The organism is Klebsiella sp. BIGb0138 (genome assembly GCF_004342285.1).
GTDB lineage: Bacteria > Pseudomonadota > Gammaproteobacteria > Enterobacterales > Enterobacteriaceae > Klebsiella.
This window is the reverse complement of record NZ_SMCV01000004.1, coordinates 115,344-173,014: the sequence shown is the minus strand read 5'-3', so window position 1 is coordinate 173,014 and position 57,671 is coordinate 115,344. Positions and strand designations below refer to the sequence as shown.

Sequence of the window (57,671 nt, the reverse complement as noted above, 5' to 3'; positions counted from 1 at the left end):
CGTGTTTTATCCTTGCGTAGCACCTCGCAAAGTGAATTCCTGGCAGCCACGCGACGACGCCGGGATTGTGGTAAGATGCGCGGATTCTGGTGTATTGCGACAGGAAAAATCATGATGAGTCTGGCTGGTAAAAAGATCGTTCTGGGCGTGAGCGGCGGCATTGCTGCCTACAAAACGCCGGAACTGGTGCGCCGCCTGCGTGACCGCGGCGCGGATGTCCGCGTCGCCATGACGGAAGCCGCCAAAGCCTTCATTACGCCGCTGAGCCTGCAGGCGGTGTCCGGTTATCCGGTATCCGATAGTCTGCTCGACCCGGCGGCTGAGGCCGCGATGGGCCACATTGAGCTGGGTAAATGGGCGGACCTGGTTATCCTGGCCCCGGCAACCGCCGACCTGATCGCCCGCGTCGCGGTCGGCATGGCCAACGACCTGGTCTCCACTATCTGCCTTGCAACCCCCTCTCCGGTAGCCGTCGTACCCGCGATGAATCAGCAGATGTACCGCGCCGCCGCCACGCAGCATAACCTTGAGGTCCTGGCCTCGCGCGGCTTGCTGCTCTGGGGTCCGGACAGCGGTAGCCAGGCCTGTGGCGATATCGGACCGGGCCGTATGCTGGACCCGCTGACGATTGTCGATCTGGCGGCCGCGCATTTTTCGCCTGTCAAAGATTTGCAACATCTCAACATCATGATTACCGCGGGCCCGACCCGGGAGCCGCTGGATCCGGTGCGCTATATCACCAACCACAGTTCCGGTAAAATGGGCTTCGCGATTGCCGCCGCCGCCGCGAGCCGTGGGGCGAACGTGACGTTGGTGAGCGGCCCGGTCTCTTTACCGACGCCGCCGCTGGTACAGCGAGTCGATGTCACCACCGCGCTGGAAATGGAAGCCGCAGTCCAGAAAGGTGCGCAACAGCAGCATATTTTTATTGGCTGTGCCGCCGTCGCCGACTATCGCGCCGTCACCATTGCTGAGGAAAAGATCAAAAAGCAAGGTGATGAATTAACAATAAAAATGGTCAAAAACCCGGATGTTGTTGCCGGGGTGGCGGCCCTCGCGGTCAATCGACCTTTTGTCGTTGGGTTTGCCGCCGAAACGAATAATGTGGAAGAATACGCGAGGCAAAAACGCGCTCGCAAAAATCTCGACCTGATTTGCGCTAACGACGTTTCGCAGCCTGATCAAGGATTTAACAGCGACAGCAACGCATTACACCTTTTCTGGCAGGATGGAGATAAACGCTTACCACTCGAGCGCAAGGAACTCCTGGGCCAATTATTACTCGACGAGATCGTTACCCGTTATGATGAAAAAAATCGACGTTAAGATTCTGGACCCGCGTGTCGGTCAGCAATTCCCGCTACCGACCTATGCCACCTCCGGTTCCGCCGGACTTGACCTGCGAGCCTGTCTCGACGACGCCGTAGAGCTGGCGCCGGGGGCAACGACGCTGTTGCCAACCGGTCTGGCTATTCATATCGCCGATCCGTCTCTGGCGGCGGTGATTCTGCCGCGCTCCGGGCTAGGCCATAAGCACGGCGTGGTGCTGGGCAACCTGGTCGGGCTGATCGACTCCGACTATCAGGGACAGCTGATGGTTTCCGTGTGGAACCGCGGTCAGCAGAGCTTTACGATTGAACCCGGCGAGCGTATCGCTCAAATGGTATTTGTACCCGTCGTCCAGGCGGAATTTAACCTGGTGGAAGATTTTGACGCCACCGAACGTGGCGAAGGTGGCTTTGGTCACTCAGGGCGCGCATAAGCCCGACCACACAAAACCCGCATCTCAAAGTGCAATAATGCAATAACATCACCGCAAACGACCGTTTGCGGTCACTTTGTGGATGCCTGCCTGACAAGTGCTTATTTTCAGGGGTATTTTAAAACATGGCAGAAAAACAAACTGCGAAAAGGAATCGTCGCGAAGAAATACTTCAGTCTCTGGCCCTGATGCTTGAATCCAGCGATGGTAGTCAACGCATTACCACGGCGAAACTGGCGGCGTCCGTCGGCGTGTCTGAAGCGGCGCTGTACCGTCATTTTCCCAGCAAAACCCGCATGTTTGATAGCCTGATCGAGTTTATCGAAGACAGTCTGATTACGCGCATCAATTTGATTTTAAAAGATGAAAAAGACACTTCAGCGCGCCTGCGTCTGATTGTGCTGCTGATTCTGGGCTTTGGTGAGCGTAATCCTGGGCTGACGCGCATTCTGACCGGCCATGCGCTGATGTTCGAACAGGACCGTCTACAGGGGCGGATTAACCAGCTGTTTGAACGTATCGAGGTACAGCTGCGTCAGGTCATGCGTGAGAAAAAAATGCGTGAAGGGGAAGGCTACACCATCGATGAGTCGCTGCTGGCCAGCCAGCTGTTGGCCTTCTGCGAAGGCATGTTGTCGCGCTTTGTACGCAGTGAGTTTAAATATCGTCCGACGGATGATTTTGACGCTCGCTGGCCGCTGGTCGCCGCGCAGCTGCAATAACGCATTGAAAGCCCGGAAGGTACGATACCTCCGGGCTTTTTTGATTTATACGCCAAACTCTTCCCGGTAGGCGCGTACCGTCGCCAGATGGTCAGCCATCTCCGGCTTCTCTTCCAGATAGGTAATCAGATCTTTCAGGGTTACGATGGAGATCACCTTGCAACCATAATCGCGCTCAACTTCCTGAATCGCGGAGATCTCACCCCGGCCGCGTTCCTGACGGTCCAGCGAGATCAGCACCCCGGCCAGTTCGGCGCCGTGCGCCTGGATGATTTCCATCGATTCGCGAATCGCGGTGCCTGCGGTAATCACATCATCGACCAGCATCACACGGCCCTGCAGAGCGCTACCCACCAGGTTACCGCCTTCACCATGGGTTTTGGCTTCTTTGCGGTTAAAGCAGTACGGCAAATCCCGGTCGTGGTGTTCAGCCAGCGCGACCGCCGTGGTGGTGGCGATGGGAATCCCTTTATAGGCCGGGCCGAACAGCAGATCGAAATCAATCCCGGAGTCGACCAGCGCCTCGGCGTAGAAACGACCTAACAGTGCCAGATCGCGCCCGGTGTTAAACAGGCCGGCGTTGAAGAAATAGGGGCTCTTGCGCCCGGATTTCAGCGTAAATTCGCCAAACTTAAGCACCTGCTTGTTAAGCGCAAACTCAATAAACTGGCGCTGATACGGTTTCATGGATTCGCTCCTCATCTTACTTTTCATCATTTAGGTTTACGCCAACTCATTCACACCGCCTCGGCCAGGCGGCTTGCGACTCTGGCATATCAGACGGTATGAGGAATAAAACGTAAAAAAAAGGGCGACTCTTCAGTCGCCCTTAAAATTAATTCTCTAACGCCGCTTTCTGCGTCGCGACAATGGATTCGATACCCCCTCGGGCCAGCGCCAGCAGGGTGAGGAGTTCTTCATGGGTAAACGGCTCGCCTTCCGCCGTGCCCTGCACCTCAATGATGCGACCATCTTCGGTCATCACTACGTTCATATCGGTTTCCGCTGCCGAGTCTTCGACATATTCCAGATCGCAAAGCGCTTCGCCATTGACAATACCGACAGAAACCGCAGCCACCATCCCTTTCATCGGGTTGGTTTTCAGTTTACCCGCCGCCACCAGCTTATTTAGCGCATCGGCCAGCGCCACGCAGGCGCCGGTGATCGATGCGGTACGGGTGCCGCCGTCTGCCTGCAGAACGTCGCAATCAAGGGTAATCGTGAATTCGCCAAGCGCTTTCAGGTCTACCGCGGCGCGCAGCGCGCGTGCGATCAGACGCTGGATTTCCATGGTACGGCCGCCCTGCTTGCCTTTCGCGGCTTCACGCGCGTTACGGGTATGCGTCGCACGCGGCAGCATGCCATATTCTGCGGTGATCCACCCCTGCCCCTGGCCTTTCAGGAAGCGCGGCACGCCTTCGTCGATCGACGCGGTGCACAGCACTTTGGTGTCACCAAATTCGACCAGCACGGAACCTTCTGCGTGTATTGTATAGTTACGGGTCAGGGTGACGGGACGCACCTGATTAGCGCTACGACCTGCTGGACGCATAATGATCTCTCCGGCTTGAAACGAATGTGGCGCGCATTATACACAAAATCATTCTGGATGCATCGCGATGACAAGCCGCAAATCCAGGGATGTATCAATAGCCCGGCGACCGGAGTATGAGGGTGCCGCCAACAAAAAAGCGACCTGCAGGATAGTGAGTATAAACGGATAATGCGCGCTTATTCCTATCCTGATAGGGCCCTGAAAGCTATAATCCACCCCACTCTCCTTTAAAAACAGGAACGTCTATGATCCGCAGTATGACCGCCTATGCCCGGCGTGAAATCAAGGGTGAATGGGGCAGCGCCGCGTGGGAACTGCGCTCGGTAAACCAACGATATCTGGAAACGTATTTCCGTCTGCCGGAGCAGTTCCGTAGCCTGGAGCCCGTGGTGCGTGAGCGTATTCGTTCACGTCTGACCCGCGGTAAAGTCGAATGTACCTTACGTTTTGAACAGGATCCCAGCTCCCAGGGCGAACTGATTCTCAACGAAAACCTCGCCAGACAGCTGGTCAATGCCGCCAACTGGGTCAAAATGCAAAGCGACGAAGGCGAAATCAACCCGGTTGATATCCTGCGCTGGCCCGGCGTCATGGCGGCTCAGGAACAGGATCTCGATGCGATTGCCGCCGATATTCTCTCCGCCCTGAACGGCGCGCTGGATGACTTTATCGTGGCCCGTGAGACCGAAGGCCAGGCGCTGAAAGCGCTTATCGAACAGCGTCTGGACGGCGTTACCGCCGAAGTCGCTAAGGTCCGCGCCCACATGCCGGAAATCCTGCAGTGGCAGCGCGACCGCCTGGTTTCCAGGCTGGAAGATGCGGAAGTACAGCTGGAAAACAATCGTCTTGAGCAAGAACTGGTGCTGATGGCACAGCGCATCGACGTTGCCGAAGAGCTGGATCGCCTGGAAGCGCACGTAAAAGAGACCTGGAACATCCTCAAGAAGAAAGAGGCCGTCGGCCGTCGCCTCGACTTTATGATGCAGGAGTTTAATCGCGAGTCGAACACGCTGGCGTCAAAATCGATCAATGCGGAAGTAACCAATTCCGCCATCGAGCTGAAAGTGCTGATCGAGCAGATGCGTGAACAGATCCAGAATATCGAGTAAAATTCCTTCGCTGGCTCCTCCCTGGGAGCCAGCATTACTTTTTCTTATCCATTTTTGTTGCGCCTTACGCAGCCTTCCCCAGCACAACTAGCCAAATAGCACATCATGCATTAGTTTATCCTGGGAAAACGCATTCGCCTTAGAAAATCTCAATCGTGATCTTCCGCACAAATCGCTAATCTTCCTGCCATCGTTCTGGGGGATCTATGCTGCTACATATTCTTTATTTAATCGGTATTACCGCGGAAGCCATGACCGGCGCTCTGGCCGCCGGGCGCCGCCGTATGGACACCTTTGGCGTCATCATCATCGCCACCGCCACCGCGCTGGGCGGCGGCTCGGTGCGGGATATCCTGCTGGGGCACTACCCGCTGGGATGGGTAAAGAACCCGGAATACGTCATTATTGTCGCCGTCGCCGCGGTATTGACCACCATTGCCGCCCCGGTCATGCCCCACCTGCGCCGCCTGTTTCTGATGCTGGATGCCCTGGGCCTGGTGGTGTTCTCAATTATCGGCGCGCAAATCGCGCTGGATATGGGAGAAGGACCGGTGATCGCCTCCATTGCCGCGGTGGTAACCGGCGTATTCGGCGGCGTGCTGCGCGATATGTTCTGCAAGCGCATTCCGCTGGTCTTCCAGAAAGAGCTGTATGCCGGCATCTCTTTTGCCGCCGCCATCCTCTATATCGCCCTGCAGCATTATGTCAGCAGCCACGATGTGGTCGTCATCTCAACTCTGCTATTTGGCTTCACCGCCCGTATGCTGGCGCTGCGTTGGAAGCTGGGGCTGCCCGTTTTCCACTACAAGCATAACGCCCACTGAGCCTGTCAAAACCCGGGGATACGTTGCCCGCTGAGCCATTGCGCCAGCGCGGCAACATCCGGGTGCTGAAGAAAGGCCACCAGCTGGCGCGCCCTCTGCGTACCCACGCCCGGCAGACGCCGCCACTGTTCCTCACTGCGTGCCTGCAGCCGCTGCCAGCTTTCCCCCGTCAGCGCCGTCAGCGCCGGCTGAGGGAGCGGAACTCCGAGCGCCTGTATCCAGCGCAGAAAAGGCTGCTGGCGAGCGAGGTTAAACTGATGCCAGAGCCGTTGCCCGCGCCCGGCCGAAATCCCCGGAATCGCCTGCAGCTGCTGAGGCGTTAACGCCAGCCAGGCAAAAAGATGCGCCATCGGGCGGGCGTGGTGTATGGTGCGCCACAACGACTCGCCAACGCCATCAAGATTCAGGATCGGCTTTGCCGACAGCCAGACCAGCCGCGAGAGAAACTGCTCAGCGCATTCAGGCGTCGCAAAATAGCAGGTTAAAGGGGTAAAACGGGACGCTGGCGACCGGGGTTTATTACGTTGCGCCGTCCGCCACACGACGCCATCGACACGCGGAATCCCCTGGCCCGCCAGGCTAATTTGCAGCTGGTCGCCGAGGCCAATATCCAGACGCTGCCAGCGGGAAACCGACCCGATACTCACCCGCCTCACCCGTTTGTCGTCGATGTACTGGGGTTCCAGCTGCGCCACGACGGCAATGTTACCGCTGCGCCCGACGCGAAAGTGAATGCCGCGCACTTCCATAACCCGTGACGCCGGCGGATATTTCCATGCCGCCAGCCACTCTCCCTGCCCCGGCGACCAGAATCGCCCGGCAGGCTCCTGACCGCGACGCACCACCACGCCGTCGGTCACGAAAGGCAGGGCTGAGGTCAACCAACGCGCGCGCCACTGCGCAACCTGTTCTACGTTAGCCACCGGCTGCGAGAAATTCTCCCCAGGGAGAAATCCCCCTTTCTGCAGCAGGGCCAGGCGCCGGCGCATCTCCTGCGGGCCGTCTGGCCACGCCCAGATAAAAATACCCAGCTCAGCAAGCCGCGCGGGTGTATCCAGGCGCATCAGCGTGCCGGCGACTTTCGACCGCGCATTCATTCCCCCCATCCGCTTCTGCACATGCCCGGGGCGTTGCAGAAAAATTTCGCCCTGCAGTACGCTGTTCGCCAGCTCGCCTTCCGTCACCGCGGGAACCGCAGGGATCTGGCGCACCTTTGCCGTCCACTCTTCCCCGGTATGCCCGTCCCCTCTGCTGATGGCCTGCGCCAGCCGTCCGTCACGGTAAACCAGGGTCACGGCCACTCCGTCGACCTTCGGCTGCACCCAAAGATCCGTTTTATCGCGCATCCAGCGCGCGACGGCGGCCCTATCTTCCAGTTTACGTACGCCGGTGTGGGCAACCGGATGCCTGGCCTCTCCGGCCGGCGGCGGCAAATCGTCGTCAGGGGTCGGTTCGATCGCAAAGCAGCGCTGCCACTGCGTTAATCGTCCGGCTAGCTGGTCATACACTTCATCGCTGACGTCGCTACTTCCCTGTCGCCAGTAGGCATTTTTCCAGTCCGTCATCTGCTGGCTCAGCCGCCCCATTTCCCGGGCGGCCTGCGCCGGCGGCCATTCAGGGCAGGCCGCCTGCCCGTATCCTGCCGCTATCCCCACGCCAATTCCCCAGATCCATTTCTGCATGATGCCGCCTCCTGTTTTGCCGACAGCCATTCTGTGATCAAAGAGTTGGTGCGACGACAGGCAATTGATCACGCTGCGAGCGGCCTTCCAGGCTTTGTACGCAAGCGCGGCAAGACCCGGCGAAATCAGGGAAACGGCAGGTAAAATGAAAGAAACAGAAGCAAAAAGTGTGACAGGGACTGCGTCACGGCGCGGCGCCGTGTATAATAGGCTCGTATGTAGTATCTCTTTCGACAATCACATACAAAAGACTCTCATGGCTCAAGGCACGCTTTATATTGTTTCCGCCCCGAGTGGCGCGGGTAAATCCAGCCTGATTCAGGCTTTATTGAAAACCCAACCGCTGTACGACACCCAGGTCTCTGTTTCACATACCACGCGCGCGCCGCGTCCGGGTGAAGTGCACGGTGAACATTATTTCTTTGTGGATCACGACGATTTCAGAGCGATGATTAGCAAAGACGCCTTTCTTGAGCACGCAGAAGTTTTTGGCAACTATTACGGCACCGCGCGCGAAACCATCGAGCAGGTACTGGCAACCGGCGTCGATGTGTTCCTTGATATCGACTGGCAGGGCGCTCAGCAAATCCGTCAAAAAATGCCGGGCGCGCGCAGCATCTTTATTCTGCCACCGTCCAAAGATGAGCTTGACCGTCGCCTGCGTGGCCGCGGCCAGGACAGCGAAGAGGTGATCGCAAAACGTATGGCGCAGGCTGTTGCAGAAATGAGCCATTACGCGGAGTATGATTACCTGATTGTGAATGATGATTTTGATACCGCGCTGAGCGATCTGAAAAACATTATTCGCGCCGAACGTCTGCGCATGAGCCGCCAAAAGCAGCGACATGGCGCTTTAATCACCAAACTGTTGGCAGACTGAACCCACATTCAGTATCATGCCCAGTCATTTCTTCACCTGTGGAGCATTTTAAGTATGGCACGCGTAACTGTTCAGGACGCTGTAGAGAAAATTGGTAACCGTTTTGACCTGGTACTGGTCGCCGCGCGTCGCGCTCGTCAGATGCAGGTAGGCGGAAAAGATCCGCTGGTACCGGAAGAAAACGATAAAACAACCGTTATCGCACTGCGCGAAATCGAAGAAGGTCTGATCAACAACCAGATCCTCGACGTCCGCGATCGTCAGGAACAGCAAGAGCAGGAAGCCGCTGAATTACAGGCCGTTACCGCTATTGCTGAAGGTCGTCGTTAATAACGCAGCGGGTTGCCCTTGTATCTGTTTGAAAGCCTGAATCAGCTGATTCAAAATTACCTGCCGGAAGAGCAAATCAAGCGTCTTCGGCAGGCATATCTCGTTGCACGTGACGCTCACGAGGGCCAGGCACGTTCAAGCGGCGAACCCTATATCACGCATCCGGTGGCGGTTGCCTGCATTCTGGCCGAGATGAAGCTCGACTATGAAACGCTCATGGCTGCGCTGCTGCACGACGTGATTGAAGATACCCCCGCCACCTACCAGGACATGGAGCAGCTCTTTGGCAAAAGCGTTGCCGAGCTGGTAGAGGGGGTGTCAAAACTTGATAAGCTCAAGTTCCGCGATAAGAAAGAGGCGCAGGCCGAAAACTTCCGCAAAATGATTATGGCGATGGTGCAGGATATCCGCGTCATCCTCATTAAACTTGCCGACCGCACGCACAACATGCGCACGCTGGGCTCGCTACGCCCGGACAAGCGCCGCCGCATCGCCCGCGAAACGCTGGAGATTTACAGCCCGCTGGCCCACCGTTTAGGTATCCACCACATCAAAACCGAGCTGGAAGAGCTGGGTTTTGAGGCGCTGTATCCCAACCGTTATCGCGTCATCAAAGAAGTGGTGAAAGCGGCGCGCGGCAACCGTAAAGAGATGATTCAAAAGATCCTCTCCGAAATTGAAGGGCGTTTACAGGAAGCGGGAATCCCCTGTCGCGTCAGCGGTCGCGAGAAGCATTTGTACTCCATCTACTGCAAGATGGTGCTGAAAGAGCAGCGTTTTCACTCGATTATGGACATCTACGCGTTCCGCGTAATTGTCCATGATGCCGATACCTGCTATCGCGTGCTTGGCCAGATGCACAGCCTTTACAAGCCGCGCCCTGGCCGGATGAAAGATTACATCGCCATTCCGAAAGCGAACGGCTATCAATCTTTGCACACCTCGATGATCGGCCCGCACGGCGTCCCGGTTGAGGTACAGATTCGTACCGAAGACATGGACCAGATGGCGGAAATGGGGGTTGCGGCGCACTGGGCTTATAAAGAGCACGGCGGTGAGAGCAGCACCACGGCGCAAATCCGCGCCCAGCGCTGGATGCAGAGCCTGCTGGAACTGCAGCAAAGCGCAGGTAGCTCGTTTGAATTTATCGAGAGCGTGAAATCCGATCTGTTCCCGGATGAGATTTACGTTTTCACCCCGGAAGGGCGCATTGTCGAACTGCCTGCCGGCGCGACGCCGGTGGATTTCGCCTATGCGGTGCATACCGATATCGGCCATGCCTGCGTGGGCGCCCGCGTCGATCGCCAGCCGTATCCCCTGTCGCAGTCGCTGTCCAGCGGCCAGACGGTGGAGATTATTACCGCGCCGGGCGCCCGGCCGAATGCCGCATGGCTGAACTTTGTCGTCAGCTCGAAAGCGCGCGCCAAAATCCGCCAGCTGCTGAAAAACCTTAAGCGCGATGACTCCGTCAGCCTGGGTCGCCGTCTGCTCAACCATGCTCTGGGGGGCAGCCGCAAACTGGCGGAAATCCCGCCGGAAAGCATTCAGCGCGAACTCGAACGCATGAAGCTGGCCAGCCTTGACGATCTGCTGGCGGAAATCGGCCTCGGTAACGCGATGAGCGTGGTGGTAGCGAAAAACCTGCAGCAAGGTGAAACCGTCACCGCACCGGCGCAAGGCGCATCTTCAGGCCACGGTCATCTGCCGATTAAAGGCGCCGACGGCGTGCTGATTACCTTTGCCAAGTGCTGCCGCCCGATACCTGGCGATCCGATTATTGCCCACGTCAGCCCCGGAAAAGGCCTGGTTATTCACCATGAGTCCTGCCGTAACATCCGTGGCTATCAGAAAGAGCCAGAGAAGTTCATGGCCGTCGAGTGGGATAAAGAGACCGCCCAGGAGTTTATCACCGAAATTAAGGTGGATATGTTTAACCACCAGGGTGCGCTGGCGAATCTTACGGCAGCCATTAACACCGCCTCTTCTAATATTCAGAGCCTGAATACCGAAGAGAAAGATGGCCGCGTCTACAGTGCCTTTATCCGCCTCACGGCGCGCGACCGCGTGCATCTGGCGAATATTATGCGCAAAATTCGCGTCATGCCGGATGTGATAAAAGTCACCCGTAACCGAAACTAGTTTTATAGGCCAAAGCATTCGGGTTGCAGCGCAAAATGCATTTAGCGTGCTGAACAGCGTGTACGCTGGCCGCGAAGCGGCGAGGCGCGGCAAGCGAATGCCTCCCCTGGCGCACACAGAAGGACGTGACCGGGGTGAGTGACAAATCTGTCAGGTACAGATTTGAACACCGCGGAGCGGTGGCCCGTAAGGGTAAGGCTCATGGATCGGCCGAGTAACCAGAAGCCAACGCCGAGGCAATTTGAAGGATGAAGTGGTTATGAACCCACAGCGTTATGCGCGTATCTGTGAGATGCTCGCCAGGCGTCAGCCTGATCTGACGGTCTGCATGGAGCAGGTCCATAAACCTCATAACGTCTCTGCGGTTATTCGTACCGCAGACGCCGTTGGCGTGCATGAAGTGCACGCCATCTGGCCCAGCAGCCGCATGCGCACTATGGCCTCCGCCGCCGGCAGCAACAGCTGGGTACAGGTCAAAACACACCGCTCGATTGACGACGCCGTCGGCCATTTAAAGGGCCAGGGCATGCAAATCCTCGCGACCCACCTCTCAGATAACGCCGTCGATTTTCGGGAAATAGACTACACCCGGCCCACCTGTATCCTGATGGGCCAGGAGAAAACCGGTATCACCCCGCAAGCCTTAGCCCTGGCCGACCAGGACATCATCATTCCGATGATTGGCATGGTGCAGTCGCTCAACGTCTCCGTCGCCTCCGCCCTGATTCTGTACGAAGCCCAGCGCCAGCGGCAAAACGCCGGCATGTATGCGCGCGAGAACAGCATGCTGGCGAAAGAAGAACAGCAGCGCCTGCTGTTTGAAGGCGGTTATCCGGTGCTGGCGAGGGTGGCAAAACAAAAAGGTCTGCCCTATCCGTACGTGAACGCCGAGGGCGAAGTCGAAGCCGATGACGCATGGTGGGCAACCATGCAGGCATCCGGCTCAGCGCAGCACACCGCCCGCGGCGGCGCAGGAGCGAGTCGCCAAAGATGCAGCCTGCAGGATGAAGAGTAAATGGCAGGCCGCCTGTTAGATGCAGTCCCGCTCAACTCGCTAACCGGCGTAGGGGCGGCGCAAAGCAACAAACTGGCGAAAATCGGCCTGCATACCGTGCAGGATCTGCTGCTGCACCTGCCGTTACGCTACGAAGACCGTACCCATCTTTATCAGATCGGCGAACTGCTGCCGGGCGTCTACGCCACGGTAGAAGGCGAAGTCCTCAGCAGCAACATCACCTTCGGCGGCCGCCGGATGATGACCTGTCAGATCAGCGACGGTTCCGGCATTCTCACCATGCGTTTTTTCAACTTCAACGCCGCCATGAAGAACAGCCTGGCGACCGGCCGGCGCGTGCTGGCCTACGGAGAAGCCAAACGCGGCAAATACGGCGCGGAGATGATTCACCCGGAGTACCGCGTACAGGGCGATATGAGTACGCCTGAGCTGCAGGAGACGCTGACGCCGGTCTACCCGACCACCGAAGGTATTAAGCAGGCGACGCTGCGTAAGCTGACCGATCGGGCGCTGGAGCTACTGGACACCTGCGCCATCGCCGAGCTGCTGCCACCCGAACTGGCGCAGGGGATGATGAGCCTGCCGGAGGCGCTGCGCACCCTGCATCGCCCGCCGCCGTCGCTGCAGCTTAGCGATCTCGAAAGCGGCAAACATCCGGCGCAACAACGCTTAATTCTTGAAGAACTGCTGGCGCATAACCTAAGCATGCTGGCGCTCCGCGCGGGCGCCCAGCGCTACCACGCCCTGGCGCTCAGCGCTAACGAGACGTTAAAAAACCAGCTGCTGGCCTCCCTGCCCTTTCAACCGACCGGCGCTCAGCAGCGGGTCACCGCCGAGATTGAACGCGATATGGCGCTCGATGTGCCGATGATGCGCCTGGTGCAGGGCGACGTCGGCTCCGGCAAGACGCTGGTTGCCGCCCTCGCCGCGCTACGGGCGATAGCGCACGGCAAACAGGTGGCGCTGATGGCGCCGACTGAACTGCTGGCGGAACAGCATGCCAATAACTTCCGCCACTGGTTCGCGCCGTTGGGGATTGAAGTCGGCTGGCTGGCGGGCAAACAAAAAGGCAAAGCGCGGCAGGCCCAACAGGAGGCGATCGCCAGCGGTCAGGTACAGATGATCGTCGGCACCCACGCCATTTTCCAGGAACAGGTGCAGTTCAACGGCCTGGCGCTGGTCATTATCGATGAGCAGCACCGCTTCGGCGTTCATCAGCGGCTGGCGCTATGGGAAAAGGGTCAGCAGCAGGGCTTCCATCCCCATCAGTTGATTATGACCGCCACGCCGATTCCGCGAACCCTGGCGATGACCGCCTACGCCGACCTCGATACGTCGGTTATCGACGAGCTCCCGCCGGGCCGTACCCCGGTCACTACGGTCGCCATCCCCGATACCCGGCGCCACGATATTATCGATCGGGTGCGTCATGCCTGCACTCAGGAAGGGCGCCAGGCCTACTGGGTCTGCACGCTGATTGAAGAGTCCGACCTGCTGGAAGCACAGGCGGCGGAAGCAACGTGGGAAGAACTCAAGCTGGCACTGCCGGAGCTAAACATCGGCCTGGTGCATGGCCGGATGAAACCGGCAGATAAGCAGGCGGTGATGCAGGCCTTTAAGCAGGGCGAACTGCATCTGCTGATTGCGACGACGGTGATCGAGGTCGGGGTGGATGTTCCCAACGCCAGCCTGATGATTATCGAAAATCCGGAACGTCTGGGACTGGCGCAGCTGCACCAGCTCAGAGGGCGCGTCGGGCGCGGCGCGGTGGCCTCCCACTGCGTGCTACTCTATAAATCACCGCTGTCGAAGACGGCGCAGAAACGCCTGCAGGTCCTGCGCGATAGCAATGATGGTTTCGTCATTGCCCAGAAAGACCTGGAAATCCGCGGCCCCGGCGAGCTGCTCGGTACCCGGCAGACCGGTAGCGCCGAGTTTAAAGTCGCTGACCTGCTGCGCGATCAGGCGCTGATCCCGGACGTTCAGCGCATCGCCCGCCATATTCATGAACGCTACCCTCAGCAGGCTCAGGCGCTCATTGAGCGCTGGATGCCGGAAACCGAACGCTATTCCAACGCGTAGGGAGAGCGGCAACGCCCCCGCTGCGCGCAATTTTTCATCACAACGAGTGGATTATGAAACGAGAACTGGCCATCGAATTTTCGCGTGTGACCGAAGCGGCCGCCCTCGCGGGCTATAAATGGCTGGGCCGTGGCGATAAGAATACCGCCGACGGCGCAGCGGTCAACGCCATGCGTATTATGCTCAACCTGATTAATATCGACGGCACCATCGTCATTGGCGAAGGTGAAATCGACGAAGCGCCCATGCTCTATATTGGTGAGAGGGTAGGCACCGGCATGGGTGACGCTGTCGATATCGCCGTTGATCCCATCGAAGGAACGCGCATGACCGCCATGGGCCAGGCCAATGCGCTGGCGGTGATGGCGGTGGGCGATAAAGGTTGCTTCCTGAACGCCCCGGATATGTACATGGAAAAACTGATTGTCGGCCCAGGGGCAAAAGAGGCCATTGACCTCAACCTGCCGCTGGCGGAAAACCTGCGCAATATCGCCAACGCGTTGAACAAACCGCTGACCGAGCTGACCGTGACCATTCTGGCCAAGCCGCGCCATGATGCGGTGATTGCCGATCTGCAGCAGCTAGGCGTACGCGTCTTTGCCATTCCGGACGGCGACGTGGCGGCGTCGATCCTGACCTGTATGCCGGATAGTGAAGTCGACGTCCTGTACGGTATCGGCGGCGCGCCGGAAGGCGTCGTCTCCGCGGCGGTCATTCGGGCGCTGGACGGCGATATGCACGGCCGCCTGCTGGCCCGTCACGCTGTCAAAGGCGATAGCGCCGAAAACCGTCGCATCGGTGAGAACGAACTGGCACGCTGCAAAGAGATGGGGATCGAAGCGGGTAAAGTCCTGCGTCTGGACGAGATGGCGCGCAGTGATAACGTGGTGTTCTCCGCCACCGGCATCACCAAAGGCGATCTGCTGGATGGCATCACCCGCAAAGGGAATATGGCCACCACCGAGACGCTGCTAATCCGCGGGAAATCCCGCACCATTCGCCGGATCCAGTCCATTCATTATCTCGATCGTAAAGACCCGGACATCCAACGCCACATTCTGTGAAATATTTGATCAATAGAGCTTTCCAGCCCCGTTGGGCTGGAAATCTTCGCCGTCTGCAACGAAGATAGGGCTACGTTTCGCGCAACGGGAGAAGAATATGGCGGACTGGGTTAGCGGCAAAGTAACAAAAGTAGAGTTCTGGACCGATGCGCTGTTCAGCTTGTACGTACGCGCGCCTGTGCATCCGTTTACCGCCGGGCAATTTACCAAGCTCGGGCTGGAAATCGACGGCGAACGCGTACAGCGCGCCTATTCCTATGTTAACGCCCCCGGTAATCCCGACCTGGAGTTCTATCTGGTCACCGTCCCTGAAGGTAAACTCAGCCCGCGCCTGGCAGCGCTGAAGCCGGGGGATGAAGTTCAGCTGGTCAGCGAAGCCGCAGGCTTCTTCGTGCTGGAAGAGGTGCCGGATTGCGAAACGCTGTGGATGCTGGCCACCGGCACCGCGCTCGGCCCGTATCTGTCCATTCTCCAGGAAGGTCAGGATCTTGCGCGCTTTAAGAACCTGGTGCTGGTCCATGCCGCACGCTATGAGGCCGATTTAAGCTACCTGCCGTTGATGCGCGAATTAGAACAGCGCTATGGCGGAAAGCTGCGGATTCAGACCGTTGTGAGCCGCGAAACCGCCGCCGGTTCGCTGACCGGGCGGATTCCGTTTCTGATCGAGACCGGCGCGCTGGAAGAGGCGGTTGGCCTGCCGATGAACGCCGACAATAGCCACGTGATGCTTTGCGGTAACCCGCAGATGGTGCGCGATACCCAGCAGCTGCTCAAAGAGACCCGGCAGATGACCAAACATCTGCGCCGCCGGCCGGGCCACATGACGGCCGAACAATACTGGTGATCAGGAGGCCGCCCTCCAGCGAACATCCTGCGTCTCTTTGCCAAATTTATTCTCGCCCCGGGTGCCGACAAACGCGCCCAGGTCGATGAGCATCATGACGATAATCAGCGTCGGCACAAAGCGCCCGACTCCCCACTGCCAGACCCCCGGCAGTATTGACCAGTTCCCGGCCAGCAGCATCCACGCCAGAATCATCAGCAGCGCCCATAGCCCCGACCTGCCGCGGTCGTGCAGACGTTTGACGGTGACCGCCGCCGTCGGCCACAGCAGGCATACCAGAATAAAAGCGGCGGTCTGCACGTTGAGCAAATTCGTACCGGCCAGGGTAAACAGCGCGCCCATGGCAAGGATCCAGATCCCGATCCAAATCCAGAAATCACGGCGCCCGATACGCCCTTTAATTGAGAACATCCACTGCTGTAGGGTCATCTTTTATTCCTTAGCATCATCATGCGGATAGTTTACCCTGGAGCCGTCACTTTTTGACAAGCGCGACGGTTCCCGTTTTAATCGTCAGCAGGCAAAAAAAGGAAGATTGGCATGAAGACGTGGGCAACGGTATGTTTGATTGGGCTGACAGCGCTATCTGTCGGCCCGAAGGCGTTGTCCGCCGAACCTGACTCCGCCGCGACCGCCCCCTATCTGCTGGCAGGCGCGCCGACCTTTGACATCTCCATCAGCGAGTTTCGCGAGAAATTCAACGCCGATAATCCGAAGCTCCAGCTGAATGAATTTCGCGCGATCGCCTCCAGCCGCGATCGGGCGAACCTGACGCGCGCGGCAAGCAAAATTAATGAGAACCTCTACGCCTCCACCGCGCTGGAGCGCGGCACGCTCAAAATAAAATCGATGCAGATAACCTGGCTGCCTATTCAGGGGCCAGAGCAGAAAGCGGCCAGGAACAAAGCACAGGAGTATATGAGCGCCGTATTACGCGCGTTCGTCCCCACCTTTAGCGCGGCGCAGAGCCAGCAAAAACTGCAAAAAATGCTCGCCGCCGGAAAGGGCAAACGCTACTTCTCGGAAACGGAAGGCGCAATCCGTTATGTCGTCGCGGACAACGGCGAAAAGGGGCTGACCTTCGCTGTTGAACCGATTAAGCTGGCGCTATCTGAAACGCTGGAGAGCAATAATAAATGACAAAAAGCAAAGCCTTTCCAACGATGAATCTCTATACTGTTTGACAGACCATGCTGCCCTGACGGGCGGCTATATTCCTTAATTCGCTTAAGTAGCGTGGAGAATTAAAATGCGACATCCTTTAGTGATGGGTAACTGGAAACTGAACGGCAGCCGCCACATGGTAAACGAACTGGTTGCGAACCTGCGTACCGAGCTGGCTGGCGTTTCTGGCTGTGCCGTTGCAATCGCTCCGCCAGAAATGTACATCGACCTGGCTAAGCATGCTGCGGAAGGTAGCCACATTCACCTGGGCGCGCAGAACGTTGACCTGAACCTGTCCGGCGCATTCACCGGTGAAACCTCTGCTCAGATGCTGAAAGATGTCGGTGCTGAATACATCATCATCGGTCACTCAGAGCGTCGTACTTACCACAAAGAATCTGACGAGCTCATCGCGAAGAAATTCGCCGTCCTGAAAGAGCAGGGTCTGATTCCGGTTCTGTGCATCGGTGAAACCGAAGCAGAAAACGAAGCGGGCAAAACGGAAGAAGTTTGCGCACGTCAGATCGACGCCGTCCTGAAAACCCAGGGCGCAGCGGCATTCGAAGGCGTGGTCATCGCTTACGAACCGGTATGGGCAATTGGCACCGGCAAATCCGCCACCCCGGCTCAGGCTCAGGCTGTACACAAATTCATCCGTGACCACATCGCTAAAGCCGACGCCAAAGTGGCTGAGCAGGTGATCATCCAGTACGGCGGCTCCGTTAACGCCTCCAACGCCGCAGAGCTGTTCACCCAGCCGGACATCGACGGCGCGCTGGTTGGCGGCGCATCCCTGAAAGCTGACGCTTTCGCGGTGATCGTTAAAGCGGCCGAAGCGGCGAAAAAAGCGTAACGTTCGATAGCCCCACCCCCCCCCCGGCGGCGCTCCGCCTACCGGGGGACGGGAAAGTGCAATACGCATAGCCCGGAGGAGACGCGCCAGCGCCGCCTCCGGGTTTTCTTATTCCGCTACAGTTTCCCCAGCGCCTGATACCACATATAGTCCAGCGGCAACAGCAGCAGATAGCTGACCGCCGCCAGCGCAATGCACAGCAACATCCCGGCCCGCGCAGGCACTTTCCCCAGCGCCATCGCCACCACAATCGGCGACGCCTGATACGGCAGCAGCGGCGTTGAGTAGCCCAATACCTGAATCATAATCACGCTTAACAGCGGGAAGCCGGTTGCATCGGAAAAACTCTGCGCAAAAGTGGTGTACAGCGCGGGTACGCCGTTGGCGGTCATAATAAAGTTCAGGGCGCTGGTAATACCGGTGAGCGCCAGGAAACTGGTGAATGGGCTCTCCTTATCAAGCGGCATGACCTGCAGCAACGCATTGCCGACCACTTCGCCGATCCCCGTTTGGGTGACGGTAATCGCCAGCCCAAGGATCCCGGCGACGTAAATGCAGGTGCGTATATTCACCCCGCTGGAGAACTCCTCCCCGCTGATAAACCCGACCCGCGGCAGCAGCGTCACCACCGCCGCGGCCAGCCCCGTCCAGGCGGGGCCAATGCCGTGCCAGCTCTCGCTCACCCACAGAGTCAGCACGACCGCCAGCAGCCAGGCCAGACGCTTCTCATCCCAGCTCATCGGCGGTAACGGCGTCAGATCGCGCGGTGGATGGGGTTTCCCCGGGAACAGCCAGCAGATCAGCGCGATTAATACCGCGCCCTTCAGCCAGCCCAGCACCGGCGTGTGCAGCAGCAAATAGGGGAGATAGTTGAGGTGAATCCCGTACGACCCTTCGGCCGCGCCGCTCATCACCAGGTTCGGGACGTTGGCCGGCAGAATAGTCGCCGATAGCTGGAAGGTACCAAAACCCACCGCCAGCGCCAGCCCGTACCAGGAACGCGTGCCGTCTTCGATACCGGCCCGTTTCGCCATCGCCGCCACGATCGGCATCAACAACGCGATGCGCCCCATATTGGACGGCATCACGAAGGCCAGCGCATAGCTCAGCAGCACGACGCTGCCGACCATCAGCGGCCAGGAGTCCGTCAGCCGGGCCGATAGCGCCCGCGCCGCTCTGTCCGCCAGTCCGGTTTTGCGGATCGCAATACCGAGGACAAAACCACTGAACACCAGCCAGAACGCCGAGGAGGCGAAACCGCCAAAGATCACCTCCGGCGGCGCGATTTTAGCCATCATCGCCGCGGCAAAAAACAACAGCGCCGTCATAAACTCCGGCAGTAGCGAGGTCGCCCATAGCAGAATAGTGATTGCGACAATCAGCGAGGGAAGGAACAGAGGGTGAGAAAGCCAGAGCGACATACCTGTCTCCTGTCGTTTTTTTCAGCAAGAATACGACGGTTGTTCCGGCAGGTAAACGCCAGATAGGGTAGGTCTTTTAGGTATTCCGGATCGCGCTACCGGTGAGACTGTCCGGCCGACGGACGATCCGGACGAACGTCACACTACGCCGCCAGGTCAATGATAATGAATTTCGCCAAAATACTCGGACAGGACGTAGTAACGGCAATACTCGAACGGGATATCGCGCCCGGCCTGAAAAGTCTGTCTGGCGACGGAGAGCAGCGGCTTGTTGGCAGCAATCTGCAATTTCTCACACAGTTCTGCAGACGGTAAAACCGCCTCTACTTTTTCAATCGCGGAGTCGCTGGTAACGTTCAGCAAGGAGTAGAGCGACGTGTGCGCCAGCGCTTCTGCCGTTAATTCGAGGCCCGGGAAGAAACTCAGGTCGAGATAGATCTTCTCATGGTTAAAAGGGCGGTTGTTCAGATAGCGAATACGCGAAATGTACAGATAATGGTGATGCGCCGGCAGGCTGAGCCCATCCGCATGCGCATCGCGCGCCCGGCGCGGAACGATCTCCAGCACCCGGTTTTCAATCGCAATACTGGCATCCTGCAAATCTCGGGTGATGCCGCGAAAAGTGTGCCCATAGTTGACCCCCTCCGGCACCGTACACACTATCGAGCCGCTACCGCGTTGCGATGAGATAATGCCCGCGTTAATCAGTTCACTCCAGGCCTGCTTAACCACGATCAGTGAAACGTTATACGCCCTGGCAATCTCTTTTTGCGTAGGCAGCTGGCTACCCACCGGCAAAGCGCCATTCTGGATCTGCTGACAGAGGATAAAAAACAATTGCTTATAAAGCGGAGTAAAGCTCGTTTTATCAACCTGCAAACTACGCACCTCACGTCTTCGCCAGCAGGGGACGGTTCGCCGTCCCCGGCAGGGTGAAAAACGCTACCCTGCGATTTGCCTGGCCAGTTCTGCCAAATCGAAATGATTCATCCGATCCACGGTCGTTAAATAATCGGCTGGAAAAGCGTTTACACCATGGAATGCGCCGGAGATCGCCCCAACCATGGTCGCGACGGTATCGGTATCGTTGCCAACATTAACGGCGGAAATAATAGCATCTACGGCAGAATCCGGACAACACGCGAACAGACCAAAGGCCGCCGGTACGGCTTCGCTGACGTGCAGGCCGGAACCAATAATATCCGCAATTTCCACAATCGCGGTTTCCCAGTGACGGTGGCGCTTACCGATATCAACCGCCAGTTCGATTCGCCGTGCGACGGAAGGGCCGGCGACCATCATCGCCCCCCGCTCCCGGGCGAGCAGGTGCCCTCTCTGCGCCCCATAAACCCCCGCGGCAATAATGCTATCCGCATCGGTCTGCATCTTTAAGGCTTCACTGGTCGCCGCCGCCATCGCCGCCGCGCCGGACATCGCCAGCACGTTATTGTGCGTAAATCGGCAAATCTGCAGCGCGCAGTCAATCGCCGCGTCGATATCGCCGGGATGCAGCACGGCCGCCGGCCAAATCTTCATCGCGGCGCCGTTGGTCGCCTCCGCATTGCCCTTGTTGATAATCTGTACTGACTGTTTTTCGCCTTCCAGCTCGCCCTGTAGCGATGCGCGATTATCGTTAAATATCGCTTTCATCGCCGCACGCGTCGTCGGGCCAGTGAAATTGGCATAGAAAGGGTAATCCAGCCAGCGCTGGAAGGCTTCACGCATCGCCTCGTCGCTCACCTGACGCTGGTGGCGCAGCAGCGCATCCATGATGTACTTTGCCTGGATAAAATCATCGGTACACATGCCCGCTTCGTTGCAACGACCAAAGGTATCGGCCGGGGGTTTCTGAAAGGTCGTTACCCATCCGCCAAAGTAGTCTTTGATTTGCTGTTGGGTACGGACTTCCGTTGCCGCCCCCATCGCGTCGGCGGCGGCGGCGCCAACCAGACACCCCAGTATTTTATGTTGATCGATGTACATGATGACTCCTTATTTCACGGTCATGGCTTGCGCCAGCGTATGGCTGGCCAAAAAAGTGTGTAACTGGTCGGAAAACGGCAGGGCGGTCATGGCCCCTTTCGCCGTCACCGCCATCGCGCCGCAGGCGTTGGCACGATTGACGGCCTCTGCCAGCAGAGCATGGTTCCAGACGTTGGTTTGCGAGAGCGAGGAGAGCAGCCCGCCGACAAAGGCGTCGCCTGCCCCGGTGGTGTCAACGACGTCAACTTTCGGCGCGGGGAAGCTGCGTTCACCTTGAGCATCGATCAACAGCGCGCCATCCGCGCCCAATGAAATGATGGTGGTTGCACAACCCAGATCGCGCAGGTAGTAACGGGCATCCTGCCAGCAACGGGCTCCACTCAGCTGGCAGAGTTCATCGGCGGAGACTTTGCAGATAGACGCAAGGGCGGCGGATTGGGCGATAAGCCCCGGGATTTCGCCCGAATCCCGCCACATCTTGCTACGTAAATTGACATCAAACAGGACGTATCCGCCGGCTTCGCGCATCCGTCTGGCCCCCTCCAGGCACGCTTCACGAGCGGGGCTGTCCGTCAGGCCAATCGAACTGAAGTAAAACCACTCATGGGCGCGAAATTGCGGCAGGTCCCGCGGCGAGACAAACGTATCGGCGCCGGGATGCACCAGATAGGTAAAGCTGCGCTCCCCTTCAGCAGTCAGGTTAACAATCAGCACTGCGCTGGTCAGCGCGGCATCCAGCCGCAAAAAGGAGACATCGACGCCGTTATCCTGAAATACCTGACGCAAAAAACGCCCGGCCTCATCGTCCCCCAGACAGCCGATAAAACCGCAGTCTCCTCCCAGCCTGGCCACGCAGACCCCAACGTTCGCCGATGCGCCGCCGGGACATTTCAGGTAGCTATCCGGCGTTTCCGCCACCAGGTCCACGGACGCATCGCCGATCGCCCAAACTTTGTTCATGGCGCACATTTTCGTCTCCTTATGCCTGACGCTCGGTCAGCGCACTCTGGATATCACGATAATAGTTGTTATTAATCAGATATTTTTTCATCAGAAGGCCGACGATCAGATGGAACAATGCCGGAATTAACGTCATCATCAGCGCGATACCGGTTAACGAACGCACGCTTTGTTCAACATCGGCCTGGTAACCGAAATGGCTCAGCAGGAAACCCAGTATGCCGCCTGCGACCCCCATACCGAATTTCTGGAAAAAGAGAATGCCGCCAAAAGCGAGACCAGAAACGCGGATCCCGGTTTTCTGTTCACCGTAATCCACGGCTTCGGCGATAGAGGACCAGAACACCGGCATTTGCATGTCGCAGAAAAAATTGATGAGGAAGTAGAACGCGAACGCCAGCGCGAGGTTTTCCCGCCCGACGAAGAAATACATCAGGGTGCTCAGGACAAAGGTGATCAGCTGGGTATAGCGGAACAGCTTAATTTTGTCCCAGAACCGGGTCAGCCAGGTGGTCGCCACCATAGCTAAAATCGACGCAACAACGCCCGTGGTCAGGAATGGTGAAATCAGACTATCGCCGCCGTTCAGGAAGTACTTGGCGTAATATGCCGCGACGGAGCCGCGAATGACGTAGCCGCACATCAGCAGCAAAATCACCATGCCGAGGATAATCCACTGATCGTTACGCAACAGATACTTAAATTGCTGGCCGAGCGGCAGGGCGGTAATTTCCGGTTCACTTCGCTCGCGGGTCGTCAGAAAACAGAAGATAAACAGCAGCGACCCCATCGCCCCCATCAATCCCATGGAAAGCTGATACCCCATCGCCTTATTGCCCTGCCCCAGCCACACCGCCAGCATCGGAACCACAATCGTGACCAGGAATGCGGCGATTTTAGTCATGACGAACCGGTAGCCGTTTGCGCTTAGCCGTTCGACAGGATCCGGGGTAATGACGCCAATCATCGAAATATAGGGAATGGTAATGGCGGTATAAATCAGGGTCATCAAAATATAGGTACCATACGCCCACGCCAGCTTGGCCAGATAAACCATATCAGGGGTGATAAACATCAGGTAAACGGCGAAACCAAAAGGGATGGCGAACCACAGTAGCCACGGACGATAGCGTCCCCAGCGCGTGTTCAGTTTATCGGTAAGTACCCCCATCGCCGGATCGATAACGGCATCGATCATCCGTACAACCACAAACAAGACGCCGACATCTGCCGCGCTGAGGCCATAAATATCGGTATAGAAATAAGCGAGGAGCAGCTGCATGGCGATAATCACAACGTTTATCGCCATATCCCCTGCGCCGAAGCCGATTTTTTCCACGATAGAAAGTTTCATGTTGATATTCCTTTACGCTATTAAGCGCAAATCTGACAAACAATTAATGATGTCACTACGTGAAATAAAAACGTTTTTATGGATAAGTCATCGGCCAGGTAGCCGGTGATGACTATGGGGAGAGTGTAACGAGATCCCAAAAGATATAAAGGTATACCTTTATATCTTTTGATCGAATTCACATTAATTTTACATACGGATCCTCACCCTTGATCAAACAAGGATGAGAATCAACAAGATAGCAGCAGGAGAGCCGATGGAAGGGAAACTAGCGTTGTGTCAGGATCGCGCACCGATGGTCCTGAATCTCTTCTGCTGAGGCGCGATTCAAAACCAACAGGTTACGTTCGGTCGCCAGCAAAACCAGCGAACCATCGCTCTGCTGCGCCATCGCCAGCGCAAAGCGCCCCATATGCTCACGCGCGTCCGGCACCTCTTCCGCCAGCATCAGGAACGGGCTGCGCTGCGCCAGCTCGGCTTCGGTAACCCGACGGGCCAGATATTCATGGCCGAGCAGGCCGCCGGGAAGCGGCAGCCAGCGGCTGCTGATCGCCGCGGCATGGCTGTCCAGCTGCGCGCGCACATCTTCGCGTAAGCAGGAAATATGAATATGGAAATGGTTTTGCGTACGCCCGGTCCGGGAGTTAATCGCTAGCGAGACGGCATTATCCGGTATTGGCGAACCGCGGCGTTGGCTCAGGATTTCGCGCCCTTGCCAGGCCTGCCAGAAAAAGTTTGCCGTCAACGGGTTTAGCAGCAGAGGACTTTCGGTACCGTTAATCCGCCAGGTCGGCATCAGTAAATACTGTAATGGCCCGTTGCGATCTTTAAACAGCACGTAGCCGCCCTGCAGATTCACCTCGGCGCATGGCGAGGGAGTTTGATGCTGCTGTTGATTGGGAACACACTGCTGCAAAACAATCTGCCGCAAAGCGTCAGGATTACCGGAATGCAGCCAGTACCCGCCGCCCGCCGCCGCAGCCAGCGCGAGCACCAGCAGCAGCCATACAAGGGATTTTACTCTTCTCATCATCTTTTCCTGTCGAACCAGAAACGGAAGAGTAGCGTAATTTGATGACTAAAAGAAAACGCCCGGTTGTTTAACCGGGCGTTCAGGGAGATTAACGCTGACTGATTTGATCGAAGGTGCCGCCGTTCGAGAAGTGGTCTTTCTGGGCTTTGGTCCAGCCGCCGAACTCCTGGTCGATGGTAAACAGCTTCAGTTTCGGGAATTCATCGGCATATTTCTTCGCCACTGCCGGGTCACGTGGACGATAGAAGTTCTTCGCCGCGATCTCCTGGCCTTCCGGCGAGTAGAGATACTTCAGGTAGGCTTCAGCCACCTGACGGGTGCCTTTTTTGTCGACCACTTTATCCACTACGGAGACGGTCGGTTCGGCAAGAATCGATTCGCTCGGCGTGACGATTTCAAACTTATCTTTGCCCAGCTCATTAGCCGCCAGCAGCGCTTCGTTTTCCCACGCAATCAGCACGTCGCCGATGCCGCGCTCAACAAAGGTGTTGGTCGCGCCGCGCGCGCCGGAGTCCAGCACTTCCACGTTTTTATACAACGCCTTCACAAACTCCTGGGCCTTAGCCTGGTCGCCGTTATTCTGGTGCAGCGCGTAGCCCCAGGCCGCCAGGTAGTTCCAGCGCGCGCCGCCGGAGCTTTTCGGGTTCGGCGTAATGATCGACACACCCGGTTTAATCAGGTCGTTCCAGTCATGAATTTGCTTCGGGTTGCCTTTACGCACGAGGAACACGATGGTCGAGGTATACGGCGCGGAGTTATCCGGCAGGCGTTTCAGCCAGTTTTTATCAATACGACCGCGTTCAGCAATCGCATCAACATCATAGGCCAGCGCCAACGTCACCACATCGGCTTCGATACCGTTAATCACCGACGTCGCCTGCTTGCCGGAGCCGCCATGCGACTGACGGATCACCACGTTGTCGCCGGTCTCTTGTTTCCAGTGCGCGCTGAAGGCTTTGTTGTACTGTTCGTACAGCTCGCGCGTTGGATCATAAGATACGTTTAATAACTGAATGTCTTTTGCCAGAACGCTGGCGGATGCCAGCAACAGAGTTAACCCAACGCCCCACTTATTCATCGCACCGCTCTCTTTATGTCGTGTTGTGATGCGTTAAGCGTGCCAGAAAGCGATTCAATGATTAAAGAATAAAAAAAGATTGGCTATAACTTGTGAGTATATAAGAAGGGAGTAAGGCGACCCTCCCCCGAACGGGAGAGGGTGGGAATCAGTGGGTTACACTTCTTCCATGCGGCCCAGCAGCGCCTGCAGACGATCCTGCCAGCCCTGCTGTTGTTCTCTCAGCTGGCCGTTTTCACGCTCCAGCTCTTCACGGCTGTGCTGCGCGCCCTGAACTTCCTGCGCCAGCGCGTTGTTTTTTTCTTTCAGCTCTTCGATTTCCATCTGCAACAGAGTGATGGTATCAATCGCCTGCTGTACTTTTGATTCTAATTTCTCAAACACTTCTAATGACATCGTCATACCTCTCCTGAACTTGCAAGGCGTTGATAGAGTACTATCCCGTACACGTCATCCTTCAAGCTGCTTCTGCGTTAGCGGGCCCCCTCGCTCACTTTCAGTTTGCGAGGATTCATTCGCTTGCCGTCGTGCCGCATCCCGAATGATTTTGTGTACCTACGCGGTGACGCCTTAACGAAAATAAGCGCACTACTGTGGTGATGCTGTCGATTGTATGAATCCCCGCCGCCCCTGTCCAGCGACAACCCGCGCAGATTGCGGTTTGCAACACTTTTCAGTCTATACCTGGCCCATCCGGCTCGTTTCCCCGGAACTTCTCCCGCAATTGTTAATCAATGGGTTAACAAAATTCGCCTGCCGGGGGGCGTAAATGTGTCACAACACGCGTTTATGGCGCGAAAACGCTCATTTTCTTGACGCAGCACACACATTTATATTTCGATATTTCTCGTTTTTGTTCGTTAACGATAAATTAACACTATGCCTACAAGGCAGCGTGGTCGTCTTCGACCTTCATAGATACAATAATCACCACTTCGCTTCAGGATTCGATATGAGCCAAACATCAACATTAAAAGGCCAGTGCATCGCAGAGTTCCTCGGTACCGGGTTGTTGATCTTTTTCGGCGTTGGGTGCGTCGCTGCGCTCAAAGTTGCGGGAGCCAGCTTCGGTCAGTGGGAAATCAGCATCATCTGGGGTCTGGGGGTAGCGATGGCTATCTACCTGACCGCGGGCGTATCCGGCGCTCACCTTAACCCCGCGGTCACCATCGCACTGTGGCTGTTTGCCTGCTTCGACGGGCGCAAAGTTGTTCCTTTTATCATTTCTCAATTCGCCGGCGCTTTTTGCGCAGCGGCCTTAGTTTACGGGCTTTACTACAATCTTTTCTTCGATTTCGAACACAGCCACAATATGGTGCGCGGTAGCGTCGAAAGTCTTGAACTGGCCGGCATCTTCTCCACTTACCCGAATCCGCATATCAATTTTGTGCAGGCTTTCGCGGTAGAAATGGTGATAACCGCTATCCTGATGGGCGTGATTCTGGCGCTGACCGACGACGGCAACGGTATCCCGCGCGGCCCGCTGGCGCCGCTGCTGATTGGCCTGCTAATCGCCGTTATCGGCGCGTCCATGGGGCCGTTGACCGGTTTTGCGATGAACCCGGCGCGCGATCTTGGCCCAAAAACTTTCGCCTGGCTGGCAGGCTGGGGTGAGGTCGCCTTCACCGGTGGCAAAGATATCCCTTATTTCCTGGTGCCGCTGTGCGCACCGGTGGTTGGCGCCGCGCTGGGCGCGTTCTGCTATCGCAAACTGATTGGCCGCCATCTGCCCTGCGACACCTGCGTCGAGGAAGAATCAGAAACCCCCTCCTCGACGACGCAACACAACGCTTCGCTGTAATCTGACTACGGGACTCATACTATGACCGACAAAAAATATATCGTTGCGCTCGACCAGGGCACCACCAGCTCCCGGGCCGTTGTGATGGATCACGATGCCAATATCGTCAGCGTCTCTCAGCGTGAATTTGAACAAATTTATCCTAAGCCCGGCTGGGTTGAGCACGATCCGATGGAGATTTGGGCCTCTCAAAGCTCTACGCTGGTAGAAGTGCTGGCGAAAGCCGATATCAGCTCTGACGAGATCGCCGCTATCGGCATCACCAACCAGCGTGAAACCGCCATTGTCTGGGAGCGTGAAACCGGCAAACCGATTTACAACGCCATCGTCTGGCAGTGCCGTCGTACCGCTGAAATCTGCGAGCAGCTCAAACGTGACGGAATGGAAGAGTACATTCGCAAGGCCACCGGCCTGGTGGTTGACCCGTACTTCTCCGGCACCAAAGTAAAATGGATCCTCGACCACGTGGAAGGTTCACGCGAGCGTGCAAAACGCGGCGAGCTGCTGTTCGGGACCGTGGATACCTGGCTGGTGTGGAAAATGACCCAGGGTCGCGTACACGTGACCGACTACACCAACGCCTCGCGTACCATGCTGTTCAACATCCACGAACTGGACTGGGATGACAAGATGCTGGACGCGCTGGATATTCCGCGCGCCATGCTGCCGGAAGTGCGTAAATCCTCCGAGGTATACGGCCAGACCAACATCGGTGGTAAAGGCGGTACGCGTATTCCTATCGCCGGTATCGCCGGCGACCAGCAGGCGGCGCTGTTTGGCCAGCTGTGCGTCAAAGAAGGGATGGCCAAAAACACCTACGGTACCGGGTGCTTTATGCTGATGAATACCGGCGAAAAAGCGGTCGCCTCCACCCATGGCCTGCTGACCACTATCGCCTGCGGCCCGCACGGTGAAGTGAACTATGCGCTGGAAGGCGCGGTATTCATGGCGGGGGCGTCTATTCAATGGCTGCGCGATGAAATGAAGCTGATCAACGACGCGTTCGATTCCGAATATTTCGCGACCAAAGTGAAGGACACCAACGGCGTGTATGTGGTTCCGGCGTTTACCGGCCTCGGCGCGCCGTACTGGGACCCGTATGCTCGCGGCGCCATCTTTGGCCTGACCCGCGGGGTGAATGCCAACCACATTATCCGCGCAACGCTGGAATCCATCGCCTATCAGACCCGCGACGTGCTGGAAGCCATGCAGGCTGACTCAGGCATTCGCCTGCACGCCCTGCGCGTTGACGGCGGCGCGGTCGCCAATAACTTCCTGATGCAGTTCCAGTCCGATATTCTCGGCACCCGCGTGGAGCGTCCTGAAGTGCGCGAAGTGACGGCATTGGGCGCCGCTTACCTGGCGGGCCTGGCGGTCGGTTTCTGGCAGAACCTCGATGAGCTGCAGGAGAAAGCGGTCATTGAGCGTGAGTTCCGTCCGGGGATCGAAACGACCGAGCGTAACTACCGTTACAACGGCTGGAAAAAGGCGGTGAAACGCGCCCTCGCGTGGGAAGAACACGAAGAGTAGCGCGCTCTGAACGGCCCTGGCTGCGTGTGCCTGCCGGGGCCCGCGATTTCTCCTGATAGCCCGGGGAAGGCGTGAGCCTCCCCGGGCTCTTTTTTCACGGTAACGGGAGAGAGGGAACACCGCCCCATCATCCACGTTAATTGGCCGGATAAATATTTCTCAGCAAACGCTGGCAAACGTTTGCTTTTGCACTACAGTCCGATAAAATTCCCGCTTTGCCACCTTGGGATCGTTTGTGATGTCCGTTAACACCGCCGAGTCAGAAGCTGCGCAACCGGTTGCGCATAAAACAACCAGCGAATTAATCTACCGCCTCGAAGACCGCCCGCCGCTGCCGCAAACCCTGTTCGCCGCCTTCCAGCATCTGCTGGCGATGTTTGTCGCGGTCATCACCCCGGCGTTATTAATCTGTCAGGCGCTGGGCCTCCCGGCCCAGGATACGCAGCACATCATCAGCATGTCGCTGTTCGCTTCCGGCGTGGCATCCATTATTCAGATTAAAGCCTGGGGACCGGTCGGTTCCGGCTTGCTCTCGATCCAGGGCACCAGCTTTAACTTCGTCGCCCCGCTGATTATGGGCGGTACCGCGCTCAAAACCGGCGGCGCCGACGTGCCGACGATGATGGCCGCGCTGTTCGGCACCCTGATGCTGGCCAGCTGTACGGAAATGGTCATCTCGCGCGTTCTGCACCTGGCGCGGCGGGTGATTACCCCGCTGGTCTCCGGCGTGGTGGTGATGATTATCGGCCTGTCGCTGATTCAGGTCGGGCTGACCTCCATCGGCGGCGGCTATGCGGCGATGGCCGACCATACCTTCGGCGCGCCGAAAAATCTGCTGCTGGCGGGTATCGTCCTGGCGCTGATCATTATCCTCAACCGCCAGCGCAACCCCTACCTGCGCATCGCGTCGCTGGTTATCGCCATGGCGGCGGGTTATCTGGCGGCATGGCTGCTTGATATGCTGCCGGCAAATAGCGCGCCTGCCAACGATAGTCTGATTACGGTACCGACCCCGCTCTACTACGGCCTGGGCATCGACTGGAGCCTGCTGCTGCCGCTGATGCTGGTGTTTATGATCACCTCCCTGGAAACCATTGGCGATATCACCGCCACCTCTGACGTTTCCGAGCAGCCGGTTTCCGGCCCGCTGTACATGAAGCGCCTGAAAGGCGGCGTGCTGGCCAACGGCCTGAACTCCTTTGTCTCCGCCGTCTTCAACACCTTCCCGAACTCCTGTTTCGGCCAGAATAACGGCGTGATTCAGCTGACCGGCGTCGCCAGCCGCTACGTCGGTTTTGTGGTGGCGCTGATGCTGATCGTCCTCGGGCTGTTCCCGGCGGTGAGCGGCTTTGTCCAGCACATTCCGGAGCCGGTACTCGGCGGCGCGACGCTGGTCATGTTCGGCACCATCGCCGCTTCCGGGGTGCGTATCGTCTCCCGCGAACCGCTCAACCGCCGCGCGATTCTGATTATCGCCCTGTCGCTGGCGGTGGGTCTCGGCGTTTCCCAGCAGCCGCTGATTCTGCAGTTCGCCCCTGACTGGCTGAAGAACCTGCTCTCCTCTGGCATCGCCGCCGGGGGGATCACCGCGATTGTGCTGAATTTAGTGTTCCCGCCAGAGAAGAATTAAACCCGTAGCCCCGGTGGCGCATGGCCTGCCGGGATAACGGCAGAATATCCCGGATGCGGCCTTCACACCGCCCTCCGGGTATGGCTGAATAAAACGTATCTCCCATCACTCTGTCATTCAAATAAACAACTCCTGTCTTGAGGATTGCGCATAAATCGTGCATAACAGCCCTATGTGCACTTCTCAGGATGGAAGATCATGAAATTTATTGGAAAGCTGATTCTGTGGCTAGCGATCGCCCTGCTGGTGGTGGTGATTGCCCTCTATTTCCTGCTCCAGACCCACTGGGGGTCACGTCAGGCCAGCGCCTGGTTGAGCGACGGCACCGGCTGGCAGGTTTCCTTCGATGCGATGGAGCACAACTTCTCTTCCCCTCTTCACCTGCAGCTGCAAAATGTCACCTTCGGTCGCGACGGCAAACCGCCGACGCTGGTGGCGAAAGCGGTGGATATCGGCTTCAGCACCCGCCAGTTCAGCGACCCGCTGCATGCCAACGAGATTGTGCTCAGCGACGGGACATTAAATCTTTCCCCCTCTTCCTCCTCTTTACCCTTTGCTGCCGACCGCCTGCAGTTGCGCAATATGGCGTTTAACAGCCCGGAAAGCGGCTGGGAGCTGAGCGCGCAGCGGGTGACCGGCGGCGTCAGCCCGTGGGCGCCGGAAGCGGGCGATGTGCTGGGTAAAAAAACGCAGATTCAGATGAGCGCGGGTTCGCTTACCCTCAACGGCGTTGACGCCAGCAACGTGCTGATTCAGGGAAGTATCGATAATGGCGAAGTGACGCTATCCACCCTCGGCGCCGATATCGCCCGCGGCACCCTGACCGGCAACGCCAAACGCAGCGCCGACGGCAGCTGGCGGGTGGATAACCTGCAGCTCAATGAAATTCGCCTGCAGAGCGACAAATCGCTGACGGCGTTTTTCACCCCGCTCACCACCGTCCCTGCGCTGCAAATTGGCCGTCTCGATATCACCGATGCCCGCCTGCAGGGGCCGGACTGGGCGGTTACCGACCTCGACCTTAACCTGCGTAACCTGACCCTGAGCCAGGGCGGCTGGCAGAGCGAGGACGGCACCCTATCGATGAACGCCAGTGAGTTCATTAACGGCTCGCTGCATCTGTTTGACCCGATCGCCAATGCCGAATTCTCGCCGCAGGGTATCGCGCTGCGTCAGTTCACCTCGCGCTGGGAAGGCGGAATGGTACGCACCTCCGGCAACTGGCTGCGCGCCGGTAACGCCCTGGTGCTGGATGACACCGCCTTTGCCGGGCTGGAATACACCCTCCCCGCAAACTGGAAGCAGCTGTGGATGGAGCCGCTGCCGACGTGGTTACAAAGCCTGACGCTGAAAAAATTTGGCGCCAGCCGCAACCTGGTGATCGACATCGATCCCACCTTCCCGTGGCAGATCACCGCCCTTGACGGTTACGGCGGGGAACTACAGCTGGTGAAAGATCGCCGCTGGGGCATATGGAACGGCAGCGCGACGCTGAATGCCGCCGCCGCGACCTTTAACCGCATCGACGTCCGCCGCCCGTCGCTGAAGCTCAGCGCGAACGCCGCAACGGTGAATATCAGCGAACTCAGCGCCTTTACCGAACGCGGTATTCTGCAGGCCAGCGCGGTGGTATCGCAGCTTCCTCAGCGCCAGGTCACCCTGAGCCTCAACGGCCGCGGCGTTCCGCTGAATATCCTGCAGGGGTGGGGCTGGCCCGCGCTACCGGTTGCCGGCGATGGCAATTTTCAGCTGACCGCCAGCGGCAGTCTGCTGGCTGACGCCCCGCTGAAGCCTACGGTGAACGGCCAACTCAGCGCGGTGAATATGGAGAAGCAACAGGTTGCGCAGGTCATGCGCAACGGCCAGGTGAGCAGCGCGCCGACGCAGCCGGTACCTGCGCCGATCGTACCTTGAGTCCCCGGCTCCTCTCCCGGTATACGCCAGGAGAGGAGCCGGGCGATATTGCGACTTTAATGCAGGCTCTCTTCTTTCAGGTCAATCGCCCTGAGCGCCTGCTGGAACGTGGTATCGCTGATGTTCCTGGCACGGCGAAGTCTGAATAACTCATTGCGCTGCGCGACGATCGCCTCCCGCTGCATCTCTCTCTCCAGACGCGCTCGCTGAGTCAACTCTTTCCCGACATCGCTGCCGTCATCGCTGTCGTTATAGTGAAGCCGGCGCTGATATGTCTCCAGAAGCACGTTGCCCGCATCTGCGCGAATGGCTTCCTCCTGCGGGTCGTCTACCGGCTGGCTCAGCAATTCATTCAGGCGGTTAATCGCCGCTTCGGTAAGCGCCGCGCCGATGTTGCTACTCCCTGAATCATGCGGTAAATCGTCGGCGAGAAACCGGGTCATATACGGGAGCCCGATAGCCGCCACGATGAGAGAGAGTAAAATCACCGCCATCGACAGGAAGATCAACAATTCCCGTCCCGGGAAAGGTGAGCCATCCGCCAGCACGACGGGCAGGGTCAGAATACCCGCCAGCGTCACCGATCCTTTCACTCCGGCCAGGGCCATCACCGCCATGACGCTGAAGCGGGGGCGTATGAGGGTCACCTTTCCACTGCGTTTCTGACGGAATACCGTCAGCGTCATGGAAAGCCATACCCAACAGAAGCGCATGCCGCCGAGGGCCAGGGTGATAACGACGGCATACAACAGCAAATACCACGGTGAGGTGACCCCTGCCTGACGGGCCACGTCCGGCAGGGTCTGAAGCATGCGGGGAAGCTGCTCGCCCAGCATCAGGAATATCATCCCGTTGAGGGTGGTCTGCAGCATATTCCAGACCGCGCTGCTCTTCATCCGCGTCGCCGGGAGACGGGGACCGGACAGCTGCTCATAGTGCATGGCAATCCCTGCGGCGACAGCGGCCAGGATCCCCGACACATGGACGCTTTCGGCCAGCAGATAGGCCGCAAACGGGATCAGCAGACTAATCAGTATCTGTATTGCCGGTTCTTCACGGGTCCGCCTGACGAGAAAATTATTGCACTTGCCGGTCACCCAGACGACGACCAGACCGCTGAGGATCCCCCCGATGGCCATCAGGAAAAACTTCAGCACCGCATCGCCCGGGGAGAAGCTTCCGGTCATAACGGCGGCTACGGCAAAATTGAAGGCCACCAGGCCGGACGCATCGTTTAACAACGATTCCCCTTCCAGGACATGCCCCATCCTGGACGGTAGCGGGGAACTGGCCGTCATCGCCGAGACCGCAACCGGATCCGTCGGCGAGAGGATTGCCGCGAGCGCAAAACCGGCCGCGACCGTCACCGCCGGGATCAGCCAGTGGATAAACCAGCCGATGCCAAGAATCGTCACCAGCACCAGCCCGACGGCCAGGGACAGGATCGGCTTCATATCGCTGAAAAAGGCGTCTTTTGGGATTCGCCAGCCGTCCAGAAACAGCAGGGGCGGAATAAACAGTAGCAAAAAAATATGGGGGTCAAAATCGACCTGGAAACCGCCGGCGGCTAAAGCCGCACCGGCAGCAATCTGAATCAGTGGCAACGGGATCTTTACCGGCAAAAGATGGAATAAAAACACGGTAACCACAATCGCCATCATAAATACCAGCACAATGGTAATCAGTGACATTCACTCCCTCCTTTGCCAGTAGCAGGTCTCTTACGCATACGTCCCCTCTCCTTTTCCTTAATCTGACGTGTAGGGGATAAATTAACATGACTGCCAACCATTTCTTAACAACAGCGGGACATAATCCCGCTGGCGGAAGATCGCCGGAAGCGAACGGCGGCGAATATCGGAGTACGGCCTGCGGACAGAGGGCCGCGACGCTGAGGAGAGAAAATTAAAAAAAGGATATACAACATGACATTACCACTAAATTTTCCGATAACGGCATTCGCGGCTGCGCAGAGGTAACGTCGCTAACGGCGCCGGACAGCTACCGCTCAGCAGTGATAAATCACGGTCTCTGGTTATCACATTACGTCTCTTATTTAATAGGTACGATAACCCAAAAGAATAACGAAAAGTGTAACCCACGGATTTTGCGAGGTTTTGTGTAAGAGTGTTCTGTAAAGTCCAGTTTTAACAGTAAAAAAGTGCATTCAGGTATGTGGTAAATGCCTGAGAGTAGCTATAATGCGCCCCGCCTCCATGTAGCAATCGAGGCGCGGAAGATCGTCATCTCCGGTGAGGTGGCTGGACTTCAAATCCAGTTGGGGCCGCCAGCGGTCCCGGGCAGGTTCAACTCCTGTGATCTTCCGCCAATCTCTGCAAATTTGTCACTGTCTCCAGCAATAAAACAGCCTGGTAAATCCTTCCGATAGCATCGGGAGTATGCGTTCCACAGGCAGATTGTTATGCCGCGCCAATCCCCCGCTCATACCGCCGCCGCAAAACCCCCGCCCCGCTTGTCATCAAAAGTAATACCCAATATTGACGTTGCTACGGAAATACCATTTCCCGCTGCCCGCGGATTCGGTGCTGGTCCAGCCGGTCGCGTTAAGCGCGCCGCCCCAGGGATTGACGTTCTTCGCCCAGCTGAGGTCGATCCACAGCATCACCGGCAGGGCAAATACCTGCACGCCGACGGTGTTCATCTGCGAATTTTGCCAGCCGCTTTTGTCTTTCCACAGCACGCTGTAGTCGTTGTAGAAGCGCAGCTTTGACACCGCCCCCCACTTCACATCGACGTCGCGGGCGAGGTTAAGTGACGCGGTGGTGGCTTTCGCCGGAATAAGATAGGCCGGGGTCAGGCCATTGCCGCCCATCAGGATGGTATCGTCGCTGACGCCCGGCGGGTTCTTCGGATCGTATTGATAGCGAATCACCTGCGATGTGAGCTGCCACGGTCCGTGATGCAGCATTCCGTGCAGACCCGCCGCCCAGAAGCTCCCGTCATCGTCCGTTTCGCGGTTATGCAGACGCGCCAGCGCCAGCGAGCCGCCCAGTTCGTTATTCCAGCCGCCGCCGTGAAAATCCCGGGCAAGGCGCACGTTGAGCTGGTCGCGCTTCTCGTTGCGCTGCTGGTGCTGACTCGGGTAAAGGGTGTTTTTCAGACGGCTGTAATCGCCCACGTCCGGCGCATAGCGCAGGTTTTCCGGCGCCATCCACGGGAAATACGCCACATCCAGCGCCCAGTTATTATCGTGATATTGATAATTCACCCCGCTACCGGCATTCACGCCAAAACCTAAATAAAAGGGAATGCCGTAAGACCAGCCAAATTGCGGATAGGGCTCAAGGCCAAAAGGTTTACCCGGGATACCGAGCGTAATATTATTATTGTTATTTAAACGATAGCCCACATATGCCCGATCGATGGCGTATTTATGGTGATCCTGAAACCAGAATCCGGCGTCAAAAAAATAGTCATTGTAAAAACCGCTGCTGTCGAGACGAAAAGTATCAAAACGCAGATGCGGCGGGTGGCGGTAATTACTGCCGTTCCAGTCTTCATAGCGGTAATTTGCCCGCAGCGCGCCGCCGAAATCGACTCCGGCGAGGCTATCCGCACTGCGCCAGCCGATGTGCGGGAACGGTTTGCCATCCTCCGCCTGTGCGAAGCCACCGGTACACGCGCCCAGCAGCAGGGTGATGATAATTTTACGCATAGCACATGCCTCACTTTATCTTTTAATAAGCAACAGAAGGCCGCCGCCGCTCAATATCGGCGTTTTTTTATAGGTTTGTCTCAGCAGTGAAACAATTAATTAAATAGTCCGGAGATAATATTTTTGTCTCAAATATGAAACTCAGTTTATTATTTGATATCGGGAAAGTCGCATGTGCCGGGATGGGAGTCAAGACGTAAACCTTGAGCTATAACGCAATATTATTATTCAGCACCTCCATAATTAATATTTGCGCAGTCTACGCAAAAATATTCTCAAATATGAAACTAAAAAAGTAAGTCGCTATACCTGCCTATCGTTAAGAGCGTCACAGAAATGTGCCGAAGCAGAGCCGGTTCAGTGCCGGCGTTGAATATTTTCTCCAGATGCGGCTCATGGCCTCCGGGCGGCGGCGATGCCCTTTCATTTTTTAGGATTATTCTGGACATTCTTTATCTCAAGCCCTCCACCAGCCATGCTGCCCTATTCCCCCCCCCCCTCAGCCCCCTCTGGTTATGGCATTTTCATCTGATCGCCGTTTTTTATCCGCCGCCGTGACGGCGCTGGCCCGGCAGATTCGATGTTAATCGCCGGTGACGACGGGGCCAGGGTTATGGCCCCAGACCTGCTCGCCAAACCGCCACGCTCCCCGACGTAGCCCATTTTCTCTTTTTCCCTATAACTCTTATCGCCCGCGCCCCGTTTTTCCCACTCCGCCCACGGTCTACCCTTAAAGGATACCCACAAGAAATCCCATTCGATAACCGGAGAGTGTATGAAAGCGATCGCCATTACCCACGCCGCCGCCGAAGGCAGCAACATCCCATTTTTAAGTGACATCGAACTGCCGGTTCCGGTCGCCGCAGGGCATGACCTGCTGGTTGAAGTGAAGGCCATTTCCGTCAACCCGGTGGATACCAAAGTGCGCGCCGGATTTAACGCCGATACCCCGCGCGTGCTGGGTTGGGATGCGGTCGGGGTAGTGAAATCCGTGGGTGAGGCGGTGACCTTGTTCGCCCCGGGTGATGAAGTCTGGTACGCCGGGGCGCTGGGGCGTCCGGGTAGCAATAGCGAGTTTCAGCTCGTCGACGAACGGATCGTCGCCCTGAAACCGCGCTCGCTGGATAACGCGTCTGCCGCCGCCCTGCCGCTGACGGCGATCACCGCATGGGAGTTGCTATTTGACCGTCTGGGCGTACAGGAAGGGGGTAACGCCGGGGATACGCTGCTGATTGTCGGCGCGGCGGGCGGCGTTGGTTCCATCCTCACCCAGCTGGCCCGCAGGCTGACCGGCATGACGGTAATCGGCACGGCCTCGCGCCCTGAAAGCCAGCAGTGGGTGGTTGACGCCGGGGCGCACCACGTGATCGATCACAGCAAACCGCTCGGCGACGAGCTGGCGCGGATTGGCGTGGAAGCGGTAACGCACGTCGCCAGCCTGACCCATACCGAACAGCATTACGCACAGCTGATTGCCGCCCTCGCCCCGCAGGGCAAACTGGCGCTGATTGACGATCCGGAAACCCTCGACGCCCGTCCGCTGAAGGCTAAAAGCATTTCGCTGCACTGGGAGTTTATGTTCACCCGTTCGATGTTTGAAACGCCGGATATGATTGCCCAGCATCAGCTGCTGACCCGCGTCGCTGGCCTGATTGACGATAAGACCATCAGGACCACGCTGGGCGAGCATTACGGCAAGATTACCGCCGGGAATCTGCAGAAAGCGCATACCCAGCTTGAAACCGGGCGTTCCGTCGGCAAAATCGTGCTGGAAGGGTTTTAAACTCGCCCATTGCGCCTGATTATCTGAGGCCTGTTGAAGCGCTGTCCTGCTTCCCCGTCATACGGGGAAGCCCCTTCTTTTTAACACTCTGAGCTAATCTCCGCACGCCCGGCGCTGACCAGGCTACGCTTACCGTTGCCGCCAAAAAGCAGGTCACCCCCTCCGTATTATTCAGCACGCTCATTCAGAAAGAGGTTTCACTATGCAGATCAATGCTATTGGTACGTACTCCGCCACCCAACCGTTAAAATCAATGGCTATCTCACGCCGCGATCCCGGGCCGAACGATGTCCAGATCGCCATCAATTACTGCGGCGTCTGCCATTCGGATCTTCACCAGGCGCGATCCGAATGGGCCGGCACGCTCTACCCTTGCGTACCGGGGCACGAAATCGTCGGTCAGGTGACCGCCATCGGCAATCAGGTCTCCGGGGTCAACGTCGGCGATCTGGTCGGGGTCGGCTGTATGGTCGACAGCTGTCAGCAGTGTGAAGAGTGCGAGGCAGGGCTGGAAAACTACTGCGACCATACCGTGCTGACCTATAACAGTCCGACGACAGACGCGCCCGGGCACACGCTCGGCGGTTATTCTCAGCAGATTGTGGTTCATCAACGCTTCGTGCTGCATATCCGCCATCCGAAGGAACAGCTCGCCGCCGTGGCGCCGCTGCTATGTGCGGGCATCACGACCTGGTCGCCGCTACGCCACTGGAACGTCGGCCCGGGTAAAAAAGTGGGCATCGTCGGCATCGGCGGATTGGGGCATATGGGGATCAAGTTGGCCCACGCCCTGGGAGCTCACGTGGTGGCTTTTACCACCTCGGAAGCAAAGCGCGAAGCGGCGAAAGAGCTGGGCGCGGATGAAGTCGTGGTGTCGCGCAACGAGGACGAAATGGCGGCGCATGTGAAAAGTTTCGACTTCATCCTCAACACCGTGGCGGCGCCACACAATCTCGACGCGTTCACCACCTTGCTCAAACGCGATGGCACCCTGACCTTAGTCGGCGCCCCGGCCACGCCGCACCCTTCACCGGAAGTGTTTAATCTGATTTTCCGCCGTCGGTCGATTGCCGGCTCGATGATTGGCGGGATCCCGGAAACCCAGGAGATGCTCGATTTCTGCGCCGAACACGGCATCGTCGCCGATATTGAGCTCATTCGCGGCGATCAGATCAACGAAGCCTGGGCGCGGATGGTTAAAGGCGATGTGAAATATCGCTTCGTGATTGATAGCGCCACGCTCGCCGGCTAAGCGCCGCGCCGGAAGGTACGCCGCCACTCCGCCGGACTGACGCCAAAGCGGGATTTAAACTGCTGACGCCAGGTCACGGCGGAACGAAAACCGACCCTCTCCGCCACCTGCTCGACGGGCATATCGCCCGCTTCAAGGAGCAGCTGGCTACGCCGCAGACGTTCGGCGGTAAGCCAGCCGGCGATACTCATGCCGGTGGCGCGAGCGAAATGGCGGGTCAACGTCCGGCGGCTCATCGCCATCACCTGCGCCAGCGCGTCAAGGTTGTGCGGCTCGTGGATGCGCTGCTGAAGATACTCCAGCAGGTAGTTAATCCGTGCATCGCGGGTATTTTTCGGCACCGGCTGGGCGATAAATTGCGCCTGGCCACCTTCACGATGCGGTGGCACGATCATCCGCCGGGCAATCTGGTTGGCGACAACGCTGCCAAACCGCTGGCGGATGATATACAGGCAGCAGTCGAGCGCCGCCGCGGTGCCCGCCGAGGTAATGATCCGCTGGTCATCGACATACAGTGCGTTGATATCCAGCTGCACCTGAGGAAACAGCCGCTGAAAATCCTGTTCGAACTCCCAGTGGGTCGCCGCCCGCTTGCCGTCCAGCAGCCCGGCATAGCCGAGAACAAAGGCGCCGAGACACAGGCCGACAATCTGCGCGCCGTTATCTCTTGCCCGGAGCAGGCCGTCGAGCAACGACTGCGGCGGGCGCTGATGTACCGCGCCCCAGTAGGGCACCACCACGATGTCGGCCTGCTCCAGCGTGGCGAAATCAGCGCTGGCGTTCAGGGCAAAGCCGTCGCCAGCGGTCAGCAATCCCGGCCGCTCGGCGCAGATATGCAGGTTAAAACGTTTGGTTGCCGAGACGCTATCGCCAAACAGCATACAGGGAACCGCGTAGTGAAAAGGGCTGAACCCGTCCACCGCGACCATGGCTACCTCGGTTAATGTCATCGCCCTCTCCGCTCCCCCGCTGCTGGTTTAAAAGATAATACTTTCCCCATCCTGCGGGATGCTGACTACGTCGGCAATCTGATTATCAGCCACATACTCGCGCAGCTCCTCGCGGCTGAGCAGACAGTGGTTTATCGCTTCGAGATGGATGGCGACAATTTTCGCCTCCGGTAGGGTGAAGTGCGTTTTCAGCACATCCTCTTTACCCATAATAATCGGGCCGAAGCCGATCGCGTGCGCATACCCGGCATTCAGCACCACCACATCGGGGCGCAGTCGCAGCATATCGGCCTCAATGTCAGGGCGCCAGAGGGTGTCGCCCACCAGCCACAGCGTTTTCTCCTGCGGATGACGAAACACCACGCCACAGGCCTCGCCAAGGCGCTCCGCCATGGCCGGTACGGCGTAGGCGCGGTCGCTGCCGTGCTGCCCGGAGGTGGTTTTCTGCAGGGCGATACCGGCAAATTCGCTCTCTGCCGCAAGCAGGCGAATATCGACAAATCCCTGTTCGCGCAGCAGCCGGGCATCGGCCTCGTGCTGGACAAACACCGGCAGCGTTTTCGGGATCGCGGCGCTCGCCGCCTCATCCCAGTGATCGAGATGAGTATGGGTCACGATCGCGGCGTCAACATCCACAATGATGGCGCGGGGAAAAGGCAGTTCTACCAGCGGGTTACGCAGCCCGGCGCGGGCGGTGCCGGGAAAGCCCGGCCAGGCGCCCCGATCCGCCAGCATCGGGTCAATCAGGAATTTTTTTCCTGCATATTCAATTATCTGAGTCGAATTACGGATATGGGTCATTTTCATGATGTTCACTCCTCTTCCAGGTAAGCTGGCGAACATCGTACGTCCCACAAGCCTGCGGCAATATGGGCATTTGGGCAATGAGCGATGAGATTGGGCCAACTTCGCGCGGTTGCCATCCGCTCCCGGCTATGGTGTGCTGAACGCCCCCTTTTCAGGAGAAGTGGCCATCATGAAGAAGAGACTCACCGCCGCCGATATGCACGACGCCGAGGTGATCGCGCACACCCCGTGGTTCAGCATGCGCAAGGTGGCGATCGACGTCACCGACGCCGAACGTCGCGATTTTTACTCCATCCACTACCCGCGCCCGGCGGTAGGTATCGTGGCCATGCAGCAGGACAAAGTGCTGCTGATTCGCCACTACCGCTATCTGATCGATCGGGTAGTGTGGGCGATTCCCTCCGGTGGTATTGATGAAGGCGAAGAGCCGCGCGCGGCGGCGCTGCGCGAGCTGCGGGAAGAGACCGGCTACCAGGCGCAAGATGTCGAAGAGCTTATCCGCTACAACCCGTCCTACGGCAGCAGCGACCAGCTGTTTATCACCTGGCTGGCCCGCGATCTGGCGTTCGTCGGAATGGATGCGGATCAGGATGAAGTGATGGAAACGGGCTGGTTTACGTTCGCCGAAATCAGCCAGCTGATCGCCCGCGGCGAGATGCCTGACGGGCTGTCGCTGGTGCCGCTGCTGCATCTGATGGCGCAGCAGCATAACGGTTTAGCGTAATGGCCTGAGCATCCGCCAGCGGAACCACAGCTGGGCGACCAGGATCAGCATGCCGCCGATAATCTTCTGCAGCGGCAGCTGCTCGCCATACCACAACGCGGCGGCAATCACCGTCAGCAGCGGCTCCAGCACCATAATAATCGCGGCGCTCGCCACCGCCGCGTACTTCTGCCCCTTCATTTGCAGGCCAAAGCGTAGACTGGTGGCGATGACGATACTGGCCAGCAGCCAGCCAAAGGTTGGCAGCGTAAACGGCTGATCCCAGGTTTCTACGGCGGCGGAGATCCCCAGCCCAACCAGCCCGGTGATCCCCAGCTGCACGGTGGTGAGCGGGATCAGCGGCACCTCGCGGGCGCAGCTGCTGGTGTAGCAAAACCAAATCGACTGCACCAGCGCGGTCAGCAGAAACCAGCCCTGGCTGGGGTGAAACGCAATCGGCATATGCAAGCTAAGTAGCCCGAGGCCAACGATCGCCACCGGCAGGCACTCCCAGTACGCCCGCGCCGGACGCGCTTTCATCATCGCCCATGCGGTGAGCGGCACAAACAGCATCGACAGGCTCATGATAAACGCCCCCTCACCCAGCGAGGCGGTGGTCGACACCGAGTAAATCCACAGGCACAGGTTCAGCGCAAACCACAGCCCGCTGATGACAATCCGCCGCCAGTGCTGCTTCTCCACGCGAAAGCCGCGGCAGAACGGCAGCAGCAGCAGGGCGGCAAAAAAGAACCGCAGGCCGAGGAAGGCGAAAACCGGCATCCCTGCAATGGCCTCACGCGAAAATATCCATCCACATGCGGCGATAACCGTTGCGGCGATCAGCAGCAGATCGGCCTGACGCTGGCGGACCATATTCACTCCTCCTTGTGTTGACGATTACCAGCCCGGGACCGCGCCGCCGTTGAAGATGGTCTCTGCCGCCTTCGCCACTTCCGGCGACTGATAGGACTGCATGAATTCCTTCACGTTTTCCGCGTCTTTATTCTCTTCGCGGGTGACGATGATATTCACATACGGCGAGTTTTTATCTTCAATGAAGATCCCGTCACGCACCGGCGACAGTCCGGTTTGCTGGAGGTAGGTGGTGCTGATGATCGCGACATCGACCTTCGGGTCGTCAAGCACGCGCGGCAGCTGCGCCCCTTCCAGTTCCATGATGTTCAGGTTATGCGGGTTGGCGGTGATATCCACCGCCGTCGGCAGCAGGCCGGTGCCCGCTTTGAGGGTTACCAACTGCTCTTTTTGCAACAGGAGCAACGCGCGGCCAAGGTTGGTGGGGTCGTTCGGAATGGCGATGGTGGCGCCGTCTTTCAGCTCGGCCAGCGACTTAATTTTGCGCGAATAGCCCGCCATCGGGAACACGAAGGTGTTGCCGACCGCCACCAGATGGTAGCTATGCGCTTTATTATCTTGTTCAAGGAACGGCCGGTGCTGGAAGACGTTAGCGTCCAGATCCCCGGCGTTTGTCGCCTCGTTTGGCAACAGCGAACCGCTGAAGCCCACCAGTTCGACATCAAGGCCATATTTCTCTTTGGCGACCTTTTTCGCGACTTCTGCCACATCCTGTTCCGCGCCGTTGATCACGCCGACTTTAATGTGTTTCGCATCGCTACCTTTCTGGTCGCAGCCCGCCAGCAGCAGACCCGCCAGCACCACGGCGGCGGCTGTCCGTAAACGCAATGTCATCATTTTTACCCTGTCAGTCCATAGAAAATCGTTATTATTTTTCATCCGAAACTATAACGACTTTAGGCGCAGGTTTTAAACTGCAAAAGTCGCAACAGGAAATAAAATCATCTGCCGCTGTTTGACTGTATGGGTAGGTGATCGCGTCAATTGTCCGGCGCTGTTCCCCGCTGGCGGCGTAAACGCCTTCGGCCGGGCTACCGCAGCCGCTCGCCTGCCGCAATAACGGCAGGCGCTGATGGCAAAGAAGCCGGCTACAGCCCGAGCTCGCTCAGCCCCGGATGATCGTCAGGACGGCGGCCCTGGGGCCAGTGGAACAGGCGTTCGCTTTCCTCAATCGGCAGGTCGTTGATGCAGGCATAGCGGGTGCGCATCAGGCCATGCTCATCGAACTCCCAGTTTTCATTACCGTATGAGCGGAACCAGTTCCCGCTGTCGTCGCACCACTCGTAGGCAAACCGTACCGCGATGCGGTTATCCTTCCACGCCCACAGCTCCTTAATCAGCCGGTATTGCTGCTCTTTTTGCCATTTTCGCGTCAGAAAGCCGATAATTTCCGCGCGTCCATGGACAAATTCGCTTCGGTTGCGCCACTGGCTGTCGACGGTATAGGCCAGCGCCACCTTATGCGCATCCCGGCTGTTCCAGCCATCTTCGGCGGCCCGCACCTTTTGCACTGCGCTTTCGCGGGTAAAGGGTGGCAGCGGCGGACGTTGTTCGGTCATTGATGTTCTCCTTTTAACGTTAACTGTGATTGCAGCCGCGAGTTTTCCTCTTCCAGCTCACGGATGCGTAGCTGCAAGGTCTGGCTATACTCCGCCACCTGGCGGGCGCTGTAGCGCGGCGTGATGTGCTGCGGGCAGTTCCAGTCGAACGCCTGCAGGTGAAAGCGGTACAGGCGCTCCACGCGAGCCCGGTAATTTTCCGGCGTCAGCCGCGCCAGCAGCCCGGGATCATCGTCCGTCGCCAGCACCTCGACGGTGGCATAGATTTTCAGCCTGGCACGGCGCGGGTAATCCATCAAAAACAGGCACGCGCGGTCGCGACTACGCAGGTTTCCGGTGGTGATGTACTGGCGGTTACCGCTAAAGTCGGCCATCGCCAGGGTGGTGTCGTCAAGCAGCTGGAGAAACCCCGGCGGCCCGCCGCGGTGCTGAATATAGGGCCAGTCGGTTTGCGACACGGTCGCCAGATAAAAACTGTCGCGGCTGGCGATCATCTCCGCTTCGCTGGCGCTGAAACGCTCGCCCCGGCGCTGGCGATACTGCCATAGCCCATCGCTGCCCATTTCATGCTGCACGTCCATCACATCTGGCGTGATGGCGATAGTGAGAAAGTCCCCTGACATAGCCCCTCCGAACGCAATCTTGCTGCACTCAGCATGGACTCTACTGTTAGAAATGATAATACTGGGATACTGGCAATCATCTTTCCGATAAACGGGATAATCATGGATCGCTTAAGCGCCATGGCGCTGCTGGTGAAAGTCACCGATCTGGGCAGTATGTCGGCCGCCTCGCGGGCACTGAACATGCCGCTGACCACCGTCAGCCGCCATATTGCCGAGCTGGAGAGCGCGCTCGGCGTGCGCCTGCTGGCCCGAACCACCCGCAAACTGACGCTGACCGATGCCGGGGTTGACTATGTCGCCGCCGCGCGGCGGATTCTGGAAGAGGTGGAAAATGCCGAACGCCGGGCGGCAGGGGAGTATCAGCAGCCGAAGGGGGAGCTGGTCATCGCGGCGCCGACGATGTTTGGCCGCCAGCACGTTCTCCCGGTAGTGACCGCTTTTCTCGCCCGATACCCGCAAATTCGCGTCCGTTTACTGCTCAGCGACCGTAATGCCGACCTGATCGACGAGCATATCGATCTCGCGGTGCGCATTGGCGCGCTGCCGGACAGCGGTATGGTCGCCATCCGGGTGGGCGAGATGCGTATCGTGACCTGCGCCCACCCGGCGCTGCTGGAGAAATACGGTATGCCGCAGCGCCCCCGCGATCTGGCCGCGCTGCCGATCGTTAGCATTGAATCGCCGATGCCCTATAACGGCTGGCAGTTCCGCACCTCCGGGGTGGAAGACCAGCGGGTGGTTCTGCAACCGGTTCTGTCGGTCACGACCCCGGAAAGCGCCGCCGATGCCGCTCGTCTCGGGGCCGGCGTAGCGCGCCTGCTGCACTATCAGGCGATTGATGGCCTGGCCCGCGGCGAACTCAGGCTGATCCTGGACACCATGGAGCCGGCACCGGCCCCGGTTCATTTGCTGTATATCGCCCGCGATCTGGCTCCGCTTAAGCTGCGGAAGTTTATCGATTTCGCCGCCCCCGCGCTGCGCCAGGCGCTGTTACGCATTGCGGCGACCGCTTAGCGCGCCGCCTGTTTCAGCGGCACCTCTTTCAACAGCCATGAAAGCAGGAAAGCTATCGCCATAATACCGGCCGCCATCAGGAAGGCGGCATGAATCGCCGAGCCAAAGGCATCGAGATAGTCGAGGCGGATTTCAGATGGCAGATTCTGCACCGCCGCCGGGTTCAGCGCCCGCGGTAGCTCCGCCCCTGCCGGCAGCAGGCGCTGCAGGTTATTTTGCAGTACATGGGTAAACACCGCGCCAAACAGCGCCACGCCGATAGAACCGCCGATCGAGCGGAACAGCGTCACCCCGGAGGTCGCCACGCCGTACATCTGTGCCGGCATGGCGTTCTGTACCGCCAGCACCAGCACCTGCATCACCAGTCCCAGGCCCATCCCCAGCACGCCGGTAAACAGATACAGTTGCCACATCGGCGAGTGAATCGTAATGCGCGTCAGCAGCACCATCCCCACCACCCCCAGCAGCGTGCCGAGAATCGGAAACAGGCGGTATTTACCGGTGCGGCTGATAATGCGTCCGCTGACGATTGAGGTCACCAGCAGGCCACCCATCAGCGGGATCAGCTGTAGCCCGGCTTCGGTCGGCGTCGCGGCTTTCACCACCTGCAGGTAGAGCGGCAGGAAGGTGACCGAGCCAAACAGCGACATACCGATAACAAACCCAATCATGCTGCACAGCAGGAAGCTGCGGTTGCGGAACAAGGAGAGCGGAATAATGGGCTCAACGGCCAGCCGCTCTTCATACACAAAACCAACGATCCCCACCACACCAAAGGCCAGAATGCACCACAGCTGCGGGTCGTTCCACGCGCGCACGCTGCCCCCTTCGGAAGTGAAGAGGATGATGCACAGCAGCGCCATGCTCAGGTAAATCGCCCCCAGCCAGTCAATCTGATGCTGGCTACGTTTGTTGCTACTTTGGAATACCGCGCCGATCACCAGCAGCGCAAACAGCCCCAGCGGCAGGTTGATGTAGAAAATCCAGCGCCATGACGCGTGCTGCACCAGGAAGCCGCCGATTAACGGCCCGACCACCGTTGCCAGACCGAACACGCCGCCAAATAATCCCTGATAGCGGCCGCGGTTAGCCGGCGGGATCACATCGGCGACGGCCGCCATGCTGATCACCATCAGGCCGCCGCCGCCCAGCCCCTGCAGCGCCCGCATCAACACCAGCTGGGTCATATTCTGCGCCAGCCCGCAAAGCGCGGAGCCGACGAGGAACAGGACTATCGCGACCTGGAGCACAATTTTGCGCCCAAACAGATCGCCGAATTTACCGTATAGCGGCACCACGATCGTCGAGCTGAGGATATAGGCGGTCACCACCCAGGAGAGCTTATCCAGCCCGCCCAGTTCGCCGACGATTGTCGGCAGCGCCGTTGAGACGATGGTTTGATCCAACGCCGCCAACAGCATCACCAGTATCAACGCGCTGAACAGCAGACGAATCGGCGGTGCGGGTTGGGTTGCGACTTGAGACGTCATCACATCACTCGCTTGAAATTAATTAAATGCATAATTAATATTTAGGGAAATGATGGATCGCGTCAAGAGAGCCCGCAGAAATGACCGCACAAAAAGACAATGACGTCCCCCGCCGTCCCGGCCGGCCGCGGGGTAAACAATCCGGTACCGCCAGCCGCGAGCAGCTGATGGATATTGCCCTGGCGCTGTTTGCCCGCCAGGGCATCGCCCATACCTCGCTCAATGCCATTGCCAAAGAGGCCGGGGTGACGCCAGCCATGCTGAATTACTATTTCAGCTCACGGGAAACGTTAGTGGACCAGCTGCTGGAAGAGCGCTTTATGCCGCTGCGTAACGAGATCAGCAAGATTTTCATCGCTCATCCGCAGGATCCGATGACCGCTTTGGCACTGCTGATCGAGACCCTGGGCGTCCTGGCGGAGAAACATACCTGGTTTGCGCCGCTGTGGATGCAGGAGATGATTGGCGAGATGCCGGTACTGCGCCAGCATATGCACGCGCGCTTTGGCGATGATAAATATGACCGGATGATGGAGACGGTGAAGCGCTGGCAGCAGGAAGGTAAACTCAACCCGGCCCTGTCGCCGGAGCTGCTGTTTACCACCCTGATTAGCCTGGTGCTGGTGCCGTTTTCACGCATGCGCACCGACGGGCGTTTATCCGCAGTCTCCCGACAGACCATTGTCAGCAACGCGCTGACGCTGATCCACCAGGGCATTGGCGGATAAGCGCACCGGGCCGTGCTTTTGCTTAGCGGGCTACAGCGCTTTCGCCAGGTAATGGCGCGCCATACCGACATGCGGGAAATCGGGGAGCGTCATCTGCAGCTGATAACCCTGTTTTTGATAAAACGGCAGGGCCTGGAAGCTGAAGGTATCCACCAGCGCATGGTGACACCCCTCTTCACGCGCTTGCTTTTCCGCGTTGCGCATCAGCTCGCCGCCCAGCCCGCTGCCGCGCGCGGCTTCGCTGACCCATAAATACTGAATACACAGCCAGTTAGCCTGTCTTTTGCCGATCAGTCCACCCTGCATGACTCCGGCCTCGTCGCGGAGATATACCCCCAGCTCACCAAACTGCGCCGGGTCCAGATAGCGCAGGTTGTATTCCCGCAGCCCCGCCAGCAACTCTTCTTGATCCACGGGATTAATGCTGGTTGTCATTATTAGCGCCATCCGTTTTCTCCTTAATTAAATATTATTAAGTTAAACCACCACCTTACTTTCACAAAAAATACTTATTTTCTCCATTATTTCCTGTCTAAATTTCTATTGCTTATTTTTAACCAAAAAAACCTTTCCATCATCCGCTGGAAACGTATAATGAGGGAGAAATGAGAATGATCATTCTCACTCTACACTACCACGGAGAAAACCATGAGCAATACCCTGGCCGTCCGGCAAAAACTTCGGCAGGATGAAATCATCACTGCCGCACGCCGCTGCTTCCGCCAGCATGGTTTTCACGGGGCCAGCATGGCGCAAATCGCCAGCGAAGCGAAGCTAAGTGTCGGACAAATATACCGTTATTTTGCCAGTAAAGATGCCATCATCGCAGAGATGATTCGCCGCATCATCGATTGCCGCATCGCCGAGATGGACGGCAAAATACAAACCGACCAAATCCCAGGGATACTCGCATGGCGGCACACGTTAGATGCAGACGATGACGCGCTGATGCTGGAAATGGCCGCCGAGGCGACCCGCAATCCGCACATCGCCGCCATGATGGTGGAAGCGGACCAGCGGATGTTTGCCAACGCCTGCGCGCATATCCACAAAGCGCACCCGCATCTTAGCGAGGAGCGCATCCGCTGCTGCGTTGAGATCACCGCGGTGATGATGGAAGGGACGATTTACCGCCGCCTGATCCCGCAAACGGTGGCGCCAGAAGTCCTCGAAAAACTCTATCGGGAAATAACCACTATGTTGCTGATGGCTAAATAATTAACTGCAATTAATCAACAGGGAATTTTAAATTCCCTTTTTGTCGTTTCCGTTAATCCGGAGATGCGTTATCGCCTGGCCTGAACCCCGTTATTTAATTAACGGGGAGGACGTCGTTCATCCTGAGAAAATATAATGAAATACACAATACTTCCCATCGCAGCGGCATTATTCATCCTGAGCGGATGCGATAATACGCCCACATCCACACCCCCCCAGACGACGGTAGAAGTCGGCGTCGTCACCCTGAAGCGTCAGCCCGTTTCGCTGATCAGCGACCTGACCGGCCGCACCACCGCGTCGCTGAGCGCCGAGGTACGCCCGCAGGTCGGCGGCATCATTCAAAAACGCCTGTTTACCGAGGGCGACATGGTGAAGGCCGGCCAGGCGCTGTATCAAATCGACCCCGCCAGCTACCGCGCGGCCTATAACGAAGCCGCCGCCGCGCTCAAGCAGGCCCAGTCGCTGGTGACATCCGACTGTCAGAAAGCCCAGCGCTACGCGGCGTTGGTGAAGGACAACGGCGTTTCCCGTCAGGATGCCGACGATGCGATCTCCACCTGCAATCAGGACAAGGCCAGCGTGGAGTCGAAAAAGGCGGCGCTGGAGAGCGCCCGTATTAACCTGAACTGGACCACCGTTACCGCACCGATTGCCGGACGGATCGGCATCTCCTCCGTCACCCCAGGCGCGCTGGTTTCAGCCGATCAGGATACCGCGCTGGCAACGATCCGCGGGCTGGACACCATGTATGTCGATCTCACCCGCTCCAGCGTCGATCTGCTGCGCCTGCGCAAACAGACGCTGGCGACCGATAGCAACACGTTCAGCGTGTCGTTAACCCTCGAAGACGGCAGCACCTATAGCGAAAAAGGCCGCCTGGCGCTGACCGAAGTGGCGGTGGATGAGTCAACCGGCTCGGTCACGCTGCGCGCGGTCTTCCCCAACCCGCAGCACGTCCTGCTACCGGGCATGTTCGTACGCGCCCACGTCGATGAAGGGATTATGGACGATGCGATTCTGGCGCCGCAGCAGGGCATCACCCGTGATGCCAAAGGCAATGCCACCGCGCTTATCGTCGATGGCAATAACAAAGTGGAACAGCGGGAAGTGGAAACCGGCGACGCTTACGGCGACAAATGGCTGGTGGTTAACGGCCTGAAGAGTGGCGATAAGCTGATCGTTGAAGGCACCAGTAAAGTCGCCGCAGGCCAGCAGGTCAAAGCCGTCGAAGTCAAACATGACGGAGGCAACGCCTGATGTTTTCACGCTTCTTCGTGCGCCGCCCGGTCTTCGCCTGGGTAATCGCTATTCTGATTATGCTCGCCGGGGTGCTCGCCATCCAGACGCTGCCGGTTGCCCAATACCCTGACGTCGCGCCACCGGCGGTAAAAATCTCGGCCACCTATACCGGGGCCTCTGCTGAAACTCTGGAGAACAGCGTCACTCAGGTGATTGAGCAGCAGCTTACCGGGCTGGATAACCTGCTCTATTTCACCTCCACCAGCAGCTCTGACGGCTCGGTGGATATTACCGTCACCTTCGAACAGGGGACCGACCCGGATACCGCCCAGGTTCAGGTGCAGAACAAAGTCCAGCAGGCGGAATCGCGCCTGCCGAGCGAGGTGCAGCAATCCGGCGTCACGGTGGTGAAATCGCAAAGTAACTTCCTGCTGATCCTTGCGGTGTACGATAAAAACAACAAGGCCACCAGCTCCGATATTTCCGACTGGCTGGTCAGTAACATGCAGGACCCGCTGGCGCGCGTTGAGGGCGTCGGCAGCCTGCGCGTTTTCGGCGCGGAATACGCCATGCGTATCTGGATGGATCCCATCAGGCTGGCGTCCTACGCGCTGATGCCTTCCGATGTGCAAACGGCGATTGAAGCGCAGAACGTGCAAATTTCCGCGGGTAAAATCGGCGCCCTGCCATCGTCCAGCGCGCAGCAGCTGACCGCTACCGTCCGCGCCCAGTCGCGGCTGCAAACCGTCGACCAGTTCAAAAACATTATTGTGAAGAGCAAATCCGACGGTTCGGTGGTGCGCCTGAGCGACGTCGCTCGCGTGGAGATGGGCAGCGAAGATTACACCGCCACCGCCAACCTCAACGGCCACCCGGCCGCCGGGATCGCGGTGATGATGGCCCCGGGGGCCAATGCGCTGGATACCGCCACGCGCGTGAAAAGTAAAATTGCCGAATACCAGCGGCAGATGCCGCAGGGCTACGATATCGCCTACCCGAAGGACAGCACCGAGTTCATCAAAATCTCGGTGGAAGACGTCATTCAAACGCTGTTTGAAGCCATCATCCTGGTGGTTTGCGTGATGTACCTGTTCCTGCAAAACTTCCGCGCCACGCTGATTCCGGCGGTCGCGGTGCCGGTAGTGCTGCTGGGTACCTTTGGCGTGCTGGCGCTGTTCGGCTACTCCATCAACACCTTGACCCTGTTTGCGATGGTGCTGGCCATCGGCCTGCTGGTGGATGACGCCATCGTGGTGGTGGAAAACGTCGAGCGCATTATGCGCGACGAGGGCCTGCCCGCCCGCGAAGCCACCGAAAAATCGATGGGCGAAATCTCCGGGGCGCTGATCGCAATTGCGCTGGTGCTGTCGGCGGTGTTCCTGCCGATGGCCTTCTTCGGCGGTTCGACCGGCGTGATCTACCGCCAGTTTTCGGTGACCATTATCTCGGCGATGATGCTGTCAGTGGTGGTGGCCCTCACCTTAACCCCGGCGCTGTGCGGCGCGCTGCTCTCCCATTCTAAGCCGCACAGCAAAGGATTCTTCGGGGCCTTTAACCGCCTGTGGGGCCGTACCGAACAGGGCTATCAGCATCGCGTACTCGGTGGGCTACGCCGCTCCGCCGTGATGATGGGGGCCTTTGTACTGATCTGCGGCACCATGGCGCTGGCGATGTGGAAGCTGCCGGGGAGCTTTCTGCCGGTAGAGGATCAGGGCGAAATCATGGTCCAGTACACCCTCCCGGCGGGCGCCACCGCGGTCCGTACCGCCGAGGTACGTCGCCAGGTAACCGACTGGTTCCTTAGCAAAGAAAAGGCCAATACCAACGTTATCTTTACCGTCGATGGCTTTAACTTCAGCGGCAGCGGACAGAACGCCGGGATGGCCTTCGTTTCGCTGAAAAACTGGTCCGAGCGTAAAGGGGCAGAGAATACCGCCCAGGCGATTGCCCTGCGCGCCACTCAAGATCTAAGCAGCATTCGCGACGCCTCGCTGTTCGCCATGACACCGCCATCGGTGGACGGTCTGGGCCAGAGCAACGGCTTTACCTTTGAACTGATGGCCAGCGGCGGCACCGATCGCGATAGCCTGATGAAAATGCGCAGTCAGCTGCTGGCCGCCGCCAACCAAAGCCCGCAGCTCCAGTCGGTACGCGCCAATGACCTGCCGCAGATGCCGCAGCTGCAGGTGGATATCGATAATAACAAAGCCGTGTCGCTGGGACTGTCGCTGAGCGATGTGACCGATACGCTCTCCAGCGCCTGGGGCGGAACCTACGTCAACGACTTTATCGATCGCGGACGGGTGAAGAAGGTTTATATCCAGGGGGAAAGCGACGCTCGCGCCGTCCCGTCCGATCTCGGGAAATGGTTTGTGCGCGGCAGCGATGACAGCATGACGCCGTTCTCCGCCTTCGCCACTACCCGCTGGCAGTATGGCCCGGAAAGCCTGGTGCGCTACAACGGCTCTGCCGCCTTCGAAATCCAGGGTGAGAACGCCAGCGGCTTCAGCTCGGGTGCGGCGATGGACCAAATGGAAGCGCTGTCCAATAACCTGCCGGCTGGCACCACCTGGGCATGGAGCGGCATGTCGTTACAGGAAAAGCTGGCCAGCGGGCAGGCGATGAGCCTGTACGCGATCTCGATTCTGGTGGTGTTCCTGTGCCTTGCGGCGCTGTATGAAAGCTGGTCGGTGCCGTTCTCGGTGATCATGGTGATCCCGCTGGGCCTGCTCGGCGCCGCGCTGGCGGCGTGGCTGCGCGATCTGAATAACGATGTCTACTTCCAGGTTGCCCTGCTGACCACCATCGGCCTGTCGTCGAAGAACGCCATCCTGATCGTCGAGTTTGCCGAAGCGGCGGTCGATGACGGTTACTCGCTGTCGCGCGCGGCGCTACGTGCGGCGCAAACGCGTCTGCGCCCCATCGTGATGACCTCGCTGGCGTTTATCGCCGGGGTGCTGCCGCTGGCGGTGGCGACCGGGGCCGGGGCCAACAGCCGCGTGGCGATCGGTACCGGCATTATCGGCGGTACCCTGACCGCGACGCTGCTGGCCGTATTCTTCGTTCCCCTGTTCTTTGTGCTGGTGAAACGATTGTTCACCCGCCAACGCCCGTCTCAGGAGTAAGTTATGTTTCGTTGTACCTTAGTTTTTGTCGCACTCCTGACCGCAGGCTGCGTCTCGCTTGACCCGGACTACATCCGCCCGGCGGCGCCGGTTCCCGCCACGCTACCCGGCGCCCACGGCGAAGCCACCGCGGTGATCGGCGGCTGGCAGCAGGTGGTGAACGACGCGCGGCTGAAAAAAGTGGTCAGCATGGCGCTGACCAGCAACCGCGATCTGCAGAAAGCCCTCGCCGATATTGAAGCCGCCCGCGCCCAGTACGGCGAGACCCGCGCCGCGCTGTTCCCGACCGTTGACGCCGAACTGAGCCATACCCGTAGTAAAACGGTGGCCAGCGGCCTGACCTCGTCGGCACAAGCCGACGGCGCGGTCTCCAGCTTCGAGCTGGATCTGTTCGGCAAGAATCAGAGTCTGTCCCGCGCCGCGCGGGAGAGCTGGCTCGCCAGCGAATACACCGCACAGAATACGCGCCTGACGATGATTGCCGACCTGACCACCGCCTGGGTCGCCCTCGCGGCGGACAACAGCAATCTGGCGCTGGCGCAGGAGACCCTGGCCAGCGCCGATAACTCACGCCAAATCGTCGCCCGCCAGATGGCGGTGGGCACCGCCTCCGCGGGCGATCTCAGCGATGCCGAAAGCGTTTATCAGCAGGCTCGCGCCAGCGTCGCCAGCTACCGCACGCTGGTCGCCCAGGACAAAAATGCGCTCAATTTACTGGCTGGCGAAACCGTGCCCGATAGCCTGTTGCCCGGCACCCTGGAAAGCCTCGGCGATCACAGCATTAGCCTGGTGCCCGCCGGCGTTTCGTCGTCGGTGCTGCTTCGTCGCCCGGATATTCAGGAAGCAGAGCATAATCTGAAAGGCGCCAATGCCGACATCGGCGCGGCGCGAGCCAACTTCTTCCCCACCATCTCGCTAACCGCCAGCGCTGGCGTAGGCAGCGATGCGCTATCTTCCCTGTTCAGTCACGGGATGCAGGTGTGGTCGTTCGCCCCATCGATTAGCCTGCCGCTATTTACCGGCGGCAGCAATCTGGCCCAGTTGCGCTATGCCGAAGCGGAGAAAAAGGGGCTGATCGCCACCTATGAGAAGAGTATCCAGAGCGCCTTTAAAGACGTGGCCGATGCGCTGGCGCGCCGGGAAACGCTGAGCGAACAGCTGGATGCCCAGCGCCAGTACGTCGCCGCCGAGCAGACGTCGCTGGATATCGCCATGAAACGCTATCAGACCGGCGTCGGCGATTATCTGTCGGTCCTGACCGCCCAGCGCACGCTGTGGTCGGCGCAGGCGACGCTGATCGCCCTGCAGCAAACCGACCTCGAAAACCGGATCACGCTCTGGCAGTCGCTGGGAGGCGGCGCCAGCTAACCCATTTTCAGCCGGGCGGCAACGCCCGGCATACGCAAGGAGTTCCTATGCCGCGTATCTCTCTCTCGTGGGCGCTGGTCCTCGGCCTGTTAACCGCTATCGGCCCGCTGTGTACCGACTTCTATCTGCCTGCGCTGCCGGACATCACCCAACAGCTGAACGCCACCGGTACGCAAACCCAGCTTTCGCTGACGGCCTCGTTGATTGGCCTCGGCCTTGGACAGCTGTTTTTTGGCCCGCTGAGCGACCGCATCGGCCGCCAGAAGCCGCTGATCCTGTCGCTGCTGCTGTTTATCTTCTCTTCGGCGATGTGCGCAACGACCCATGATATTCATCTGCTGATTGCATGGCGTTTTCTGCAGGGCTTCGCCGGCGCCGGCGGTTCGGTGCTGTCCCGTTCGATTGCCCGCGATAAATATCAGGGCGCCCGGTTGACCCAGTTTTTCGCTCTGCTGATGACCGTCAACGGCATCGCCCCGGTAGTGTCGCCGGTGATCGGCGGCTACATCATCACTCTCTCCGACTGGCGCGTTCTGTTCTGGGCGATGGCCGCCATCGGCGGCGTACTGCTGCTCCTGAGCCTGGCGGTGCTACGTGAAACGCTGCCGGCAAAAGACGCCGCTACGCCGCAGCAAAACAACGCGCCGGTTATGAAAAATCGCCGCTTTATGCGCTACTGCCTGATTCAGGCCTTCATGATGGCCGGCCTGTTCTCGTACATCGGTTCGTCGTCATTCGTGATTCAGAACGAATACGCCATGACTGCCCTACAGTTCAGCCTGCTGTTCGGGGTCAACGGGATCGGGCTGATCATCGCTGCGCAGATCTTCTCCCGTCTCTCTCACCGCTTCAGCGCGGACGCGCTGCTACGCGGCGGTCTGAGCCTGGCGGTTCTGTGTGCGGCCATCACGCTGGTATTCGCCTGGCTGCACCTGCCGCTGCCGGCGCTGATCGGTCTGTTCTTCACCGTGTCGTTAATGAGCGGCATCAGCACCGTTGCCGGGTCAAAAGCGATGGGGGAAGTCAGCAGCGCGCAGTCAGGTACCGCTTCGGCATTGATGGGAACCTTAATGTTTGTCTGCGGCGGTATCGCCGCGCCGCTGGCCGGGCTCGGCGGTGAAACGATGCTGAAAATGAGTCTCGCCATGACCATTAGCTATCTGATGGCCCTGTTCTTCGGCCTGGCAAAACCACACGCCGCCCGCTAATTAAAGATGCAGTAATAAAATATTCCATTATTGTTACTGCATCACTTCCCGCCATACCTACAAATCTCTGCTTATCCGTTAAGTACTAATCGTGATAGCCTTCACATGATTGGAATAATTAATTCCTTAAAATCTGGCTTAACTGTGAATGATGAGGTTTTTTTATGAGTATCGACCTGAGCACATTGCTGACCGAGCGTCGCAACGCCAATAGCGCCAATATCGACACCCTGTCCACCGTCGAGATGCTGACGGTGATTAACCAGGAAGACCAGCAGGTGGCCCATGCAATCACCGCCTATTTGCCGCAAATCGCCCAGGTCGTGGATAAAGTCGCGATGGCGCTGCAGGCCGGGGGGCGCCTGATTTATATCGGCGCGGGAACCTCCGGTCGTCTGGGGATCCTTGATGCCAGCGAATGTCCGCCGACCTTCGGCACCCGCCCGGAGCAGGTGGTAGGAATTATCGCCGGCGGTCATAAAGCGATTCTTAGCGCCGTGGAAAACGTGGAAGACAATAAAGCGCAGGGCGCCATGGACCTGCAAAACCTCAGCTTCAGCAATCGCGATGTGCTGGTTGGCCTGGCGGCCAGCGGACGTACGCCGTACGTCATCGGCGCCATGGAGTATGCCCATAGCCAGAACGCCTTCGTCGCCATCGTCAGCTGCAACCCGCACGGCGAAATGGCTCGTTTAGCCGATGTCGCCATCACGCCGGCAGTGGGCCCGGAAGTGGTCACCGGCTCCACCCGCCTGAAGGCGGGAACCGCGCAGAAGCTGGTGCTGAACATGATCTCCACCGGCGCCATGATCCGCATCGGCAAGGTGTACAGCAATTTGATGGTCGACGTCGAAGCGACCAACGCGAAGCTGATTGAGCGCCAGGTCTCGATCGTCATGGAAGCGACCGACTGCGATCGCGCCACGGCGCAAAGCGCACTTGATGCCTGCGGCCGCCACTGTAAAACGGCGATTGTGATGGTACTGGCGGATCTGAACGCCGCCGAAGCCCAGTCCCTGCTGGCGAAAAATAACGGCTATATCCGCAAAGCGCTGAGCAACACCTAAGCGTCGACAAACAGGTAACGTGCAATGGCAAAAATAAATAAAGAGATGATAGCGCGGATCCTTACGCATGTAGGCGGGGCCGGGAACGTGGCCCAGGCGGGGAACTGTATGACCCGCCTGCGATTAACCTTACGTGATGAGCAGCTCGCCGATAGCGCCGCCATCCGCCAGATTGAGGGCGTGATGGGGGTTATCGTCAGCGATGAGCAGTTCCAGGTGGTGCTGGGGCCCGGCAAAGCGCAAACCGCGGCGG

At 58.4% G+C, this 57,671-nt stretch carries 52 protein-coding genes and 1 tRNA gene (1 of these 53 only partly in view); 31 read left to right on the top strand and 22 right to left on the bottom strand.

From position 1 onward, the window contains the following. Positions 1–114 precede the first annotated feature (114 nt). The 3 genes from coaBC to slmA all read left to right on the top strand — a co-directional run bounded on the left by coaBC (position 115) and on the right by slmA (position 2,484). Positions 115–1,326, top strand: a complete 1,212-nt coding sequence (coaBC, locus tag EDF73_RS11565) for a bifunctional phosphopantothenoylcysteine decarboxylase/phosphopantothenate--cysteine ligase CoaBC (protein ID WP_207896648.1) — start codon at positions 115–117, stop codon at positions 1,324–1,326. Beyond that, on the top strand, positions 1,304–1,762 hold the full coding sequence (dut, locus tag EDF73_RS11560) for a dUTP diphosphatase (RefSeq protein ID WP_004868951.1): 459 nt from the start codon (positions 1,304–1,306) through the stop codon (positions 1,760–1,762). The genes coaBC and dut overlap by 23 nt, the downstream gene beginning before the upstream one ends. Before the next feature lie 125 nt (positions 1,763–1,887). Next, positions 1,888–2,484, top strand: coding sequence for a nucleoid occlusion factor SlmA (gene slmA, locus EDF73_RS11555; protein ID WP_132729283.1), 597 nt, complete (start codon positions 1,888–1,890; stop codon positions 2,482–2,484). A gap of 45 nt (positions 2,485–2,529) precedes the next feature. Here slmA and pyrE read toward each other — a convergent pair whose 3' ends face one another. Further along, positions 2,530–3,171 carry an orotate phosphoribosyltransferase gene (gene pyrE / locus EDF73_RS11550; RefSeq protein WP_132729282.1) on the bottom strand — a complete coding sequence of 214 codons (642 nt, stop codon included), beginning with the start codon at positions 3,169–3,171 and terminating at the stop codon, positions 2,530–2,532. A gap of 148 nt (positions 3,172–3,319) precedes the next feature. Continuing rightward, complete coding sequence (gene rph, locus EDF73_RS11545) at positions 3,320–4,036, bottom strand: ribonuclease PH (protein WP_032690259.1); 717 nt, start codon at positions 4,034–4,036, stop codon at positions 3,320–3,322. 248 nt (positions 4,037–4,284) lie between these two features. Here rph and EDF73_RS11540 point away from each other — a divergent pair, with 248 nt between their 5' ends. Both EDF73_RS11540 and EDF73_RS11535 read left to right on the top strand, forming a co-directional pair. Further along, positions 4,285–5,148, top strand: a complete 864-nt coding sequence (locus EDF73_RS11540) for a YicC/YloC family endoribonuclease (RefSeq protein ID WP_132729281.1) — start codon at positions 4,285–4,287, stop codon at positions 5,146–5,148. 206 nt (positions 5,149–5,354) lie between these two features. Then, positions 5,355–5,972 carry a trimeric intracellular cation channel family protein gene (locus EDF73_RS11535; protein ID WP_132729280.1) on the top strand — a complete coding sequence of 206 codons (618 nt, stop codon included), beginning with the start codon at positions 5,355–5,357 and terminating at the stop codon, positions 5,970–5,972. Positions 5,973–5,977: 5 nt separating this feature from the next. On the opposite strand, the gene ligB is transcribed toward EDF73_RS11535, so the two are convergent. Continuing rightward, a complete protein-coding gene (ligB, locus tag EDF73_RS11530; RefSeq protein WP_132729279.1) occupies positions 5,978–7,654 on the bottom strand; it encodes an NAD-dependent DNA ligase LigB in 1,677 nt (558 codons plus the stop codon). Between the two features lie 256 nt (positions 7,655–7,910). On the opposite strand from ligB, the gene gmk reads away from it, so the two are divergent. The 7 genes from gmk (at position 7,911) to fpr (ending at position 16,008) form a co-directional block, all read left to right on the top strand. Continuing rightward, positions 7,911–8,534, top strand: coding sequence for a guanylate kinase (gene gmk / locus EDF73_RS11525; RefSeq protein ID WP_132729479.1), 624 nt, complete (start codon positions 7,911–7,913; stop codon positions 8,532–8,534). Positions 8,535–8,588: 54 nt separating this feature from the next. Further along, a complete protein-coding gene (rpoZ, locus tag EDF73_RS11520; RefSeq protein WP_004868966.1) occupies positions 8,589–8,864 on the top strand; it encodes a DNA-directed RNA polymerase subunit omega in 276 nt (91 codons plus the stop codon). 18 nt (positions 8,865–8,882) lie between these two features. After that, the gene (gene spoT, locus EDF73_RS11515) at positions 8,883–11,003 is read left to right on the top strand and encodes a bifunctional GTP diphosphokinase/guanosine-3',5'-bis pyrophosphate 3'-pyrophosphohydrolase (protein ID WP_132729278.1); all 2,121 of its coding nucleotides are present in this window, start codon (positions 8,883–8,885) and stop codon (positions 11,001–11,003) included. A gap of 259 nt (positions 11,004–11,262) precedes the next feature. After that, positions 11,263–12,018 carry a tRNA (guanosine(18)-2'-O)-methyltransferase TrmH gene (gene trmH / locus EDF73_RS11510; RefSeq protein WP_132729277.1) on the top strand — a complete coding sequence of 252 codons (756 nt, stop codon included), beginning with the start codon at positions 11,263–11,265 and terminating at the stop codon, positions 12,016–12,018. Next, positions 12,019–14,100 carry an ATP-dependent DNA helicase RecG gene (recG, locus tag EDF73_RS11505; protein WP_132729276.1) on the top strand — a complete coding sequence of 694 codons (2,082 nt, stop codon included), beginning with the start codon at positions 12,019–12,021 and terminating at the stop codon, positions 14,098–14,100. 53 nt (positions 14,101–14,153) lie between these two features. Beyond that, on the top strand, positions 14,154–15,164 hold the full coding sequence (gene glpX, locus EDF73_RS11500; RefSeq protein WP_132729275.1) for a class II fructose-bisphosphatase: 1,011 nt from the start codon (positions 14,154–14,156) through the stop codon (positions 15,162–15,164). A 97-nt stretch (positions 15,165–15,261) separates the two neighbouring features. Continuing rightward, entirely contained in the window at positions 15,262–16,008 is a 747-nt protein-coding gene (gene fpr, locus EDF73_RS11495; RefSeq protein WP_132729274.1) for a ferredoxin--NADP(+) reductase, read from the top strand. On the opposite strand, the gene EDF73_RS11490 is transcribed toward fpr, so the two are convergent. Beyond that, positions 16,009–16,437 carry a DUF805 domain-containing protein gene (locus tag EDF73_RS11490; protein ID WP_132729273.1) on the bottom strand — a complete coding sequence of 143 codons (429 nt, stop codon included), beginning with the start codon at positions 16,435–16,437 and terminating at the stop codon, positions 16,009–16,011. Between the two features lie 111 nt (positions 16,438–16,548). On the opposite strand from EDF73_RS11490, the gene EDF73_RS11485 reads away from it, so the two are divergent. Continuing rightward, positions 16,549–17,148 (top strand): DUF1454 family protein, encoded by a 600-nt coding sequence (locus tag EDF73_RS11485; protein ID WP_132729272.1) that lies wholly within the window; start codon positions 16,549–16,551, stop codon positions 17,146–17,148. A 109-nt stretch (positions 17,149–17,257) separates the two neighbouring features. After that, positions 17,258–18,025 (top strand): triose-phosphate isomerase, encoded by a 768-nt coding sequence (gene tpiA, locus EDF73_RS11480; protein ID WP_132729271.1) that lies wholly within the window; start codon positions 17,258–17,260, stop codon positions 18,023–18,025. 116 nt (positions 18,026–18,141) lie between these two features. On the opposite strand, the gene EDF73_RS11475 is transcribed toward tpiA, so the two are convergent. The 8 genes from EDF73_RS11475 to zapB form a co-directional block, all read right to left on the bottom strand. After that, entirely contained in the window at positions 18,142–19,446 is a 1,305-nt protein-coding gene (locus EDF73_RS11475; RefSeq protein ID WP_132729270.1) for an SLC13 family permease, read from the bottom strand. 156 nt (positions 19,447–19,602) lie between these two features. Further along, complete coding sequence (locus tag EDF73_RS11470) at positions 19,603–20,325, bottom strand: GntR family transcriptional regulator (RefSeq protein WP_132729269.1); 723 nt, start codon at positions 20,323–20,325, stop codon at positions 19,603–19,605. Positions 20,326–20,388: 63 nt separating this feature from the next. Further along, positions 20,389–21,429 carry an ADP-ribosylglycohydrolase family protein gene (locus tag EDF73_RS11465; protein WP_132729268.1) on the bottom strand — a complete coding sequence of 347 codons (1,041 nt, stop codon included), beginning with the start codon at positions 21,427–21,429 and terminating at the stop codon, positions 20,389–20,391. Positions 21,430–21,438: 9 nt separating this feature from the next. After that, positions 21,439–22,398 (bottom strand): aminoimidazole riboside kinase, encoded by a 960-nt coding sequence (locus EDF73_RS11460; protein WP_132729267.1) that lies wholly within the window; start codon positions 22,396–22,398, stop codon positions 21,439–21,441. Positions 22,399–22,408: 10 nt separating this feature from the next. Then, positions 22,409–23,743, bottom strand: coding sequence for an MFS transporter (locus EDF73_RS11455; RefSeq protein ID WP_132729266.1), 1,335 nt, complete (start codon positions 23,741–23,743; stop codon positions 22,409–22,411). A 268-nt stretch (positions 23,744–24,011) separates the two neighbouring features. After that, positions 24,012–24,773: a CDP-diacylglycerol diphosphatase gene (locus EDF73_RS11450; RefSeq protein ID WP_132729478.1), complete on the bottom strand. Its 762-nt coding sequence runs from the start codon at positions 24,771–24,773 to the stop codon at positions 24,012–24,014. A 91-nt stretch (positions 24,774–24,864) separates the two neighbouring features. Beyond that, positions 24,865–25,854, bottom strand: coding sequence for a sulfate ABC transporter substrate-binding protein (locus EDF73_RS11445; protein ID WP_132729265.1), 990 nt, complete (start codon positions 25,852–25,854; stop codon positions 24,865–24,867). A gap of 156 nt (positions 25,855–26,010) precedes the next feature. After that, a complete protein-coding gene (gene zapB, locus EDF73_RS11440; RefSeq protein ID WP_165905699.1) occupies positions 26,011–26,256 on the bottom strand; it encodes a septal ring assembly protein ZapB in 246 nt (81 codons plus the stop codon). 550 nt (positions 26,257–26,806) lie between these two features. Here zapB and EDF73_RS11435 point away from each other — a divergent pair. From EDF73_RS11435 to EDF73_RS11420, 4 genes are all read left to right on the top strand, one after another. Continuing rightward, entirely contained in the window at positions 26,807–27,655 is an 849-nt protein-coding gene (locus tag EDF73_RS11435; RefSeq protein ID WP_132729264.1) for an MIP/aquaporin family protein, read from the top strand. A gap of 21 nt (positions 27,656–27,676) precedes the next feature. Next, positions 27,677–29,185, top strand: coding sequence for a glycerol kinase GlpK (glpK, locus tag EDF73_RS11430; protein ID WP_132729262.1), 1,509 nt, complete (start codon positions 27,677–27,679; stop codon positions 29,183–29,185). Positions 29,186–29,423: 238 nt separating this feature from the next. Continuing rightward, positions 29,424–30,815 (top strand): uracil-xanthine permease family protein, encoded by a 1,392-nt coding sequence (locus EDF73_RS11425; protein ID WP_132729260.1) that lies wholly within the window; start codon positions 29,424–29,426, stop codon positions 30,813–30,815. Positions 30,816–31,013: 198 nt separating this feature from the next. Next, positions 31,014–32,729 (top strand): AsmA family protein, encoded by a 1,716-nt coding sequence (locus EDF73_RS11420; protein ID WP_132729258.1) that lies wholly within the window; start codon positions 31,014–31,016, stop codon positions 32,727–32,729. A gap of 56 nt (positions 32,730–32,785) precedes the next feature. Here EDF73_RS11420 and EDF73_RS11415 read toward each other — a convergent pair whose 3' ends face one another. Beyond that, positions 32,786–34,420, bottom strand: coding sequence for a Na+/H+ antiporter (locus EDF73_RS11415; RefSeq protein ID WP_132729256.1), 1,635 nt, complete (start codon positions 34,418–34,420; stop codon positions 32,786–32,788). 543 nt (positions 34,421–34,963) lie between these two features. Here EDF73_RS11415 and EDF73_RS11410 point away from each other — a divergent pair. After that, positions 34,964–35,058 (top strand) — tRNA-Sec (locus tag EDF73_RS11410). A gap of 150 nt (positions 35,059–35,208) precedes the next feature. Here the strand turns inward: EDF73_RS11410 and EDF73_RS11405 are convergent. Further along, positions 35,209–36,405, bottom strand: a complete 1,197-nt coding sequence (locus tag EDF73_RS11405) for a hypothetical protein (protein WP_132729254.1) — start codon at positions 36,403–36,405, stop codon at positions 35,209–35,211. A gap of 775 nt (positions 36,406–37,180) precedes the next feature. Here EDF73_RS11405 and EDF73_RS11400 point away from each other — a divergent pair. Both EDF73_RS11400 and EDF73_RS11395 read left to right on the top strand, forming a co-directional pair. Then, positions 37,181–38,188 carry a zinc-binding alcohol dehydrogenase family protein gene (locus EDF73_RS11400; protein WP_132729252.1) on the top strand — a complete coding sequence of 336 codons (1,008 nt, stop codon included), beginning with the start codon at positions 37,181–37,183 and terminating at the stop codon, positions 38,186–38,188. A 202-nt stretch (positions 38,189–38,390) separates the two neighbouring features. Then, positions 38,391–39,440, top strand: coding sequence for an NAD(P)-dependent alcohol dehydrogenase (locus tag EDF73_RS11395; protein WP_132729250.1), 1,050 nt, complete (start codon positions 38,391–38,393; stop codon positions 39,438–39,440). Here the strand turns inward: EDF73_RS11395 and EDF73_RS11390 are convergent. Both EDF73_RS11390 and EDF73_RS11385 read right to left on the bottom strand, forming a co-directional pair. Then, complete coding sequence (locus tag EDF73_RS11390; RefSeq protein ID WP_132729248.1) at positions 39,437–40,390, bottom strand: helix-turn-helix domain-containing protein; 954 nt, start codon at positions 40,388–40,390, stop codon at positions 39,437–39,439. The genes EDF73_RS11395 and EDF73_RS11390 overlap by 4 nt on opposite strands. Before the next feature lie 27 nt (positions 40,391–40,417). Continuing rightward, positions 40,418–41,197, bottom strand: a complete 780-nt coding sequence (locus tag EDF73_RS11385) for an MBL fold metallo-hydrolase (RefSeq protein ID WP_132729246.1) — start codon at positions 41,195–41,197, stop codon at positions 40,418–40,420. Between the two features lie 169 nt (positions 41,198–41,366). Between EDF73_RS11385 and EDF73_RS11380 the strand changes: the two genes are divergently transcribed. Then, positions 41,367–41,921 (top strand): NUDIX hydrolase, encoded by a 555-nt coding sequence (locus tag EDF73_RS11380; protein ID WP_132729244.1) that lies wholly within the window; start codon positions 41,367–41,369, stop codon positions 41,919–41,921. On the opposite strand, the gene EDF73_RS11375 is transcribed toward EDF73_RS11380, so the two are convergent. The 4 genes from EDF73_RS11375 to EDF73_RS11360 form a co-directional block, all read right to left on the bottom strand. Then, the gene (locus EDF73_RS11375; protein ID WP_132729242.1) at positions 41,913–42,773 is read right to left on the bottom strand and encodes a DMT family transporter; all 861 of its coding nucleotides are present in this window, start codon (positions 42,771–42,773) and stop codon (positions 41,913–41,915) included. The genes EDF73_RS11380 and EDF73_RS11375 overlap by 9 nt on opposite strands. Before the next feature lie 24 nt (positions 42,774–42,797). Continuing rightward, positions 42,798–43,607: a lipoprotein NlpA gene (gene nlpA, locus EDF73_RS11370; RefSeq protein ID WP_132729476.1), complete on the bottom strand. Its 810-nt coding sequence runs from the start codon at positions 43,605–43,607 to the stop codon at positions 42,798–42,800. A 254-nt stretch (positions 43,608–43,861) separates the two neighbouring features. Then, positions 43,862–44,332, bottom strand: a complete 471-nt coding sequence (locus tag EDF73_RS11365) for a nuclear transport factor 2 family protein (RefSeq protein ID WP_132729240.1) — start codon at positions 44,330–44,332, stop codon at positions 43,862–43,864. Continuing rightward, positions 44,329–44,955 carry a pyridoxamine 5'-phosphate oxidase family protein gene (locus EDF73_RS11360; protein WP_132729238.1) on the bottom strand — a complete coding sequence of 209 codons (627 nt, stop codon included), beginning with the start codon at positions 44,953–44,955 and terminating at the stop codon, positions 44,329–44,331. The genes EDF73_RS11365 and EDF73_RS11360 overlap by 4 nt, the downstream gene beginning before the upstream one ends. 102 nt (positions 44,956–45,057) lie before the next feature. Between EDF73_RS11360 and EDF73_RS11355 the strand changes: the two genes are divergently transcribed. Beyond that, positions 45,058–45,972, top strand: a complete 915-nt coding sequence (locus tag EDF73_RS11355) for a LysR family transcriptional regulator (RefSeq protein WP_132729236.1) — start codon at positions 45,058–45,060, stop codon at positions 45,970–45,972. Here the strand turns inward: EDF73_RS11355 and EDF73_RS11350 are convergent. After that, entirely contained in the window at positions 45,969–47,462 is a 1,494-nt protein-coding gene (locus EDF73_RS11350; protein WP_132729234.1) for an MDR family MFS transporter, read from the bottom strand. The genes EDF73_RS11355 and EDF73_RS11350 overlap by 4 nt on opposite strands. Positions 47,463–47,542: 80 nt before the next feature. Here EDF73_RS11350 and EDF73_RS11345 point away from each other — a divergent pair, with 80 nt between their 5' ends. After that, positions 47,543–48,190: a TetR/AcrR family transcriptional regulator gene (locus EDF73_RS11345; protein WP_132729232.1), complete on the top strand. Its 648-nt coding sequence runs from the start codon at positions 47,543–47,545 to the stop codon at positions 48,188–48,190. Between the two features lie 30 nt (positions 48,191–48,220). On the opposite strand, the gene EDF73_RS11340 is transcribed toward EDF73_RS11345, so the two are convergent. Then, complete coding sequence (locus EDF73_RS11340) at positions 48,221–48,637, bottom strand: GNAT family N-acetyltransferase (RefSeq protein ID WP_132729230.1); 417 nt, start codon at positions 48,635–48,637, stop codon at positions 48,221–48,223. Between the two features lie 201 nt (positions 48,638–48,838). Here EDF73_RS11340 and EDF73_RS11335 point away from each other — a divergent pair, with 201 nt between their 5' ends. The 7 genes from EDF73_RS11335 to murP all read left to right on the top strand — a co-directional run. Continuing rightward, positions 48,839–49,408, top strand: coding sequence for a TetR/AcrR family transcriptional regulator (locus tag EDF73_RS11335; RefSeq protein WP_132729228.1), 570 nt, complete (start codon positions 48,839–48,841; stop codon positions 49,406–49,408). 135 nt (positions 49,409–49,543) lie between these two features. Then, on the top strand, positions 49,544–50,668 hold the full coding sequence (locus EDF73_RS11330) for an efflux RND transporter periplasmic adaptor subunit (protein WP_132729226.1): 1,125 nt from the start codon (positions 49,544–49,546) through the stop codon (positions 50,666–50,668). Beyond that, on the top strand, positions 50,668–53,775 hold the full coding sequence (locus EDF73_RS11325) for an efflux RND transporter permease subunit (RefSeq protein ID WP_132729224.1): 3,108 nt from the start codon (positions 50,668–50,670) through the stop codon (positions 53,773–53,775). Before EDF73_RS11330 ends, EDF73_RS11325 begins: the two co-directional genes overlap by 1 nt. A 3-nt stretch (positions 53,776–53,778) precedes the next feature. After that, the gene (locus EDF73_RS11320) at positions 53,779–55,143 is read left to right on the top strand and encodes an efflux transporter outer membrane subunit (protein WP_132729222.1); all 1,365 of its coding nucleotides are present in this window, start codon (positions 53,779–53,781) and stop codon (positions 55,141–55,143) included. 47 nt (positions 55,144–55,190) lie between these two features. Next, entirely contained in the window at positions 55,191–56,351 is a 1,161-nt protein-coding gene (locus EDF73_RS11315) for a multidrug effflux MFS transporter (RefSeq protein ID WP_132729220.1), read from the top strand. A 164-nt stretch (positions 56,352–56,515) separates the two neighbouring features. Further along, complete coding sequence (gene murQ / locus EDF73_RS11310) at positions 56,516–57,418, top strand: N-acetylmuramic acid 6-phosphate etherase (RefSeq protein WP_132729219.1); 903 nt, start codon at positions 56,516–56,518, stop codon at positions 57,416–57,418. Between the two features lie 24 nt (positions 57,419–57,442). Then, positions 57,443–57,671: the beginning of a PTS N-acetylmuramic acid transporter subunit IIBC gene (murP, locus tag EDF73_RS11305; protein ID WP_132729217.1), read on the top strand. The gene runs 1,205 nt beyond the window's last position; 229 of the gene's 1,434 nt are visible here — the first part of the coding sequence; it begins with the start codon at positions 57,443–57,445; its stop codon lies off the right edge, out of view.

Coding starts and splice junctions, on each gene's coding strand:
- EDF73_RS11320 (WP_132729222.1), top strand. CDS start 53,779: ATGTTTCGTTGTACCTTAGTTTTTGTCGCACTCCTGACCGCAGGCTGC.
- murQ (WP_132729219.1), top strand. CDS start 56,516: ATGAGTATCGACCTGAGCACATTGCTGACCGAGCGTCGCAACGCCAAT.
- recG (WP_132729276.1), top strand. CDS start 12,019: ATGGCAGGCCGCCTGTTAGATGCAGTCCCGCTCAACTCGCTAACCGGC.
- EDF73_RS11420 (WP_132729258.1), top strand. CDS start 31,014: ATGAAATTTATTGGAAAGCTGATTCTGTGGCTAGCGATCGCCCTGCTG.
- EDF73_RS11450 (WP_132729478.1), bottom strand. CDS start 24,773: ATGAGAAGAGTAAAATCCCTTGTATGGCTGCTGCTGGTGCTCGCGCTG.
- EDF73_RS11400 (WP_132729252.1), top strand. CDS start 37,181: ATGAAAGCGATCGCCATTACCCACGCCGCCGCCGAAGGCAGCAACATC.
- EDF73_RS11340 (WP_132729230.1), bottom strand. CDS start 48,637: ATGGCGCTAATAATGACAACCAGCATTAATCCCGTGGATCAAGAAGAG.
- EDF73_RS11435 (WP_132729264.1), top strand. CDS start 26,807: ATGAGCCAAACATCAACATTAAAAGGCCAGTGCATCGCAGAGTTCCTC.
- glpX (WP_132729275.1), top strand. CDS start 14,154: ATGAAACGAGAACTGGCCATCGAATTTTCGCGTGTGACCGAAGCGGCC.
- EDF73_RS11365 (WP_132729240.1), bottom strand. CDS start 44,332: ATGACCGAACAACGTCCGCCGCTGCCACCCTTTACCCGCGAAAGCGCA.
- nlpA (WP_132729476.1), bottom strand. CDS start 43,607: ATGACATTGCGTTTACGGACAGCCGCCGCCGTGGTGCTGGCGGGTCTG.
- gmk (WP_132729479.1), top strand. CDS start 7,911: ATGGCTCAAGGCACGCTTTATATTGTTTCCGCCCCGAGTGGCGCGGGT.
- rpoZ (WP_004868966.1), top strand. CDS start 8,589: ATGGCACGCGTAACTGTTCAGGACGCTGTAGAGAAAATTGGTAACCGT.
- EDF73_RS11360 (WP_132729238.1), bottom strand. CDS start 44,955: ATGTCAGGGGACTTTCTCACTATCGCCATCACGCCAGATGTGATGGAC.
- EDF73_RS11465 (WP_132729268.1), bottom strand. CDS start 21,429: ATGTACATCGATCAACATAAAATACTGGGGTGTCTGGTTGGCGCCGCC.
- trmH (WP_132729277.1), top strand. CDS start 11,263: ATGAACCCACAGCGTTATGCGCGTATCTGTGAGATGCTCGCCAGGCGT.
- EDF73_RS11390 (WP_132729248.1), bottom strand. CDS start 40,390: ATGACATTAACCGAGGTAGCCATGGTCGCGGTGGACGGGTTCAGCCCT.
- EDF73_RS11425 (WP_132729260.1), top strand. CDS start 29,424: ATGTCCGTTAACACCGCCGAGTCAGAAGCTGCGCAACCGGTTGCGCAT.
- EDF73_RS11345 (WP_132729232.1), top strand. CDS start 47,543: ATGACCGCACAAAAAGACAATGACGTCCCCCGCCGTCCCGGCCGGCCG.
- fpr (WP_132729274.1), top strand. CDS start 15,262: ATGGCGGACTGGGTTAGCGGCAAAGTAACAAAAGTAGAGTTCTGGACC.
- EDF73_RS11460 (WP_132729267.1), bottom strand. CDS start 22,398: ATGTGCGCCATGAACAAAGTTTGGGCGATCGGCGATGCGTCCGTGGAC.
- EDF73_RS11315 (WP_132729220.1), top strand. CDS start 55,191: ATGCCGCGTATCTCTCTCTCGTGGGCGCTGGTCCTCGGCCTGTTAACC.
- EDF73_RS11355 (WP_132729236.1), top strand. CDS start 45,058: ATGGATCGCTTAAGCGCCATGGCGCTGCTGGTGAAAGTCACCGATCTG.
- slmA (WP_132729283.1), top strand. CDS start 1,888: ATGGCAGAAAAACAAACTGCGAAAAGGAATCGTCGCGAAGAAATACTT.
- EDF73_RS11395 (WP_132729250.1), top strand. CDS start 38,391: ATGCAGATCAATGCTATTGGTACGTACTCCGCCACCCAACCGTTAAAA.
- EDF73_RS11535 (WP_132729280.1), top strand. CDS start 5,355: ATGCTGCTACATATTCTTTATTTAATCGGTATTACCGCGGAAGCCATG.
- EDF73_RS11330 (WP_132729226.1), top strand. CDS start 49,544: ATGAAATACACAATACTTCCCATCGCAGCGGCATTATTCATCCTGAGC.
- EDF73_RS11540 (WP_132729281.1), top strand. CDS start 4,285: ATGATCCGCAGTATGACCGCCTATGCCCGGCGTGAAATCAAGGGTGAA.
- EDF73_RS11490 (WP_132729273.1), bottom strand. CDS start 16,437: ATGACCCTACAGCAGTGGATGTTCTCAATTAAAGGGCGTATCGGGCGC.
- EDF73_RS11405 (WP_132729254.1), bottom strand. CDS start 36,405: ATGCGTAAAATTATCATCACCCTGCTGCTGGGCGCGTGTACCGGTGGC.
- EDF73_RS11475 (WP_132729270.1), bottom strand. CDS start 19,446: ATGTCGCTCTGGCTTTCTCACCCTCTGTTCCTTCCCTCGCTGATTGTC.
- tpiA (WP_132729271.1), top strand. CDS start 17,258: ATGCGACATCCTTTAGTGATGGGTAACTGGAAACTGAACGGCAGCCGC.
- glpK (WP_132729262.1), top strand. CDS start 27,677: ATGACCGACAAAAAATATATCGTTGCGCTCGACCAGGGCACCACCAGC.
- zapB (WP_165905699.1), bottom strand. CDS start 26,256: ATGACGATGTCATTAGAAGTGTTTGAGAAATTAGAATCAAAAGTACAG.
- EDF73_RS11445 (WP_132729265.1), bottom strand. CDS start 25,854: ATGAATAAGTGGGGCGTTGGGTTAACTCTGTTGCTGGCATCCGCCAGC.
- EDF73_RS11335 (WP_132729228.1), top strand. CDS start 48,839: ATGAGCAATACCCTGGCCGTCCGGCAAAAACTTCGGCAGGATGAAATC.
- EDF73_RS11455 (WP_132729266.1), bottom strand. CDS start 23,743: ATGAAACTTTCTATCGTGGAAAAAATCGGCTTCGGCGCAGGGGATATG.
- dut (WP_004868951.1), top strand. CDS start 1,304: ATGATGAAAAAAATCGACGTTAAGATTCTGGACCCGCGTGTCGGTCAG.
- coaBC (WP_207896648.1), top strand. CDS start 115: ATGAGTCTGGCTGGTAAAAAGATCGTTCTGGGCGTGAGCGGCGGCATT.
- rph (WP_032690259.1), bottom strand. CDS start 4,036: ATGCGTCCAGCAGGTCGTAGCGCTAATCAGGTGCGTCCCGTCACCCTG.
- EDF73_RS11325 (WP_132729224.1), top strand. CDS start 50,668: ATGTTTTCACGCTTCTTCGTGCGCCGCCCGGTCTTCGCCTGGGTAATC.
- pyrE (WP_132729282.1), bottom strand. CDS start 3,171: ATGAAACCGTATCAGCGCCAGTTTATTGAGTTTGCGCTTAACAAGCAG.
- EDF73_RS11350 (WP_132729234.1), bottom strand. CDS start 47,462: ATGACGTCTCAAGTCGCAACCCAACCCGCACCGCCGATTCGTCTGCTG.
- EDF73_RS11375 (WP_132729242.1), bottom strand. CDS start 42,773: ATGGTCCGCCAGCGTCAGGCCGATCTGCTGCTGATCGCCGCAACGGTT.
- EDF73_RS11385 (WP_132729246.1), bottom strand. CDS start 41,197: ATGAAAATGACCCATATCCGTAATTCGACTCAGATAATTGAATATGCA.
- EDF73_RS11380 (WP_132729244.1), top strand. CDS start 41,367: ATGAAGAAGAGACTCACCGCCGCCGATATGCACGACGCCGAGGTGATC.
- ligB (WP_132729279.1), bottom strand. CDS start 7,654: ATGCAGAAATGGATCTGGGGAATTGGCGTGGGGATAGCGGCAGGATAC.
- EDF73_RS11485 (WP_132729272.1), top strand. CDS start 16,549: ATGAAGACGTGGGCAACGGTATGTTTGATTGGGCTGACAGCGCTATCT.
- EDF73_RS11415 (WP_132729256.1), bottom strand. CDS start 34,420: ATGTCACTGATTACCATTGTGCTGGTATTTATGATGGCGATTGTGGTT.